The sequence below is a fragment of the Paenibacillus endoradicis genome, from assembly GCF_024721975.1.
Window position 1 is genome coordinate 288357 of the sequence record NZ_JANQBB010000006.1, and the last position, 57671, is coordinate 346027.

Annotated in this window: 47 protein-coding genes (2 of these 47 cut by a window edge); 10 read left to right on the forward strand and 37 right to left on the reverse strand. The window is 38.0% G+C overall.

The features are described from left to right. The 4 genes from NV377_RS19815 to NV377_RS19830 all read right to left on the reverse strand — a co-directional run. Window positions 1–338, reverse strand: partial view of a response regulator transcription factor gene (locus tag NV377_RS19815; protein ID WP_258202530.1) — the 5' portion only. The gene continues 427 nt to the left of window position 1, outside the view; only the first 338 of its 765 coding nucleotides appear in the window; its start codon is at window positions 336–338; its stop codon lies beyond the left edge, outside the window. Between the two features lie 37 nt (window positions 339–375). After that, window positions 376–1206 carry a carbohydrate ABC transporter permease gene (locus NV377_RS19820; RefSeq protein WP_258202531.1) on the reverse strand — a complete coding sequence of 277 codons (831 nt, stop codon included), beginning with the start codon at window positions 1204–1206 and terminating at the stop codon, window positions 376–378. A 1-nt stretch (window position 1207) separates the two neighbouring features. Further along, window positions 1208–2098, reverse strand: a complete 891-nt coding sequence (locus NV377_RS19825) for a carbohydrate ABC transporter permease (RefSeq protein WP_258202532.1) — start codon at window positions 2096–2098, stop codon at window positions 1208–1210. 78 nt (window positions 2099–2176) lie between these two features. Then, a complete protein-coding gene (locus NV377_RS19830) occupies window positions 2177–3445 on the reverse strand; it encodes an ABC transporter substrate-binding protein (RefSeq protein WP_258202533.1) in 1269 nt (422 codons plus the stop codon). Between the two features lie 327 nt (window positions 3446–3772). On the opposite strand from NV377_RS19830, the gene NV377_RS19835 reads away from it, so the two are divergent. Together NV377_RS19835 and NV377_RS19840 are read left to right on the forward strand one after the other, a co-directional pair. Continuing rightward, window positions 3773–4732, forward strand: coding sequence for a glycoside hydrolase family 113 (locus NV377_RS19835; protein ID WP_258202534.1), 960 nt, complete (start codon window positions 3773–3775; stop codon window positions 4730–4732). Further along, a complete protein-coding gene (locus tag NV377_RS19840; RefSeq protein WP_258202535.1) occupies window positions 4725–5921 on the forward strand; it encodes an AGE family epimerase/isomerase in 1197 nt (398 codons plus the stop codon). Before NV377_RS19835 ends, NV377_RS19840 begins: the two co-directional genes overlap by 8 nt. 56 nt (window positions 5922–5977) lie before the next feature. Here NV377_RS19840 and NV377_RS19845 read toward each other — a convergent pair whose 3' ends face one another. Next, a complete protein-coding gene (locus tag NV377_RS19845; RefSeq protein WP_258202536.1) occupies window positions 5978–6406 on the reverse strand; it encodes a hypothetical protein in 429 nt (142 codons plus the stop codon). 211 nt (window positions 6407–6617) lie between these two features. Here NV377_RS19845 and NV377_RS19850 point away from each other — a divergent pair, with 211 nt between their 5' ends. Further along, the gene (locus NV377_RS19850; protein ID WP_258202537.1) at window positions 6618–7790 is read left to right on the forward strand and encodes a glycoside hydrolase family 130 protein; all 1173 of its coding nucleotides are present in this window, start codon (window positions 6618–6620) and stop codon (window positions 7788–7790) included. Window positions 7791–7933: 143 nt separating this feature from the next. Here NV377_RS19850 and NV377_RS19855 read toward each other — a convergent pair whose 3' ends face one another. From NV377_RS19855 to NV377_RS19930, 16 genes are all read right to left on the reverse strand, one after another. Beyond that, entirely contained in the window at window positions 7934–10675 is a 2742-nt protein-coding gene (locus NV377_RS19855) for a discoidin domain-containing protein (RefSeq protein WP_258202538.1), read from the reverse strand. A gap of 118 nt (window positions 10676–10793) precedes the next feature. After that, on the reverse strand, window positions 10794–12227 hold the full coding sequence (locus NV377_RS19860; RefSeq protein ID WP_258202539.1) for an ABC transporter substrate-binding protein: 1434 nt from the start codon (window positions 12225–12227) through the stop codon (window positions 10794–10796). Between the two features lie 143 nt (window positions 12228–12370). Beyond that, entirely contained in the window at window positions 12371–13240 is an 870-nt protein-coding gene (locus tag NV377_RS19865) for a carbohydrate ABC transporter permease (protein WP_258202540.1), read from the reverse strand. Beyond that, window positions 13237–14160, reverse strand: a complete 924-nt coding sequence (locus NV377_RS19870; protein ID WP_258202541.1) for a carbohydrate ABC transporter permease — start codon at window positions 14158–14160, stop codon at window positions 13237–13239. The genes NV377_RS19865 and NV377_RS19870 overlap by 4 nt, the downstream gene beginning before the upstream one ends. A 95-nt stretch (window positions 14161–14255) precedes the next feature. Further along, window positions 14256–15584 carry a response regulator gene (locus NV377_RS19875; RefSeq protein WP_258202542.1) on the reverse strand — a complete coding sequence of 443 codons (1329 nt, stop codon included), beginning with the start codon at window positions 15582–15584 and terminating at the stop codon, window positions 14256–14258. A gap of 35 nt (window positions 15585–15619) precedes the next feature. Then, complete coding sequence (locus NV377_RS19880) at window positions 15620–17452, reverse strand: cache domain-containing sensor histidine kinase (protein WP_258202543.1); 1833 nt, start codon at window positions 17450–17452, stop codon at window positions 15620–15622. Between the two features lie 167 nt (window positions 17453–17619). Continuing rightward, a complete protein-coding gene (locus NV377_RS19885; RefSeq protein WP_258202544.1) occupies window positions 17620–18243 on the reverse strand; it encodes a DUF8426 domain-containing protein in 624 nt (207 codons plus the stop codon). 340 nt (window positions 18244–18583) lie between these two features. Then, complete coding sequence (locus NV377_RS19890) at window positions 18584–20254, reverse strand: ABC1 kinase family protein (protein ID WP_258202545.1); 1671 nt, start codon at window positions 20252–20254, stop codon at window positions 18584–18586. Window positions 20255–20300: 46 nt separating this feature from the next. Next, on the reverse strand, window positions 20301–20594 hold the full coding sequence (locus NV377_RS19895; RefSeq protein ID WP_258202546.1) for a phasin family protein: 294 nt from the start codon (window positions 20592–20594) through the stop codon (window positions 20301–20303). Between the two features lie 236 nt (window positions 20595–20830). Continuing rightward, window positions 20831–21919: a LacI family DNA-binding transcriptional regulator gene (locus NV377_RS19900; protein WP_258202547.1), complete on the reverse strand. Its 1089-nt coding sequence runs from the start codon at window positions 21917–21919 to the stop codon at window positions 20831–20833. 14 nt (window positions 21920–21933) lie between these two features. After that, window positions 21934–23223, reverse strand: a complete 1290-nt coding sequence (locus NV377_RS19905) for an ABC transporter substrate-binding protein (RefSeq protein WP_258202548.1) — start codon at window positions 23221–23223, stop codon at window positions 21934–21936. Next, on the reverse strand, window positions 23207–25066 hold the full coding sequence (locus NV377_RS19910) for a sensor histidine kinase (RefSeq protein ID WP_258202549.1): 1860 nt from the start codon (window positions 25064–25066) through the stop codon (window positions 23207–23209). Before NV377_RS19910 ends, NV377_RS19905 begins: the two co-directional genes overlap by 17 nt. A 26-nt stretch (window positions 25067–25092) precedes the next feature. After that, window positions 25093–25854, reverse strand: coding sequence for an SDR family NAD(P)-dependent oxidoreductase (locus NV377_RS19915; protein ID WP_258202550.1), 762 nt, complete (start codon window positions 25852–25854; stop codon window positions 25093–25095). 259 nt (window positions 25855–26113) lie between these two features. Then, a complete protein-coding gene (locus tag NV377_RS19920) occupies window positions 26114–27046 on the reverse strand; it encodes an AEC family transporter (RefSeq protein WP_258202551.1) in 933 nt (310 codons plus the stop codon). A 13-nt stretch (window positions 27047–27059) separates the two neighbouring features. Continuing rightward, window positions 27060–27689, reverse strand: a complete 630-nt coding sequence (locus NV377_RS19925; RefSeq protein ID WP_258202552.1) for a nitroreductase family protein — start codon at window positions 27687–27689, stop codon at window positions 27060–27062. 176 nt (window positions 27690–27865) lie between these two features. Further along, the gene (locus NV377_RS19930) at window positions 27866–28747 is read right to left on the reverse strand and encodes an EamA family transporter (protein ID WP_258202553.1); all 882 of its coding nucleotides are present in this window, start codon (window positions 28745–28747) and stop codon (window positions 27866–27868) included. A gap of 169 nt (window positions 28748–28916) precedes the next feature. Here NV377_RS19930 and NV377_RS19935 point away from each other — a divergent pair, with 169 nt between their 5' ends. The 3 genes from NV377_RS19935 (at window position 28917) to NV377_RS19945 (ending at window position 32473) form a co-directional block, all read left to right on the forward strand. Beyond that, complete coding sequence (locus NV377_RS19935) at window positions 28917–30977, forward strand: beta-galactosidase (protein WP_258202554.1); 2061 nt, start codon at window positions 28917–28919, stop codon at window positions 30975–30977. 20 nt (window positions 30978–30997) lie between these two features. After that, window positions 30998–31159, forward strand: a complete 162-nt coding sequence (locus NV377_RS19940) for a hypothetical protein (protein ID WP_258202555.1) — start codon at window positions 30998–31000, stop codon at window positions 31157–31159. 663 nt (window positions 31160–31822) lie between these two features. Continuing rightward, complete coding sequence (locus NV377_RS19945) at window positions 31823–32473, forward strand: metal-dependent hydrolase (RefSeq protein WP_258202556.1); 651 nt, start codon at window positions 31823–31825, stop codon at window positions 32471–32473. A gap of 127 nt (window positions 32474–32600) precedes the next feature. Here the strand turns inward: NV377_RS19945 and NV377_RS19950 are convergent, their stop codons facing one another. Both NV377_RS19950 and thrC read right to left on the reverse strand, forming a co-directional pair. Next, the gene (locus tag NV377_RS19950) at window positions 32601–33533 is read right to left on the reverse strand and encodes a manganese-dependent inorganic pyrophosphatase (protein WP_258202557.1); all 933 of its coding nucleotides are present in this window, start codon (window positions 33531–33533) and stop codon (window positions 32601–32603) included. 449 nt (window positions 33534–33982) lie between these two features. After that, window positions 33983–35377: a threonine synthase gene (thrC, locus tag NV377_RS19955; RefSeq protein ID WP_258202558.1), complete on the reverse strand. Its 1395-nt coding sequence runs from the start codon at window positions 35375–35377 to the stop codon at window positions 33983–33985. Between the two features lie 357 nt (window positions 35378–35734). Here thrC and NV377_RS19960 point away from each other — a divergent pair, with 357 nt between their 5' ends. Next, complete coding sequence (locus tag NV377_RS19960; protein ID WP_258202559.1) at window positions 35735–37138, forward strand: MBOAT family O-acyltransferase; 1404 nt, start codon at window positions 35735–35737, stop codon at window positions 37136–37138. A 145-nt stretch (window positions 37139–37283) separates the two neighbouring features. Beyond that, window positions 37284–38444, forward strand: a complete 1161-nt coding sequence (locus NV377_RS19965) for a DHHW family protein (protein ID WP_258202560.1) — start codon at window positions 37284–37286, stop codon at window positions 38442–38444. A 7-nt stretch (window positions 38445–38451) separates the two neighbouring features. Here NV377_RS19965 and NV377_RS19970 read toward each other — a convergent pair whose 3' ends face one another. The 3 genes from NV377_RS19970 to NV377_RS19980 form a co-directional block, all read right to left on the reverse strand. Continuing rightward, entirely contained in the window at window positions 38452–39330 is an 879-nt protein-coding gene (locus NV377_RS19970) for a DUF72 domain-containing protein (protein WP_258202561.1), read from the reverse strand. Further along, window positions 39330–39788 (reverse strand): MEKHLA domain-containing protein, encoded by a 459-nt coding sequence (locus NV377_RS19975; RefSeq protein WP_258202562.1) that lies wholly within the window; start codon window positions 39786–39788, stop codon window positions 39330–39332. The genes NV377_RS19970 and NV377_RS19975 overlap by 1 nt, the downstream gene beginning before the upstream one ends. Window positions 39789–39883: 95 nt before the next feature. Continuing rightward, complete coding sequence (locus NV377_RS19980) at window positions 39884–40666, reverse strand: TerC family protein (RefSeq protein ID WP_258202563.1); 783 nt, start codon at window positions 40664–40666, stop codon at window positions 39884–39886. A gap of 402 nt (window positions 40667–41068) precedes the next feature. Here NV377_RS19980 and NV377_RS19985 point away from each other — a divergent pair, with 402 nt between their 5' ends. Beyond that, a complete protein-coding gene (locus NV377_RS19985) occupies window positions 41069–41389 on the forward strand; it encodes a thioredoxin family protein (RefSeq protein WP_258202564.1) in 321 nt (106 codons plus the stop codon). A 2-nt stretch (window positions 41390–41391) separates the two neighbouring features. Here the strand turns inward: NV377_RS19985 and NV377_RS19990 are convergent, their stop codons facing one another. From NV377_RS19990 to NV377_RS20015, 6 genes are all read right to left on the reverse strand, one after another. Beyond that, window positions 41392–42684, reverse strand: a complete 1293-nt coding sequence (locus NV377_RS19990; protein ID WP_258202565.1) for a TraB/GumN family protein — start codon at window positions 42682–42684, stop codon at window positions 41392–41394. Window positions 42685–42858: 174 nt separating this feature from the next. After that, complete coding sequence (locus tag NV377_RS19995; RefSeq protein ID WP_258202566.1) at window positions 42859–43359, reverse strand: VanZ family protein; 501 nt, start codon at window positions 43357–43359, stop codon at window positions 42859–42861. Window positions 43360–43361: 2 nt separating this feature from the next. After that, window positions 43362–44219, reverse strand: coding sequence for a M15 family metallopeptidase (locus tag NV377_RS20000; RefSeq protein ID WP_258202567.1), 858 nt, complete (start codon window positions 44217–44219; stop codon window positions 43362–43364). 82 nt (window positions 44220–44301) lie between these two features. Next, window positions 44302–45402, reverse strand: a complete 1101-nt coding sequence (locus tag NV377_RS20005; protein WP_258202568.1) for a sensor histidine kinase — start codon at window positions 45400–45402, stop codon at window positions 44302–44304. Further along, window positions 45395–46087 (reverse strand): response regulator transcription factor, encoded by a 693-nt coding sequence (locus tag NV377_RS20010; protein ID WP_258202569.1) that lies wholly within the window; start codon window positions 46085–46087, stop codon window positions 45395–45397. The genes NV377_RS20005 and NV377_RS20010 overlap by 8 nt, the downstream gene beginning before the upstream one ends. Window positions 46088–46167: 80 nt before the next feature. Continuing rightward, a complete protein-coding gene (locus NV377_RS20015) occupies window positions 46168–47160 on the reverse strand; it encodes an LLM class flavin-dependent oxidoreductase (protein WP_258202570.1) in 993 nt (330 codons plus the stop codon). 421 nt (window positions 47161–47581) lie between these two features. On the opposite strand from NV377_RS20015, the gene NV377_RS20020 reads away from it, so the two are divergent. Continuing rightward, window positions 47582–50500: a DEAD/DEAH box helicase gene (locus tag NV377_RS20020; protein WP_258202571.1), complete on the forward strand. Its 2919-nt coding sequence runs from the start codon at window positions 47582–47584 to the stop codon at window positions 50498–50500. 64 nt (window positions 50501–50564) lie between these two features. Here the strand turns inward: NV377_RS20020 and NV377_RS20025 are convergent, their stop codons facing one another. The 5 genes from NV377_RS20025 to NV377_RS20045 form a co-directional block, all read right to left on the reverse strand. After that, the gene (locus tag NV377_RS20025; RefSeq protein ID WP_258202572.1) at window positions 50565–51587 is read right to left on the reverse strand and encodes an HD domain-containing phosphohydrolase; all 1023 of its coding nucleotides are present in this window, start codon (window positions 51585–51587) and stop codon (window positions 50565–50567) included. Between the two features lie 63 nt (window positions 51588–51650). Next, window positions 51651–52358 carry an HAD family hydrolase gene (locus NV377_RS20030; RefSeq protein WP_258202573.1) on the reverse strand — a complete coding sequence of 236 codons (708 nt, stop codon included), beginning with the start codon at window positions 52356–52358 and terminating at the stop codon, window positions 51651–51653. A gap of 253 nt (window positions 52359–52611) precedes the next feature. Beyond that, window positions 52612–55173: a beta-mannosidase gene (locus NV377_RS20035; RefSeq protein ID WP_258202574.1), complete on the reverse strand. Its 2562-nt coding sequence runs from the start codon at window positions 55171–55173 to the stop codon at window positions 52612–52614. A gap of 24 nt (window positions 55174–55197) precedes the next feature. Next, window positions 55198–56727 (reverse strand): glycosyl hydrolase, encoded by a 1530-nt coding sequence (locus NV377_RS20040; RefSeq protein ID WP_258202575.1) that lies wholly within the window; start codon window positions 56725–56727, stop codon window positions 55198–55200. Continuing rightward, a protein-coding gene (locus NV377_RS20045; protein WP_258202576.1) for an SGNH/GDSL hydrolase family protein crosses the window boundary here: on the reverse strand, window positions 56724–57671 show its 3' portion. The gene runs 162 nt beyond the window's last position; the window shows 948 of its 1110 coding nt (coding positions 163–1110); the start codon falls outside the window, past its right edge; the stop codon is at window positions 56724–56726. The genes NV377_RS20040 and NV377_RS20045 overlap by 4 nt, the downstream gene beginning before the upstream one ends.

Below are 57671 nucleotides of genomic sequence, written 5' to 3' on the forward strand. Positions count from 1 at the left end.
ACTAACTGTTGTTTGTCGATTGGTTTCAATAAATAATCACACGCCCCATATCGTAACGCTTTTCGTGCGTATTCGAATTCGCTGAAACCACTAAATACCATCTTTGCAAAACTGCGCTCTTGTATTGCCTCGATAAGTTTCAATCCATCCATCATCGGCATTTTAATATCTGTAATCAATAAATCTAATTCATGATCGGCAATCTTATCGATATGGGTTAGTGCATCAAAGCCATTACTATATGAACCTATGACCTGAATATTCATATCTAGCCGACTAATCATCTTCTCAAATCCAGCGCGTATCATTGGTTCATCATCTACAATAATGACATTCATACTATACATCTCCTAAGAAATCGACTATGATAGCGTCTTACTTTACTGCACCACTCGTAACACCGGCAAAAATGTAACGTTGTAAAAACATATACATAACAGCTGTTGGAATCATAATAATTAGAATCGCTGCAGAGATTAATTGCCAATCACCACTATTATTTCCGAAGAATCTCATCAATGATGTTGACACGACAACATGCTCCGCTCTTGGTAAATATAAGTAAGGAACAAAGAAATCATTATAAATAGCAATCGTCTTCAATATAATTATCGTTACCGTTGCTGGAGCTAGTAACGGAAAAATAATCGTACGATATATTCTAATTAGCGATGCTCCTTCAATCATAGCACTTTCATCGAGTTCATAAGGAATATTTCGGATAAACTGCAAGTAAATATAGATTTGGATAATATCTGCTCCGACATATAACAACACTGGGCCCATTAAATTATTTGTTAGTCCTAATGACATAATAGTTTTGTAATTGACTACTTGCGTAGTTATTTGTGGGATAATTGTAGCAAATAAAAACAAGCCTAATACTGCCCCTTGAAATTTAAACTGAAACCGTGAGATGGCATAACAAAACGCAGACCCTAACAATATATTAAGCGCTAACGTAACCAAAATGATAGTTAGCGTGTTTCCGAAAGCTAGCGGAATATTCGCTTGCTTAAATGCCTTCACGAAATTCTCAAAGAAAAAGAAAGAATCTGGTAAAGAAATAGCAGACGTCTGATTGAATTTCTCCTTCGTCTTAAAAGCATTAACAACAATAACATAAGGTGGAAATAGAATAACTAGCCCTGCTAGCAATAAAATAATATATTTCAATGCTTGTTGCATGTTTTTCACTAAGCTCATGCTAATCATCCTTTCTTGTAAGAAAGTATCGTTGAATGGAAAGTACGAGTACAACAAATACAAGTAATACGACGCTCATTGCTGAAGCTAGACCATAATTGTTAAATCGGAATGCGGTCTCAATAATTTTCATTACAAAAGTTTCACTTGCATGACCTGGTCCACCTTTGGTCAATACGAATGGCAAGTCAAACACCTCTAGAGCTCCTGTTACTGTTAAGAACAAATTAAGTTCAATGATCTTATATATATTAGGCAGTGTTATTCTCGTAAACTTCTGCCAACCGCTTGCACCATCAATTGAAGCTGCTTCATACAAATCGCTAGGAATTGATTGTAATGCTCCTAAGTAAATAACCATATTAAAGCCCATAAAACGCCATAATCCTACCGATGCTAGCGTATAGTTTACATACTCTTTGGCACCAAGCCAACTTGTCTGGGATAATTTATCAAAACCTAATTCTCCAAGTATATAATTCAACGAACCATTAGTCGTATCGAACACATAACCGAATAAGTAAGCTACAGCTACACCGTTCAAAATATAAGGAAGAAATAACAACAATCTAAATCCATTACGACCTCTAAGCTTAGTATTCAGTAATACGGCAAAGAAAAGTGCGAGTATATTTTGTACAATACCTACCGCAAAGTAGGCGAAATTATGTTTGAATACGCTGAAAATACTAGGATCGGAGAAAACTTCTATATAGTTACCAAAGCCAATCCATTCCTTATGAGCACTAACTCCATTCCACTTCATAAAACTTAGACGGAACAATTCAAGTGCTGGATAATATGCAAAAGCGAATAGAAGTACTAATGGAATAGTAATGAAAGAGATGAGTACGATTCTCTTTTGAGTGTGAAACGAGAGGTTGTTAAACATCAATCGTCACTGCCTTTCATTCAGGTGTAATAGCATTAGAGGATCATCGTGACCGACAATCCTCCTCATGCTTAACTCTTATTGTGATACGCCCAAATCTTTTCTTGCTTTCGCCCAAGATTTATTCACTTTATCAAATACCGCTTGAGGATCATCTGACAATACAAATTCTTGTACGGTAGCTGCCTGATCAAGACGTGCTTGATTTTGAATCTCTGTTGCTATATCTAAAGGTTGCGCTGGTTCAAAATATTTCACATTAAAACTATTGAATTCAGCTAATTGAGCCAACTTAGGTTCTTTAGATTTCAATGTTGGAATAAATCCCGCAAAATCATCATAGCCAGAATCTTCAATCAACCATTGAATAAAAGCTTTTGCAGCAGGAACGTTGCCTTTTTTATTAACTGCATAGAAGAAATCAGGGTTAAGTGGAGCTTTAGCTTGACCGCTGTTATCAACTGGGAAAGGGAAGAAACCAATGTTATCTGGTTCTGCTCCATTTTCGATAACTTGATTTATTACCCAGTTACCAAGTAAGTACATTCCGAAATTACCATTTGCAACATCCTTTTTGGATTGCTCCCAGTTCGTGGAATTAACATCTGGTTCTAGGTAGCCTTTAGTATAAAGCTCACGAATAATACCCCAAGATTTTCCGTATGCATTGTCCATCGTATAAGGTGTATCCGTTTCTGAACGTTTGTTCTGGTGGTCTGATGCTTCACCTGCAAGTGAAGGAATATCGTATACCCATACATCTAGAGGCCATTTATCTTTAAAGTTTGAAGCAAGAGGTACAATGCCTGCTTGCTTTAACTGCTCACACGCAGCGAGGAACTCATCATAAGTTTTCGGAATTTCAGTTATACCAGCTTTTTTGAAAGCTTCTTTGTTATATACGATACCTACCGTTGAGGCACCGGAAGATATACCGTACATTTGACCTTCATGACTTCTTAGCTCTGAGAAATAGATATCACCGGAAAATTCAATATCATTAAGCGGAGCAAAGTATTCAGGAAACTCTGAATTAGCTAGTGTAGGTAAAAATACAACATCTGGGAATTCGCCTGAATTCATACGTACTTTAAGTGTTGCATCATAATCTTGAATGGCTTCAAACTTAACATCAACTTCTGGATACTTTTCTTTGAAGCGTTTTGCGTAATCATCGTATACATTGCCAATCATATCTGTACGGTTTGTTAGAAAGATAATTTCACCACTAATTTTTTCCTCACCTGTAGTACCAGTTCCTGGTTCACTCTTCGTGTTACTACCACAAGCTGATAGTACAGTTAGCATAATAAATACTGCTAACAATAACGAAATACTCTTTTTCATTATTTTTCCCCCAATCAAATTTGTAAACGCTAACATATTTAAGCTTATGATATTTAGTTCAATGATAAAATGGTTTGAAATGCTTTTTATAGTCTTGAAATGTCATTTCCATTTTTATTTAGACAGCCACTACCTACAACACTGCATTATTTTCTATTAGAAGAAATACGACTTTTTATAGATTATCTCTTATCATCGCCGAAAAATAATAGTTTATAGCACTCTATTCAAAAAGGTCTTGCCAATACATACACTTTTCGTGTTTACTTGTTATATAACTTATTATTAATTTTAACTAACAAATATAACAAATTGGAGAGTGTTTCAATGAGCCAAACATTTCCTTATATTGCAGGAATGACTTGGGGTTGGACTGGTATTCGCGGAACTTGGACTAATGATAGAGCAGATGAATCATTACAACTAATGAATGATTCATTAGCGATCAATTGGACTGCCATCACATTCGCTGCCTTACAAGAACATCCTCAAGCAACAGTTATTCGTTATAAAGAAGAGCCTACCGTCACAGATGATGAGATTCGTTATGCAATAATAAATGCCAAACAGCTTGGGTTGAAAGTATGTTTGAAGCCGGTCGTTAATTGTAGTAACGGAACTTGGCGTGCTCATATTAATTTCTTTGATCTTGATGTTCCTTGTGAGCCAAAATGGAGTGATTGGTTCACATCCTACCGTGAATTCATGGTGCATTACGCAATGTTAGCTCAAGAAATGAATTGTGAGATGCTTTGTATCGGCTGTGAGATGGTTCAAACTGACCGTCGTGAACAACAATGGCGTGAAATTATTCATGCGGTACGAGAAGTGTATGATGGATTGATTACTTATAATTGCGATAAGTACCAAGAGAATCAAGTGAAGTGGTGGGATGCTGTAGATATTATCTCATCTAGCGGATACTACCCTGTCGATCAATGGGAGCGTCAACTCGATCGTATTGAAGCGGTTGTTGAACAATTTAACAAACCATTTTTCTTCATGGAAGCTGGTTGTCCTAGTCGTGAAGGTTCACAATTTCTGCCTAATGATTGGGGTCTTCAAGGAAAAGTAAGTGAATTGGCACAGCAACAATTTTATGAAGCAATGTTCACTTCCTCTGCAAAACGTGAATGGGTACGAGGATTCATGCTGTGGGATTGGCCTGCACAACTCTACCATATTAATGAAGCATCTAGTAACAATGATTATTGTTTATATGGCAAATCAGCTGCGACTACTGTTAGAAACTATTATGTTGAGCAAACGAGGGATAATTATGAGTAATCAAAATGCCAACCTGCAATGGAAAGAGCAATTCGAATTGGAGTTAAAAGAAGGTATTCTCGACTTTTGGCTTAAACATAGCATAGATGACATCAATGGAGGCTTTGTCGGAGAAGTACGGCGTGATCTAACTGTTATTGAATATGCACCTAAAAGTCTTGTTCTTAATACTCGAATTCTATGGACTTTTTCAGTAGCATATCGTTTGTACCAAAAGAGTGAGTATTTAACTATGGCCCAGAGAGCTTATCACTATTTGAACGACCATTTTATAGATTGCGCTAATGGCGGCTTATATTGGATGCTTAATGCTAGGGGTGAACCATTAGAAACGAAGAAACAAATTTACGGTCAAGCTTTTGCGATTTATGCTTTCAGTGAGTATTATCGTGCAGTACAAGATGAAACAGCGTTAGCTCAAGCTATTGAACTGTTTCAATTGCTAGAGCAGCACGGTTACGATATCAACTATAAAGGCTATATCGAAGCACTATCCATAGATTGGGAAGACACGGATGATCTCAGTCTAAGCGATAAAGATTTGAACGAAAAGAAATCAATGAACACTCATCTACACATTATGGAAGCCTATACGAATTTATATCGGGTATGGCCATCAGAACCATTGTCTGCGAAGCTTCGTGAATTGATAGAAATTACGATTGAGAATATCGTCGATTCTGAATCAGGGCATTTCTTCCTATTTTTCGATGAACAATGGAATTCTCAGTCGGCGCACGTATCTTACGGTCATGATATCGAAGGTAGCTGGCTATTAGTTGAGGCTGCTGAAGTACTAGGAGATGTAATTCTATTAGAGCGTGTAAAGCACACAGCGTTACAAATGGCTGAAGCTGTCCTTCTTCGTGGGATTGATGTCGACGGAGCTTTATTCAATGAAGCTGAACATGGTCAGATTATTGATGACCATAAAGATTGGTGGCCACAAGCGGAGGCAGTCGTTGGCTTCTATAATGCCTACCAACTTACTAATGATGATAGATTCCTTAACGCTGCCAAATCAGCTTGGGACTTTATTGATAAGTATCTCATCGATCGACAGTATGGAGAGTGGTACTGGAGTGTGACGCGGGATGGCACACCAAGCGATAACTTACAGAAGATTAGTGCGTGGAAGTGTCCGTATCACAACAGCCGTATGTGTTTTGAAATGCTCCTTCGCCTGTAATTCGATTGTGATCACGATGTGATGCTTCGTTGCTTACTCGACGGCGAAGATGCCATTCATCGTTCGCTGTGGTGCTCATGTACCAATAACGTACATTCCGCTCCTCGCTTCTCTAGCTTCATGTCATCTTCTTGGTGCTGACAACCGAATGGACTGCTTGAGGATCTTCTTGGGACACTTCTTGGGACACTTCTTGAGAGACTTCTTGATTGATTTGTTCGCTGACAACCTCTTCTTGGTTGTTCCGCTGTGTATCGCTTCGGTGTGGGACTTCTTGATTGTTCGCTGACAACCTCTTCTTGGTTGTTCCGCTGTGTATCGCTTCGGTGTGGGACTTCTTGATTGTTCGCTGACAACCTCTTCTTGGTTGTTCCGCTGTGTATCGCTTCGGTGTGGGGCTTCTTGATTGCTCGCTTACAACCTCTTCTTGGTTGTTCCGCTTGGATTCGCTTCGGTGCAGGAACTTCTTGATTGTTCGCTGACAACCTCTTCTTGGTTGTTCCGCTTGGATTCGCTTCGGTGTGGGACTTCTTGATTGTTCGCTGACAACCTCTTCTTGGTTGTTCCGCTTGGATTCGCTTCGGTGTGGGACTTCTTGATTGCTCGCTGACAACCACTACTTGGTTGTACCGCTGTGTATCGCTTCGGTGCGGAGACTTATTGTTTAAGATAATACTTATTATTTGGAGGGATATTATGTCTTTATTTAATGAAAGAAAGCAACAAATTTTGGCGCAATACGAGGAGCTTATCACTCGTCCTAACTATCCCGAGCAACTTGGTAATGGGATCTATAATCGCTATCAATACCCTATATTAACGGCTGCACATGCTCCGGTGCATTGGCAGTACGATCTTAATCCAGATACTAATCCTTATTTTATGGAGCGACTAGGGATTCATTGTGTATTCAATCCAGGAGCTATTTACTTGAATGGTAAATACTATTTAGTAGCTCGTGTGGAGGGGACTGATCGTAAGTCGTTTTTCGCTATTGCTGAAAGTGATAATGGGGTAGATGGATTCCGGTTCTGGGATCAGCCAATTGTAATGCCTGAGACGAATAATCCAGATATTAATGTGTATGATATGAGGCTTGTTCAGCATGAAGATGGCTGGATCTATGGTTTATTCTGCACAGAACGGAAAGACCCTAATGCTGCCCCAGGAGATTTATCTAGTGCGATTGCACAATGTGGCATCGCTCGTACGAAAGATATGAAGCAATGGGAGCGACTAGCTGATCTACAGACAAAGTCTAACCAACAACGTAATGTTGTCCTTCATCCAGAGTTTGTGAATGGCAAATATGCTTTCTATACTCGTCCACAAGATGGTTTCATCGATACGGGTTCAGGTGGAGGAATCGGATGGGGACTTTCAGAAAGTATCGACGAAGCCATCATTGATGAGGAGATTATTATCGATGAACGTCATTATCATACAATTAAAGAAGTAAAAAATGGTCAAGGTCCCGCTCCACTGAAGACAGCTAAAGGATGGCTACATATCGCTCACGGTGTGCGTAATACTGCAGCAGGCCTTCGCTATGTTATCTATCTGTTTGTGACTAGTCTTGACGATCCTACAAAAGTTATCTATGCACCGGGTGGTCATCTTATCGCTCCAACTGGCGAGGAACGAATTGGTGATGTATCAAACGTTACGTTCTGTAACGGAGCAGTTGCTAATGAAGATGGTAGAGTATTTATCTACTATGCTTCATCTGATACTCGTTGCCATGTTGCTACTTCAACGATCGAACAATTGCTGGATTACGCAATCCATACACCATCTGATCCGCTTCGATCCTTTGCTTGTGTACAACAACGTATTCTATTAATCAAGAATAATTCATCATTTCTATAATTCATCAGACATAATAGGTAATAAACAATAATAAGGATTGAGCACCGAATAATACGGAGCTCAATCCTTATTGTCTGTTACTATCAAATATTCCTGTAGAACTATTTCCTTAATTTATCCTTCCTACTATCAGTCGAAAAAAATTAATATACTTCTATTTCGGATACCTGTGCAGCTGGCCAAGCGCTATTGGATGTAATGACTACACGAATATACTGCGTCATGATTTCCGTATCTAATTCAATTTCAACAATGTTTCCGCTCTTAGGATCATACGTGTATGACTTAGCCGGAACTAACGTTGTAAAGTTCGAACCATCTGAACTACCTTGAACTTCAATTTCCTGAATACGTTGTTCCCATGCATCCTGAGGAGGAAGTCTCAACTTGATCTTGGTAACCGATTTCGCTTCTCCAAGATCAACAGATAGCCATTGCGGGAATTTCTTAGCTTTACTCTCCCAATAAGTAAACGGATCGCCATCTACGGTTAACTTTGGATCAAATGCCACATCTGTCATAGAACTAGCGGAAATCTTCTTGCCAATTACGAGATTAAAATCTGCTTTCACCTTTGGAAATGGTTCAGATGCCTCACTAATTGTCTTGGAGTTAGTCAATTCTATATATCCAACCTTTTGCTCTTTAATTAGGGCAATATAATCGAATAGCACATATTCATCTACTTCTTCCACAGGAAGATCGACAATTTTAGTTCCATCTGGCTTATAAGCAGTTACCACTGTATGATCCCACTTATCGCCTTTCTTAATCTTCAACGTAGTATCTGAGCCAATTGGTTGATAAATTCGAATAGTATCAGTTTCACGAACTTCGACTAAGTTATGATCGCCTGCATCAAGATCAAATCCATTATATCTCGAATAATTACCTGCTCTAACTCTACCATCATCAGCAGTAACGTCGAACCCTCCATTCGATAACGTCGTATCACCATCCATTGAATAGGTTTCTTTACTATCCCAATTACTTGTCACTTTATGTGTGCCGAAGTCTGTAATCGTCACCGTTTGAGTACGTTGTTCAAAATTCACTACTAGTTGATCAACGTATCTCGCCAGAACATACTTTTGGAATACTCCAATAGCATCAACCCATGGACTAGTAACGCCATTATAGAAATCTGTACTCAGATTATAGCCCATTGCCAAATTCCAGCGTAGCATATCCTGATTATCCGTCATCGTCTCTCCTGCTAGATTATGATGATAAAACATAACTTTATCTCGCATCAGCATACCTGAAAGTGGGTAGTATTCTGTATAAGATGCCGTATTTTTCCGATATCCAAGTATATCCCACAAGTAGGTAGAACCCATAAATCCAACTGAATCATCCGCTAACACATCTGTACCATCTTCTATATATACGTTGTGAGTTAGAGAATTAAAGTAATTACGTACGCCTTGGAAATATGCTGTAGAAGGATCTGTTCCTTTTGGAATTTCCTCGTTAAATACATATGGAGAATTCCGTATTCCCCACTGGTCTTCGAATATCCCATCAAATCCTCCAAACTCGATTAACTTCTGATGCTCCTCTGCTACACGCTGTTGGAAGAATGGATGTCCTGTATTAACAACAAAGCCACTGTGTGCTCCATAATCTTCTTGCATAATAGTACCATTTTCCTTTTGAACAATAATGTTTGCAAGTGTTGTGCCTGTAGGTAACTGATTCAATGTCGGCGAAGTAATCCCCCACCAACTCATATTCGTGTAAGGAACAACGATATTCCCTTTAGCTTTGCTATCCTTAACGAACTTTTGGAATGCTGCATCTCCGCCCCATTGAGGATCAGGAGGAATAAAATCTGGATAATTTTCGTCATGTCCTCCTTTTTGGAAGCCTACGAGGTGAATCATGCCATTGTAATTCATCTTATCGATAAGGGTAGAAGATAAGTTACTCCAACTCGCACCCTTGATGGCGGAGATATCTGTCTTGTATAGGGGAAGCGCGAAATACTTATCCGTCTCGTCACCTAGCTTATCCTTTAAAGAACGATATTGATCAATCTCATTCAATTCACGATAGCTAACGATAGAAGTGTTATAATCACCACCTATCTCTAGTACAACTGTAGGACTATTCCACTTTTGATTAGATTCAATCCATGTTTTATAATTGTGAACAAATGCGGTTTTTCCCGAATCATTAATTTGATGTTTGTATCCGATCTCTGTGAGTAAAGTTGTCTGCTCACCTAAGTCATACATCGCAAGATTCCCCATATTAGTACGCATCGCTAGATAAGAAGCAAACATAACACCTGGGTATTGATCAGAAAAAGAATTGCTTTCTTGGAAAAACGTCGCCTTTAGCTTTGCGCCTGGTAACATTGGAAGAATGGCATCCTGTACACCGTATTGATCAATTTTCAGCTCGTATGGGAAACGGAATGACTTAATCGGCTCTGCTGTTCCGTTTTCAATCGAAGCCGTCATATACATACGATCATCATCCCCAAATCGAACATTTACATCTACCGCGAGTGTTCCGCTATATTGCAGCTTAAGCTCACTTTCTCCTTTTTTCCAATTATAAGTAAAGGTTTCTGCATTCAAGCTTTGTATGGAGCTATCATCATTAAGAATTGCCCACCATAATGTTTGATTGCCCAATGATAGATTTTCCTCTGATCCTTGTTGCTTCACATACATGATACCGCCGTTATCTGTACTAAATGCTATTTCATAATGGTTGTTATTAACGACTATTAGTCCTTCTTCTTTATTTATAAGCATTTGTACCTTTCCGTTGTTACCTAACCAGCCTGAGAAGATGATTATGTAGCTTAGTGCTACGATAATAACTAGACCTATCGACAACCACAACCATTTGTTTTTCATTATTATCTTCACAATAAAACACCACCCGACTCATATGCTAACTGACCGAAATTACTCCCCATAATAAAGATCAGGGTTGCCCCTGTAGATGAATCATCTACATTCGGACAACCCCGTGATGTCTTTATTCTTATTTGATACTGTCGTAGAATTGCTCTTGGATAAACTTAGCTGCCACATCAAGCTTAGCTTGCTTATCTACACCTTTTTTAGAGAATACTTCTTGGATAATATTCGTCATTTCACCATAGAAATCTTGCGTATTATATGGTGATTCTGCTTTTCCATCCATCAAGCCCAACGACTCTACACTATATTGGTATACATTATCGTATTTATTGAATAGTGCAGTTACCTTTTCTCCATATGGAGCGTCATTTTTGTAGTATTGAAGTACAGCAGGTACATAGTATTTATTATCCGCAGCACGTTCTTTAATATTTTCTTCTAGTGAAGCTAGACCTGTATCAGAGAAATAATCAAAAGTAGCATAGTAGAAAGCAATTGCTTGCTCATCAGCTGTTGCATTTGGATTGATTACTAGGAAGTCTCCACCAAGAACCCCATAATGTTTGTCGCCTTTTTGATAAGCAGGGATTGGGTATACAAGAATATCATCAGGAGACATTCCACCTTGGTTCAATGCTTGATCAACTGGACCATCTGGACCTGCAATTACCATTGCCGTTCTACCTTCTGCGAATGCACCAACTGCATCGCCCCAATTAAGTGCCCAATCTTCTGGAATAGCATTAGCTTCCCATTTCAATCTTTCATAGTAGTCTAGCGCTTTTACTCCTGCTTCTGAGTTGAATATTGCAGTTACTTTCCCATCAGTTACAGATTGAATATCTCCACCAGCAGTGAATAGGAAGTTAGTCCAGTTCCAACCAGATGCGTTTTCTTTACCCATAGGTGCGATACCAGAGATACCAGCAGCAGGATTAGCTACTCCCTTAGCTGCATTCAGCATATCATCCCAAGTCCAGTCTAATGAAGGAATCGTCACACCGTTGTCTTCAAGCATTTTTTTGTTAACGGTTACACCAGTTGGATAACCACGTTGAGCAATACCATATACTTTGCCATTCAATGTGAATAGATCTTGTAATTGTGGATTCATTTGATCTTTGAATTCGTAACTATTGAATAGCTCCGTAATATCAGCTGCCCAACCTTTCTCAGCTAGCATCTTACCTTCTGATGCGTACGTATTGAATAGTGTTGGAGCCTCATTTGCACCCATTTTCATTCCGATTTCATTCGGGTTATACTGCCAATCGCTCTTAATAATTTCTACGTTTGGATATACTTCATTGAAGCGTCTAATTTTGTCGTCCTCAAGCGCACGATCTTCTACACGGTCAGGTGTAGGATAGTAAACGCTTATAGCTACTTTTCTCTGTGTAATATCATCTTCAGGAGGAGCCGTGTTGTTGTCAGCTGGTTTGACAGTAGGACTAGTAGCTGGCGGGTTAGTGCTTCCTCCATTGTTATTACCACATGCCACAAGCATGAGGCTGAATACAAGAACTACTGCAATGACTACTGAATATTTACGCATTTGAAAATCCCCTTTTCATTTCAAATTTGTCTTACACGCTCATCATAATGTAGGTACATTCGGTAAGGCGATGTGTATTCCTATGTTGATCATGTGTAAAATTATGTTTCAGGAAATTATTCCCATAGTATAAATTCACATGGTTAGCCTTTTACCCCACCTAAATATAAGCCTCTTAAAATATATTTTTGGAACAAAAGGAATATAAAGATTGGTGGAATCATGACTAAAGTTAATATTGCAAATTTGATATTCAAATCCAATCTACGAGCATTCAAGACGAAATCACGGATCGCAGATGAAAGTGGTTTATTATCTTGATTTAGAATAAAACTTGGCCAGAACCAATCATTCCAGGCAGTTGAGAAGACAAATATTGCTAGTGTTGCAAAGATTGGAATAGATAACGGGAATGCGATTTGGAAAAAGCCTCGCAGTTCAGACGCTCCATCAATACGCGCCGATTCAAATATTTCTGTGTGAATACCGTCCATAAATGTCTTAAGTAAGAGCAAGAAAAATGCATTCGCTCCAGCTGGCAGCCAAATCGCTGCGAATGATCCCATTAAACCAAGATCCTTCAAGTTAATAAAGTTCGGAATCATATATGTTGTTGCTGGTATAAACAAAGTTGCCAAGAAATAATAATAAATAGCACTTTTAAAGGGAACCTTAAGCTTCGATAACGAATACGCCGCAAATCCTAGTATACTTATGGTTACTGCCATATTACCGAAGAAAATAAACATCGTATTTTTGAAATACTTTGGTAAATCGATATAATTCCATGCTTTAATATAGTTCTCGAAATGCCACTCCGTAGGAAAAAAGGTTGGCGGGAATGAGTTCACTTCTGTATTTAACTTTAAGCCATTCAACATGGAGATAACAATTGGATACGCCATGCAGCACATCATAATTACAACGAACAAGTTCATCAAATAATATAGAAACCTAGTAGATGGTTTTTTCAGATCGTAATCGGATAATATACTTCGTTCATGTGCCTTCATGATTTCACTCCCCCTTTATTGTTGATCCGATATTGAATGATCGCTAATATGCTTAGTGCAAGGAACATAAGTACACCAAGAGCGGAAGCTACACCATAATCCTGTCTAACAAATGCATACCTAACAATAAGTAAAGCATAGGTCAACGTAGCATTGTTGGGACCACCATCAAGCATCGCATATTGTGTCTGGAAGCCCTGTGAAGTTGCTATAAGCTGCAACATGAGCAATAGTAAAATTTGGTTTCGAATGGCTGGTAATGTAATATAACGAACGCGTTGCCAAATACCTGCCCCATCAATCTCAGCTGCTTCGTACCAATCGCGTGGTACTGCTAGAATAGCCGCCAAATAAATAAGCATAGCGGAACCGAAGCTCTGCCATGTCTCCATAATGACAATGGATGCCATTGACCATTTTGGATCTACCCTAAAGTTGATCTGACCAATACCAACCGCTTTCAATACATCATTAATAGGACCTACTGGATCGTACAACCATGTCCAAACACCATAAAGGACAACAAACGGAACGACATAGGGTAAATAAGCTGCAACTCGGGCAAAACCCTGGAATTTTCGCATCTCAGAAATTAAGAGCGCGAATAAAATTGGAACCCAGAATCCAATAACAAGTGCGAGCCCCATATAAAAGAGGGTGTTTTTCACGGATGTCATTACATAAGGATCGGCGAAGATGGTCTTGAAGTTGTCAAAACCGACAAAGGTATTACCTTTAACAAAATCGACGATGTAGAAGCTACTAAAAACCCCTTTAATGATAGGAAGCCAAAGAAAAAGCGTAAAAGTAACAATGGCAGGTAATAGAAAAATAACTCCCCAGATATACCTTTTGTATGCTGTTGATCTTTGCTTTTTCGGCTTCGACTTGCTAATTGGAACAGCCGTTGTTTGTTCCATACTGTAATCCCTCATTCCATAAGTTTATCTACTATTATTGTAGATAAAGAGAGGTTACCTGAACATGTGTATATCTATGCGGATGATATGCGATCTTACTTCTTCATCTCACTTGGACTAATACCATAGTATTTTTTGAAAATTTTACTAAAATGCTCTGGTGACTCATACCCCACTTGTTCAGAAATTTCATAGCGCCGCAAATCCGTTTTCAGTATAAGTCGCTTGCTTTCTTCCATTCTTAGCTTAATTACGTACTCCCAAAGGTTATAGCCTGTCTTTTTCTTAAATAAATAGCTTAAATAATTGGGGCTAACATGATTTTTCTGCGCAACCTCATTCAATGTCAAGCCCTTCTGTGCATAATTCTGAAGAATATAGTTGCTTGTTCGTTCAACAATCATATTATTCTGAGCGGCAATTTCATCGTTAGTCGGTTCTTCCTCTGTATAAATCCCCCACTTGAAATCTCCGTAATAGAAAACATAATGGTCTTTGAACTCTCGGCTCCATTGTATCGCCTTACTTGCCTGCCTATGAACTTCCCCAAGGAAATCACAGCCCTTCAAAATCTGACTGATACCGATCACACACTGGAACCCAAGATATTTATTAATATTAAAATGAAGGCTGCGAGCAATCATCTCTAACTGATTGACTTTATCAATACTGGTATCACCATATCGCTCTTCAGTCCATTGCATAACAATACATATTTCATGTTCAGGCGAGTAAAAAGACTGATAATCCCATTCCATATCTAGCAATTCATTCGCTATGTTCAGAACAGCATATTTCAGCAATAAACCATCCTTCTCCGAAATAATTCGACCACCTGACTCAAGATTGAGCTTAATTTTTATGACAGCATAATAGGGCCCTTTAAGTTCAATAGCATGTAGCTGACTAAGCTCAGATATGATCTTACTACGATCTTCCGTATCCTTTAGAAGAAGTCGATTGAGCAGCATCGTACTTCCAGGTAGCTGCTCTTGCATATGAAATTTTTCCTTCAATTCCGATATCATATCCTCCGTATCACGAACGGACTTATCGATGTGTAACAATACATGGCGAACCGAACTCAGAAATTGCTCATTATTTAATGGCTTTATCAAATAATCCTTAGCCCCTAATCTAATAGCTAGCTGAGCATATTGGAATGTTTCATATGCAGATATAACGATGACTTGCACCCAAGGCTTAATAATTCTTGCTTGTTGCATAAGTTCGATGCCACTCATAGATCCCATCTGAATATCCGTTACGAGCAAATCTATGTTTTCTGTGCGCAAGTAATCAAGCGCCTCATAGCCACTGTGCGCAATATAAATGTTTTTGATACTAATACCCGTTGAAGCAAGTAATCCTGATAAACCTTCACAAATAAGCGGTTCATCATCGACAATTAAAATATTATACATATTCCTCAACCTTTCTTACTTTTGTCAACCAGCTATTAAACTATCGGTTCTTCGTAGGTTGCAGGTAATACAAGAAGAGCAGTCGTACCATCTTTTTCTCTTCTATGATAGCTAAGTCCGAATTTATTGCCGAAATGAAGCTGAAATCTTTGATGAATATTTCGGATGCCATAGCCTAGCTTATGATCAACATTCTCATCATTTAATATGTGATCCATAGCTGCAATATTCACTTGCTTGTATCCGTTGTCCTCTACCTTAATCGTTACACGCTCACCTTCTAGGGCAGCAGAAATCTGAATTTCTCCGTCTTCGCCCATCTGTTTCACGCCATGAATAATAGCATTTTCTATAAGCGGCTGTAATGATATTTTCGGAATACGTATTAGTTTAACTGTATCTGGTATGTCCCAGATCACATTGAATTTATAGGAGTATCTTTTCAACTGTAAATTGACGTATGCGCTCGCATGTTCCAACTCTTCCTCAAATCGAATGAGCTCACGCCCTTGACTGAGACCGATCTTCATTAGCTTAGATAGCTCTTTAATCATCTCTGAGGATTCCGAGTTGCCTTCAAGCGTACTCTTCCAATAAATACTTTCTAACGTGTTGTATAATAAATGCGGATTGATCTGCTGATGTAGTAGCCGTAGCTGAGATTCTTTGGCCTTCAAGTCCATATGATACTTATAATGAATAAGCGAGTTAATTCTTCGTGCCATATCGTACAATGCAGACATTAATACCCCTACTTCATCGTGCCTGCGTTTAACTGGTGTCTCTGGAACAAGTTTCCCTGGCTCATAAGATCGAACGAAACGCGCTAATCTCTGTAGAGGTGTCATGAGTGAGCTCCAGAAGTAAACTAGAACGATACAACCCAATACAATATAAGCAACGGTAATCAATTGAATGATTCGCTTAAGCTCGTTCTGTTGCTTAAGTAGTGATTGTACGGGAATTTGATAGATGAGCTTATGCCCTACGCTCTCATTCTGACTCATGATATAGATAAAGTCCGATGTCATCACATCAGTAGTACGATACCGATTATCTAGCATGGAATAATTATACGGTGCTGGCCTGTTGCCTTCCTGTAGTTCGGATGGCAATTCAAGCGTATCTCCGTTTCTAACGGGTATTGTGGAGCTTAATATTCTATTAGAGGAATCTACATATGAGATCACTCCTTCTGGAAGTGAGACCGAACGCAGTGATTCTGCAATCTTCATGTCCATTTTGTTGGCTACAAGTACACCTAAAAAACCGTTCCCGTCTTTCACTTTGCCGACAGCCCGTATATAAGCTAACGTATCTATTTGATTTAGTCCCAAAGTATACTTGATAATATCTATATAGCCATTACCTCTCTTGTTAATGGCATCATCGAACCAGACAGGCTTGTCATTGTCAGAGAAAAAGTACACACCCGCTTGCTGTATTTGACGTTTAGGTGCGAAGTAATAGTAATTGTTCGGATCATATATGTATAATGAATAATAAACCGCCTCTCCCCCGTTTAATGAAATAGAGTAGCTTGTAAGCAGTTTAGCAACATCATCATATTTCTTCACCCGTTCCATGACTGTATCCTGCTCGCTTGGTATAAGTTTTTGCGTGATCGGATTTTGAATAATGGTAGCTGTTATTTTACTAACCGTATCAATATCTCTACTAATTAACGTATGATTCTGTTTAATTAGTTCTACATATGCATTCGTAACATGATTTTTAAGAAGTTTCTCCGCCTGATAATTTCCGTACCAATGAAGTAGAAAGACTGGACTAACCATCAAAATAAACAATAACACCAATTGTTGCTTCATATTAAGCTTAGTAAGTGGATTAAGCGGATATCCGCGCATGACGGCTCCTCCTATTGATCGAGATTAATCGAATTATCTTGTTGGAAATAGATGCATAATATTACTATAGCAAAAAAATAGCGCTTATAGTGTAGTCGTTTCTACGATGTTTTGACCTCTATTCGGTCTTTTTCGTAGAACTACACATAAGCGCTCAAAAATTTTATTTACTTAGCGTATTGCAAAATCGCAATAGCTGCACGTTCTCTTCTCTCTACATCATCCGAATGCATTGCTGTTTTCAATATGATTAAAGCTTCCTCAATTGTTTGCATATCTACCAGTGATGCTTGAACATCATTATTTCGCTCATTAACTTCTAACCAGCTATTTAATAACTCATGAGATACTAGTCGATCGAACTTTGAGATATTGGCTTGCTGACTTATGAATTTCTGAAGTTCTTCAGAAATCTGTTCTATTGGAACGCACTTTAACCAAGTCACACCTCTTCGATGAGAGCTGTTCATTTCTCCATCATCTAATCTATTCACGTAGTAATAGTCTCCTACATCGCCAACATAAACAAAGCCATCACTTGCTATTACGATATAATCTCCATCCTGCATGCTATAGACGAAATAAGTAATCTCCTCTAGTTGACTCATCCATTCTATCTGCTCAGTGCCAACAGTGTTTAATGACAGAAGAGCCTTGCTTCTAAAATCTACTTCACTAACATTTTCTAAGTCCCCAATCTCTTTCCACCCGAAGCTTACGTAGTTTTCTTCCAAAGATAATTTCATAAGCCTTGTTTCATTAGAACCGTCTTTCATCTGGAATAATTGCATGGTATATCACTCCAACACATTGATCTAAGCATACAGCAGACTTTAATTACGATGAATACGAAGCGAACTTGGGAAGTCTAGCATAAGCTTCCGATGTATGTTTCTTACAGAAACATTGTAGGTACGCATGTACCAATAACGTACATTTACGTTTGCTCCTTCCACAAGTAGCGCTCCACCTTCTCGGCTTGCGAAAGCCTGATATTGAACAAGTACTAAAACTATAAATGAAATAAAGTATCTTATATTAAGTCTACCTTTTACCGTAAATGGTTGTAAACAATAACTACAAATTATTATACTGAATACTAAGTGATAACAACCATCAGCCAGATGAATATTAAAAACGGCCCGATCGAAATATAGAATAGATAAGCAATACGAACATGAAAATCGTAACAACAAATCCAATCTCGATGACAGGCATTCGCCATAATATAGATTGCGAGTGCATAATCGATGTTCCTATTATTAATCCACACATCACAATACTTAATGCCAGCATTACAATACTGAAAGCTAAACGATTACTGATTCGATCAAGCTTTTCCAATAGCATAGTCACTTGAGGGGATTCCAAATCTATTCTTAATCTCCCGTTACTTAGCATTCGAGTAAGCTGCTTCAGATGGAGTGGAATTTCCTTAACCATGTCAATATATTCTGGTATTTCCTCAGATATATTTTGCAATATCCGCTTCGGATTTAATCTTTCCAACAACAATTTTTTCCCAAATGGTTCTGCAATATCAAAGATGCTTATATTCGGATCAAGTGCAGTAACAACACCTTCCATTGTGAGTAAACATTTGCCAAGCAATGTTAATTCTGTAGGTATTTTAATTCTATGCTTATAGGCAACATTGAATAAATCACTTACTGCAGTCCCAATACTGGTCTGATTCAACGGAACATTATAATATTTCTCTCTCAATTCATCGACATCACTATAGAGTTTATTGACATCTACTTCATCGGGTACGACACCCATTTGATTTATTGCTCTAATAACGCCTCTTGTACTTTGATTTCTAAGTGCAATGACAAAGGTGGCAAAATGATGTTTCATACTAGCGGAAAGTCGTCCGATCATACCGAAATCTATCATCGCTAATCGTCCATCTGGGAGTGCCATTACATTGCCAGGATGAGGATCACCATGAAAAATCCCTTCAACTAATATTTGATGAAAAATCGCATTAGTCATTCGTTCAGCTAATAATTTCAAGTCTAATCCTTGCCGCTTAAGTTCCTCATCATCTGATAAATTAACTCCATCTATATAGGCAGTTGTTAATATACGTTTTGTACTATATCCCCGAAATACATTAGGGACATATAAATAATCTATGCAAGCGCTAAGCTCTACAAATTTTTCAGTATTACGTGCTTCCAATGAATAATCTAATTCTAGCAACAAAGCTACACTTAACTCTTCAATAATTTCTCTTAATCGGTAATGCTTCGCCCACTCTACTGCGCCTTCAGTTAGTCTTGCCCAATCAATTAATATTTCAAGATCTGTTTCAATTAATCGTTGAATGTCCGGCCGTTGGATTTTCACTACTACATCATTGCCATCTTTTAAAGTAGCTCTATGCACCTGACCTATGGAAGCAGCTGCAAGCGGAGTTATCGAAAAATGCTTAAACAAGCTTTCTATCGGAGCCCCAAGTTCTTTCTCAATAATAGAAGCAACCTCATTGTATGGAAATGGCTGCACATGATCTTGCAACGTTTCTAGCTCTTTTAATATTTCAGCGGGAATAAGATCAGGACGCGTACTCGCAATTTGACCTAATTTAACAAAGGTAGGTCCTAACTCTTCAAGCAAGAGGCAGATCCGTTCGCCGAGACTTTTCATATGCCATTCATTCGTAGTTTTATTACCTGCGAATATATTGCGACGTCTGGAACCAATTTCATCTGATACTAATCCGAAGCCATAACGTGCTATTGTCGAGGCTATAACCCGATATCGCATAACATGCCTAATCCTTTTCCCCCGCAAACGCTCACCTCCATTTCTACTATTTATATTAGACTAATTACCATTACTATCTAGAGTTTTCTAAATCCGCAATTCGCTTTTCCAAACGTTCAATATCATCAAGCATAGCAACACGTTGTTCTTTTAATAATGATTGAACCCGCTCTTGGACCATAGTTTCAATACTTAACTTTGTTTCTTCTCCTTTTTGGAGTAGCGTTTGCGCTAAATTTCTAGATTCTTCCTTACTAACTTGCCCTTTTTGTACAAGCTCATCAATCGTACTGTCAATCTTATCTTTACTAGCAACCGCTAATCCAAGCACTAATGATATTGCTTTATCTACTGATTCCTTGACCATAGTAGCAACCCCTTTATTGTTCATTGATGTGTAATTCACTTTCATCTTTATGCTATCTAGAATGATACATAAATATTGGAACAACTTAGTTCTTCTTCATTGTGTGTTATTTCGAAAAAACTATGCAAAAAAATACAATTTAACGAAATCAAAAAAATCTTGTTCCAGTCATTCTATTGTGAATGACTAGAACAAGATTTTAGAATCACTTTTATACGTTATTAACTACTGAATGACTATTCTCTAGCAGCTGCTGTTGAGTCTCGATATATTAATTCACTTTTCAGTAATATCTTAACGATCGGCTCATCAGGTGTCGCTAGTCGATTAAGTAATCGTTCCACTGCTTTCTTCCCTAGTGTCTCCTTTGGTACATGCACCGTAGTTAGAGCTGGAGACTGACGATAGGAATCTTCAATATTATCGAAGCCTGAGACAGAAATTTGCTCTGGAACTTTAATACCTATTCCTTGCAACATCTGCACTGCACCAAGCGCGATGGCATCATTGCCACATACAATCGCAGTAGGCATTGCTTTCTGCTTTGTAATCCAGTGCTTTAACTGCTGTGCAAATTGTTCAGATTCAAATCCTTCAATATCTAGGAAACTATGTTCAACACAAGAATTAAAGGTTAATTTGTCTCCATCGTTCTTTTGCAATCTATGTCCTTGCTCTTCCATCGCAGCACGATAGCCAAGAAATCGATCATAAAAACTTCGTGAGAATTGGGCATTACCAACGAATGAGATTGCACTATGTCCAGTTCCAATTAATTGCTTCGTTAGTCGATAAGTCGCTTCATAATTATCGACAAAAATACTATCCGCAGGAATCAAATAATCCTCATGATCGACAAGTACCATCGTCATACCAAGTCGATGTATCTCTAGTAGCATCGTAGATGATATTTCACCAACACCTATAATTCCTAGTATTCCATCAAGATTAATAAATTGCGTAAAATGATCTATACTTTGTTCAGATAATATAACCATTCCTATTCCACGTTGTTCTAACTCCGCGGATACACCATCTAAGATTCGTCCCCAATAAAGTGACTCCTTCGTTTGAAAACGAATATTGGGCATTAATACAAGAACCGATTGCTTACCTGTTACTTGTGTACGGGTATTAGATTCTACTCTATTCGGTTTCATATATGCATTTTTTTGTGAAAAATAACCTAATTGAGAAGCAGCTTCAATGACCCTTTCTTTCGTATGATCACTTACTCCACCTTTTCCAGATAACGCTTTGGACACTACGAATTTGGAAACTCCTAAGTAATTGGCAATTTGTTGCATAGTAATTTTTTTGGACATCTATATTTTCCACCTTACTTATGTGTGATTATGGTACGTGCTTCTGTCCATCGTTTATTATACTGATCAAATACTTCTTGAAGACTAGGCGCAGCTATCCATTCTTGAATATACGACCCAGACCATAATGTAATTTGTGCGGTTGAAGCAAGTTCGAGTAATCGATCATTCGGAATCATGCGCTCTACAGGAATACTACCATACGATTCAAACTCTTGAAATTGTGGTAATGTTGGAACTTTTGTCATATCAACAGGGAGAAATCCAGAGTCATCAACAAACCCCGATTCATGGATGAAATACTCAACCCAATCAATAGCAATATCAGTATGCTCACTATACTTACTGACACCAACGAACCAGTCTGGATTCAAAGGCGAATATAAAGGTTTCTCATTAGAATATGGAAATGGGAAAAATCCGATGGTTTCTGGATCAGCACCAAGTGCAATTAATTGATTAATAACCCAATTCCCCATAAAGTACATACCGGCTCTGCCTTCAGCGAGCTCTAGCTTAGAAGCTTCCCATTGATTAGATATTAATGATTTTTCAACATAGTCATTTTCAATTAATGTCTTAACGATCGTAATGGCTTCTCCCCATTCATTATCCACTTGCCATGGCTCATCTAACTCGACCATATCATTCAAGTAAGCTGCATCGCCCTTCATAATACTAACTAGCTCTTCTCCCCAATTCATAAGTGGCCACTGAGCCCCATAGTTCAAATATATTGGAGTTATATTGGCCTGCTTCAACTTATGACAAGCATCATAAAATTCATCTAAAGTTGTAGGTATGCTAGTAATCCCAGCAGCCTTAAATGCCTCCTTATTGTATACAATTCCCGTTGAAGATGCGCCTGCAGCTATTCCATAACGTTGACCGTTGTAGGTTTTATAATCAGAAAATCGAATATTACGAAACATCTCATCTGGTAAAGGAATAAAGTAGTTCGGCAATACCTCATTTTTTAAATGATTCGGAATCAGCAATACATCTCCAAAATTTTGCGTAGATAATCGGACCGAAATATCAGATACATAGTTCGTTAATCCTGCAAATTGTATCGTTACATGTGGATGTTCTAGCTTGAACTCTTCTGCGTACTTTTGAAATCCACCATTTTCGATCAAATCTACTCGATTAGTTAGTATCGTTAATATGATATCTTCATTTATTTCCTGTAACTGATCTTGCTCGATGTCTACTGATGAATTCGGTTCAACAACATGATTACTACATGAAACAAGTTGTATGACACATAACAACAAGACAAAAATACTACATATCGCTCTCATCACCAATCACCTTCACCCTCCCTATCGGAAGTTGTAGAATGACTTCTGTGCCTACACCAAGTTGACTTTCTACACGAATTCCATATTGTTGGCCGTATTGCAGCTTGATTCTTTCGTTTACATTTTTCAAGCCAATACCTCCAATGCCATATTTCGCTTCATCAACACTCCCGTCTCGTAATCCGCTATTCAACCTCAATAGCTTACTTGTCTCTATTCCAATCCCGTCATCGACAATATGTATCATGAGCAAAGGATATTTCACAGCCGAGCTAATCTTCAGATGCATTACACCTTTATTATCATCTAACCCATGATATATAGCATTTTCAATAATAGGTTGTAACAATAACCGGATCATTCTATATTTCATCACGCTACGATCGACATTAATTACTAGTTGGAAACGATCAGGGTAACGATAATTTAATAGCTCAATATAATGTTGAACATGGTTCATTTCCTCTTCAATATTCGTCTCATCATTCAAATTACTAATACTATAGCGTAACAATTTACCTAGTATAGCTATCATATCTGCTGTTGTACTGTCATCATTCATTTCTGCACTCATTCGTATTGATTCAAGTGTATTGTACATAAAATGAGGATTAATCTGATTTTGTAATGCTTGTAATTCAGCTTTCTTCTTCTTCGTCTCCATTTCATAAATCTCTTGAATAAGTTGATCCAGTCGTACAATCATGCGATTAAACTGGCTACCAAGCATGCCTACCTCATCATGATATTTCACAGGAAATTTCTCTTTGAAATTACCTTCTTGTACACTTTTCATTAGTCTAGTCATCGTACGTAATGGTCTAGTAATTGCTAATGATAGGATGATAGCTACAATAATAGAAATAAGAACAGCGACGGCTGTCGTAATCCAGATGATTCGCTTTACTACAATGGTATCATTCGTAAGCTCTGTAACTGGGATAGAAGTAATGATTTTCCAACCTGTACTATTTGAAATTGCATATATATGTAGAAATTGAATACCATCCTTCTCTAGATAGAAACTCCCCTTCTTATTCAATGCATGGTTTACAATATTATGTTCACTCATATTAATAGCAATCCACTTTTTTTCACTATCGTAAATAACATTACCTTCCTTATCTACAATTAATGAAGCTCCTTTTGTCACTTGATCTAGTTCACTAGTCTGATCTTCAATAATACTAATATCTGCATCGATTGCAATTAGACCAATGACAGACAAAGAATCATCTACAATCTTTCGAACTACGGAGAATGCATACCTTTCCGATTGTAAATTACTCGTATACTTTTGCGTTCTAAGCAGTACTGCTTCGCCTCGTGATAACTCCGCTTCATTCAACCAATAATGATAGCTTTTATCTAGATCATTACGTATACCACCTGAGACGATGGAGTAGTAACTATTACCATACACATCAAACAGGTAGACGGAATTAGCCCCACGCTTGATCGTATTGATAAATGAAAGCTGACCTTCTATTCCACGCTGAATAGATAATAGTTGATCAAAATTGTTAGGTAATGAAGTAGAAAGTTCTGAGGATTGTCGCTCCGCATAATATCGATTCGAGCGAATAAGATTACTTTTAATATCATCAATATACGCTGGAATTGAAGATATACTTTTCATATCTTCTATATAATCATCAACACGCACCATCATACTCTCTTGCATTTTAATAGAATATGCTATTGTTTTCTCTTCTATTGAAGTTGCATATTTTGAAGACGAATTGTAACCAACCACAGAAAGAGGAATAGTAACAAGTAATATGAAAGAGAGTAGTAGTTTACGATCCATCTTCATATCACCAATACGAAGCTTCGATCTCATCGTTATACCCTCCATTAGTTTCGCAATTAGATCGTAGGCATTACATTTCCACCATTAACCGGAATGAACGCTCCTGTAATAAAACTAGCAAGATCAGAGGCAAGAAATGCTACTGCATTGGCAACTTCTTGATCTGTGCCGCGTCTACGTAGTGGTACTGAACTGCTATATCCTTCATTCAATTCTGTACCCGCTTCACGATCTCGCGCACTAATCGTCCAGCCCGGAGCAATCTGGTTAACTGTTATCTGATGTTCGCCAACCTCTTTCGCTAATACGCGGTACACGCCATCCATTCCACGTTTTCCTGCAACATATGCAGATTGCGTAGGCGCATTTTGCATAGAACATTCTGTATTAATCCCAATAAAGCGACCAGATCCACGTTCGATCATCGCTGGAATGAATGATTTGGCAAGAAACACACTTTGCATCACGCAAGAATCGAATTGACTTTGGAAGTCTGCAGCAGCTTGCTCTAGTACAGACGTCCACTCATATTGAATCACTGCGTTAGCTACGACGATATGTATATCTCCCATCTCTTCAGTCGCTGCCTTATACATTGCTTGAATATCTTCTTCTTGTGTAATATTTGCTTTGATGATCATCGCTTTCCGACCAAGTTGCTTTATATCATCTTGCAATTGTATCGCTTTTTGTTCATTGGAATGATAATGAATAATAATATTTGCGCCGCATGCTGCTAGTGTATTGACAATAACTCTTCCCAAATCACCTGTTGCTCCAGTAACTAACGCGGTTTGACCTGTTAAATCTAAGTTCATATTGATCTCCTCTATTCTATTGTTCTTGTCTATTTATCGCTCTATAGTGCTGTAATGTATTATTAGTTTTGTTAGTAATAATGCTACCATATTTACTAACTTTTATCATTGAATATTTAATTAGCGCTATGTTGTTGGTTAATAAACTTATATCATACAAAAATAGCCAGCGGCAGTCGATATTTAGATCGACTGCCGCTGGCTATTCTTTTATCTCAAACCTTAATTATTACCAACCTATAGAAAATATAAAGCTCCACTAGACATTAATATTAAGCATGAAAATAACTGCAGTAACGGTAAATATACTAATTAATGTAGAGATAAATACTGCTTGTGAAGCAAATTCCTTCTCATTATCGAATTCAACTGCGAGTAGTACACTACTTAATGAAGTCGGTACTGCTGATGAAACAATTAATGCTGCTGATGTTAATGGATCAAGATTCATCACACTAACAACTAACCATGCTAATACTGGACCACCGATTAAGCGAAGTATTCCTGCAATGGATACATCTATCGCAAGTGATTTGGAAATTTTCCATTCCATCTGACCAAGTTGAACACCAAGTGTTAATAGTGCCGTACCAATAAAAGCATCCGTAATATAATCGAGTGGTGTCTGGATCGGAGCTGGGATAGGAATCTCAAACCCTCTCATAATAAATGCGAGTGGAATGACGTAGATGACGGGCATAGAAAAAATGGTTTTCCATACCTCTTTCATACTAGTCTTGTGCGCATTTACGCTATATACACCGTATGTATTAGGGATTAAAGACTGCATCATCATAATAATAACTTGAATCCCTAGCGTCTCTTTGTTTCCAGCGAACGCTAGTTGATTCAATGGCACGCCATAATTGGCACTATTATAAAATAACACACTATTTTTCATCGCACTTCTCATCGTAGGACTGTAACCACGAAGACGTACAACAATCTCAACCACGATATATTGTATTATCATGAAGATCGCGAAAAACAACAATACTTTCCCAATTATGCTAGCTGAAATTGAAGTTTCATATACTAAAGAAAAAATAATAGCCGGTGAGAACAAATAAAAGTTAAGTTTGGATAGCGTTTTGATGTCCAAGTGAAAGATTTTCTCAAGTGTAATGCCGATGACAATCATTATTGTCATCGGCATTACATTCTCTAATAAAATATGCAGAAAAATACTCATTACTGTAGTATTCCTATTCTACATTATACGAAATTACCAATTCGTCTAATGATTTTCTCGGAGTTGGACCATTCACTTTATGGAACGATTCATCTAATTGATCAATAGTACCAGGTTTTCCGATTGCAATAACAACGTGAGGGACGAAATGTTCAGGCATAGCTAACAATTGCTTCGCTTGTTCCCGGTCATAGCCACCCATTGCTCTTGTAGAAAGTCCTAACATTTTCGCTTGAAATGCGATAGATGCCCATGCTGCACCAGAATCAAATGCCTGATTATTATTCGTTTTGCCTTCAGGTAACGAAGTATCCCCTGCAAGTAAAATATAAGCAGAAGCTTTTTGCGACCACACTGCATTACGAGGCATAATAAATTGCTCGAATAATGCTTTTTGTTCTGTAGTTGTAGCTACAAAGAAACGCCATGGTTGAAAATTATTAGCAGAAGGTGCGTAGCTCGCTGCTTCAAGAATCGTATTCATTTCTTCATTGGAAATTTCATAATTGTCAAATGCACGAGTAGACCAACGATTAATGAATAGTGGACTTACCTCATGCTTTGGTTTACGAATAGCCAACGTTTCCTCATTGTAAGATGCGACGTTCTGTACTTCTATCTCTTTTGTATGGTTCGAATTCATTTCTATCTCCTCCTAAAACTTTTTGTATTCTACTTGATGAACTGCCTGCTAACGAAAAGTTACTTCGAAAGCATAAGCTAAAACTTTTTGTATTCTACTTGATGAACTGCCTGCTAACGAAAAGTTACTTCGAAAGCAAATTAATTTACTACTAAAATACTTTCAATCTCATTATATCATCTGAATAAATGAATCAGCAATATGCCACAAACAGCAAGTGTCATCCCAATAACCTCAAACTTAGTTAATGGTTCTCGTACAACAAACCTTGTATAGAGAAGAATAATGACAACGTTCAACGCGATAACAGCTGAAACGAGTCCAGTTTTACCTAATTGGAATGCTTGCAGTATAAGCATCATACCGACTACATTTGTTATTCCTACCGCTAAACCAATCCCAAAAGTTGATCTATTGCTGAATATTTTTATCGTTTGATCATGTTGATTAATACTAGCTGAATTCTTTTTCCCACGCTGTTCAATGAGCCACCAAAGTCCGAAACACAATGTACCTGTAGTAAACATCAAGAACAATGTAGGAAATCTTTCTGATTGGAGTAGCGTTGACCATTTACCAGAAAGGTCATTTCCAGCAAAAAACAACATCGCTAATAGACCCCATTGTGCCCCTTGCATATTAGTTAATGAAATATCGGTAGAATACCGAATCGTTAATATGCCTATAAGTAACACAAGAAACGCTAATAATTGCATCATATGTAATTTCTCATCCCAAAGTAGATATGCAGCAATGACAACAACTACAGAAGGTAAGGAAGTTAGAATCGCAACGATAGACGCCTTGCCTACTGCAAAACCTTTAAACATACACGCACTAGCAGCAAATGAGAACAGCCCCATCTGTATACCTACCAAACAAGATGTAGACCATTCGGCACCTGATACTAACATAATTATTCCGTTAATGATCATACCCGAAGCAAAAACACCACATAGCATTAAATTTCTATCAAGCTTCATTGTACTTGTCTTATGATACAATACACCCCGTAAACCAAAAGCTAGCGCTGCAAGTAATGCATACATTAACCACATACTCTAGTTGCTCCTCTACTACTAACATTCTACTAATTCTATATCTAGTACCATGAAACGGCAAATGAAAACTTGTAAAGAACTGTTAAGCTAGCTACAATCATATTAAATAAATTGTTATTACTATTCTTTTTTATCATAATCATTCATTGATAAGGGGTTAATTAATATGAGTAAATTTCAGTTAAACGAACAATTGTCATTAGGTGTATGCTATTATCCCGAACAATGGCCACAGCATTTATGGGCAGATGATATGAGACGTATGAAAGAAATGGATATCTCTGTTATCCGTATAGCAGAATTTGCATGGTCGGTTTTTGAGCCTTTAGAAGGACAGTTTAGCTTTGAACTATTTGATAACGTACTTCAACTTGCTAAGGAAAACGATTTGAAAGTCATTATCGGAACGCCAACAGCAACACCACCTGCATGGCTTACTGAGAAATATCCTCAAGTACTCAATGCAACGATTGAAGGACATTTATTACAACATGGTTTACGTCGCCATACCAATTATACAAGTACTACATACCATCAATTTTGCTCTATCATTACAACGAAACTAGTAGAACACTATCACACACATCCTAATGTTATAGGATGGCAAATTGATAATGAGTTCAACTGTGAAATCGGGGAGTTCTATAGCGAATCTGATCATATTGCATTCCGTCAATGGGTAGAGTCTCGTTACGTAACTCTTGAAACTCTGAATGAAGCTTGGGGTACAACTTTCTGGAGCCAAACCTATTCCAGCTGGGATCAAGTTTATCTTCCTCGTCTAGTTCCAGGTGGTCGACAACCGAACCCTCATCTTGCTCTTGATGAAAAACGTTTTATATCTGATAGCGTTCTTGCATTTGCACGTATCCAAGCTGATATTATTGCCGAGCTTGCGCCACATCACTTTATAACGACAAATGGATTATTTGGACATTTAAATAGTCATCAATTAACAAACGAACTACTGGACTTTTTCAGTTACGATTCCTATCCTCAGTTTTCTACTATATTTCAAGATCCCAACGAGGAAAACCCTTTGGCCGATCGTAGTTGGAGTCAAACGCTTAGTGCCGTTCGTTCTATCTCATCGAAGTTTTGCATTATGGAGCAACAAGCAGGTCCAGGGGGCTGGGTGAATAAAATGGATATGCCGTCCCCTCGTCCTGGTCAGTTACGTCTTTGGAGCTATCAATCAATCGCACACGGTGCGAACATGGTCGTATATTTCCGTTGGCGTACAGCAACTTTTGGGCAAGAGATCTACTGGCATGGTCTGAATGATTATAGTAATAAACCAAATCGTCGACTTGCAGAAGCTGCTAAAGTCGGACATGAATTACAATTCATTAGTGATGTACTGGCGCCTACTACCTATGAAGCGAACGTTGCGATTATGCGTGACTACAATAATGAATGGGACGGCGAATATGACGTATGGCACGGACCATATGGTTGGACTAGTGGTAAGGAATGGTATAAAGCTCTAACGCGTAAACATATCCCTACAGATATTGTATATATGGAAGAGAGTACTACTTTAGAAAAACTTCAAAAATATCAACTTATTATCTATCCTCATCCTGCCATTATGAGTGCTGCTACTGCTTCATTGTTAGAGCAATATGTGGAACTTGGGGGGGAAATTATCTTTGGTTGCCGAACTGGATACAAAGATACTCGCGGACATTGCTATATGTTACCGTTCCCTGGTGTAGCTTCCAAATTAACAGGTATCGAACTTGAAGAATATACTGTTGTAAAAGGTACACGATCAGCACCATCTATTAAATTTATAGGCAATGACAACACAATGGCTACACAACATTTCAATGAAATTATTGAGCCAATCTCAGATAATGTTGAAATACTTGCGACTTATGAGGATGACTACTACGCTGGTAAGCCTGCATTAACTCGCCATGCGTTTGGTAAAGGTCAAGCTTGGTATTATGGTTCTGTATTCAGTGAACAAGTAGCTAATGAAATATTGTCATTATTACCCGATGTACATTCGCCGGCATCTTGGCTACACTTACCGACTGAGGTTGAGCTTGCGGTTCGTGGTAATGATAGCAGACGTATATACATACTATTGAATTATAGTGAGCAACCAATGTCTATTCAGATTGACGAATCAAAACTTAATCTGTTAACAAATGAAGCGATGGTGGGGAAGGTCGAGTTACAAGGGTATGATGTGTTACTATTAGTAGAGGAAAAGTAAGTCCTGAGAGGAGTATTACCATGTTTACACTTCAAGAAAAGCAATTTCTACTGCAATTATTGAAGAGCAAGACACGCTGGGGTTGGTTCAATCGCAAGAAAAAGCAAACAATGCAGCAAGAGTTGATTGAGAAGATTGAGCAGATGGTGCGGAATGAGCAAGTCAACAAGTCTCACTTGTAGGCTCACTTGTGATCACGATGCCATGCTACGTAGTCTATTCGACTGCGAAGATGGCATTCATCGCTTGTTCCAGTGCTCATGTACCAACTACGTACATTCCGCGCTTCGCTTCACTAGCTTCATACCATCTTCTTGGTGCTGACAAGCGAGCAGGCCCATTTGAAACCACTTGCATGTATTTCTTCGTTGCATTTCACAAACAAAGCTTCTTGGTGATGACTAGCGAGCACACTCACTTGGTTCATCTTTGTGTCGCTACGTTGCATTTCACAAACAAAGCTTCTTGGTGATGACAAGCGAGCACACTCACTTGGTTCATCTTGGTGTCGCTACGTTGCATTTCACACAACAGGCTTCTTGGTGATGACAAGCGAGCACGCTCACTTGGTTCATCTTTGTGGCACTTCGTTGCACCTAGCTCAGCAGCGGAGAGGATTAATCGTTCGTGGAAAAGCGATAGCGGTCGTTTTTGTCCTCGGATTTATACCTCTATTACTTTTCAATAAATCCGAGGACAACGGCGATTGGAACAACGATTAGTCATCGCAGCGTCACACGAGCACTACTTCATATCATTGCTACAAAGCAGTACTACAATCGCTTAGTCATCCGGCGTCACCAAAACAGCATCACTACAACTAGATTTCGACATCAGGAGGTTTCATGAACGGAAAAACACATTTAGCGATTGGAGCTACGATTGGGGCGGCATGTACACTGTACTTTTCACCCGCGCAACAATTAGAATCCATCGTTGCATATATTGGGGTAGCAAGTTTCTCAGCTCTAGCTGCTGATCTTGATGGCCCCAGTATTCTAACAAGAAAATTAACAAAGATCAGTCGTAATCTTCATCAGTTTGCATTGATTGGCGGTATTGCTGGTTTAGCCTTCTCTCTTTACTTATGGTTAACAACTTCTACATTCTCTCCATTATGGATCGGTGCATCAGTTGCAGCTATCCTTATCGGTCTTATTGTTAATCGCAGTGCTATGCGCAATGCATTAGTGAGCATGGTCGGTGCTGGGATTGGGGTATATGGAATTTCACAAAGTTGGTATTGGCTTATTGGTCTTGGTATATTTATTATAATCGCTCCTTGGCTCAAACATCGTGGACTAACTCATACGATTTGGATCTTACCAATATGGGGACTAATTGGCTATGGATTAGAGCAACAACTAGCAATTGAGGGCCTTGGCTTAACAGCAATTCTTGGTTATCTATCGCATATTATCACAGATATGTTAACGCCTGCTGGTGTACGTTGGCTATATCCATTAACGAAGAAAAAATTCAAGCTGAAATTTTAATTTATCTTAATGTTACTAGATTCATATAGTTACATCTACGTAAAAGGAGCAGTCCTCGATTATCGAGAACTGCTCCTTTTCGTTACTGCTACATACAATTAAATATGTGGCCTATTATAGAGGTATCTTATAGAGCACTCAATGTCTCAGTTAATACCGGAACGATTTGAGATTTACGAGATACTACACCTTTTAATAATGCAGTGTTATTATCAAGTGTTACGTTATATGCTTTTTCTACAGCAGAAGCTTGTTTACCTAGAGCTAGTGCAACTGAATCATTGTTAAGAATATCAGTTGTAACTAATAAGAATAGATCAAGTCCTTTTGCATCAATAATCGCTTGCAGAGCGGGCTCAAGTTCAGCTTGACGAGATAGAACATCATTCGTATCTACAGCATTCACTTGCGCAATTTCAACTTTATAGTTACCCATAGAGAACTCTTTTGCATCAAGGGAAATTAATTGTGCAATTGTTTTGTCACTTAGGTCTGCACCAGCTTTAAGCATCTCAAGACCGTATACTTGTGGATCAACACCAGCGATAGCTGCAAGCTCATTAGCTGCTGCAACATCTTGCTCTGTGCAAGTTGGAGATTTGAATAGAAGAGAATCAGAAATGATTGCTGATAACATAAGACCAGCAACTTCTTTCGTTACTGCTACGCCATTTTCTTTATGAAGCTTATTAAGAATTGTAGCAGTACAACCAACTGGCTCAGCACGGAAATATAGAGGAGCACTAGTCTCAAAGTTCGCAATACGGTGATGATCGATAACTTCAACAACTCTTACTTGATCGATATCATCAGCACTTTGTTGACGCTCATTGTGGTCAACAAGAATAACTTCACTTACTTCATTAGCAACAGTTGCGACATAACGAGGAGCTTCTACTCCAAAATAGTCCAATGCATATTGAGTCTCACCATTAACATCGCCTAGACGAACAGCTTCTACATCTGCACCAAGTTTAGTTTTCAAGTCAGCATATACTAACGCTGACGTAATTGTATCCGTATCAGGATTTTTGTGACCGAAAATTAAAGTTTTTGACATGTTTTTTTAACTCCTTAAATTTTTTATTTTCTTCTTGATACCCTTCATCTTAACAAAAGATAAAGAAATATCGGAAGCATATTTGTTATACAAATAATATGAGTACATTCTGACTGACAAGCATCTAACAAATATTATACTCTGTTTCCCGCATTATTCCTAGTCTTTTACTATGAATATTCTCCCTGTTTTTGTATAATTACAGATTCTAAGTCCTTCTCCTCATCCAATTAGAAACGGAGAGGACTAATCATTGTGGAAAAGCGATAGCGGTCGTTTTTGTCTTCGGATTTATACTCAAATTAATATTACAATAAATCCGAGGACAACGGCGATTGGAACAACGATTGGTCATCGCAGTGGACAAACCCTCCCACCAGAAAACAGTAAAAAAGCTACAGTCTTGCATCGATACAACATGCAAGACAATAGCTCATACCTATTAATAATTACGAACGATAGAATTGTTCAATTGTAGCAGCGATCGCCGCTTTGTCACCCGCAATGCGAGTTTGGCGTTGCGATTGATTGAATAACGCTTGAATTTGTTCTGGGTATTGTTGTTCAATTCCACATAATTCAATAGCTTCGTTGAATTTCCCAGGATGAGCAGTAGCAAGAGAAATTGTAATTTCACCTTCACCAGCACATTGCTTCGCAGCTGCAACACCACATGCACTATGCGGATCCAACAAGTAGTTTGTCTCTTCTTTATAATTAGAAATAGTAGCAAGACATTCTGCACCTAGAACGCCATGAGCAGCAAATTCAGCTTGAACTTTAGCAAGAGCTTCTGCAGAGATTGAAATTTCACCTTCAACTTTGAATTGTTCCATTATTGAAGTAATTAGCTCAGCGTCTTCACCAAGGACATAATACAAGTAACGCTCGAAGTTACTTGCCACTTGAATATCCATAGAAGGACTATGCGTCATACGGAAATCACCAGGCATATACACACCTTCGTTAATAAAGCGCTCTAAAATATTGTTTTCATTTGTAGCTAAGATCAATTTATTAATAGGTAGTCCCATACGCTTAGCTAGATAGCCTGCGAAAATATCTCCGAAGTTACCAGTTGGCACGCTGAAGTTCACTTTAACTGAACCTGTTTCTTTCGCAACTTGGAAGTAAGCGTAGAAATAATACACAGTTTGCGCAAGGATACGAACAAAGTTAATAGAATTAATCGCTGCAAGTTGATTTTCAGCTTTGAAATCAAGATCTGCAAATAGCTCTTTAATGATTCGTTGGCAATCATCAAAATTACCATCAACTGAGAGATTCAATACATTATCTTCTTGGACCGTTGTCATTTGCAATTCTTGTACTTTACTTACTTTACCATGTGGATGTAGAATACAAATTTTAATGCCTTCTTTACCACGTACGCCTTCAATTGCTGATGCACCTGTATCGCCTGATGTCGCACCAAGAATATGAATTTTCGCACCTTTCTTTTTCGCAACATAGGAATAGAATTGACCCATAAATTGTAGCGCGATATCTTTAAAAGCAAATGTTGGTCCGTGGAACAACTCCAATAAATATAGCTCATCAGATAGCTTTTTCACTGGTGTTACTTCTGGATGACGGAATGTGCTGTAACTTGCAGTTACTAATTCCTTCAATTCATCTGCTGGAATTTCATCATTCGTGAAATATGAGAATATTTCAAGCACTAGCTCTGTATAGCTTAGCTTGCTCCAAGCCTGTAATGTACCTTCAGAGAAAGTTGGGATTTCCTTAGGGATTAGTAAGCCACCATCATTAGCAAGACCCATCATGAATGCATCGACAAAACCAATACTACCAACTTTACCTCTTGTACTAATGTACTCCATTATTCTTCCTCCTAAAACTTTTCATTAGCTTCTCAATATAACTTCATAGAAATGAAAAGTTACTCCGGAAGCGTAAGCTAGAAATATCCTTGTAGTTCTCAATTTGACTTACATACAAAAAATAAGTAGCATCGAGAGCATAAGTACTCTATTGCACTTTCGTACATGAACTATTAATTGCATTTTACCATCGTTTGCCCGAAAAATGAATGTTCAATTTGTACAATAGCTTATTATTCAAATGCTGGCAATCGCATCAGGTAGAAATTACAAGATCACATTATTGCAACATTATGCTTGTTCCTATCGTTTAATTCATATAACTCTACACTATTCTAACATAACAGGTGACTACTTATGGTTTTTAGCAGCTTATTATTTATTGTTTTCTTTCTTCCAACCGTTCTATTCCTATATTACATTAGTCCACCGAAGTTTCGAAATTGGATTCTTCTTATCAGCTCGTTCATATTCTACGCATGGGGCGAACCGATCTATATAGTCCTTCTGCTAGTATCTACGACAACTGATTTTTGGTTAGGCAAATGGATTGGGAACACGCAGCGGGGTGAGCGATCGCGCAAAACCATGCTCATTATTTCCATTTCCATTAACTTAGCTGTCCTATTTTTCTTCAAATATGCTGGTTTCCTGATCGAGAATTTGAATAATATTTTTGGTACTACTATTGCAGATTTAGACTTACCATTACCAATCGGTATTTCGTTCTATACATTTCAATCGATCTCATACATCGTGGATGTGTATCGACGCAAAGTTGAACCACAACAGCATTGGGTTCCCTTTGCCACCTATATTGCGCTTTTCCCACAACTAGTCGCTGGACCAATTGTCCAATATAGTACAATCGCAGCGCAACTGAACAATCGTAAATTTAAGGAATCGGAATTTGCAGAAGGCATTCAACGCTTTATTCGCGGTCTTGCCAAAAAAGTACTGCTTGCCAATAATATTGGTTTGCTTTGGGATCACATTCAATCTCAGCCAATGGACACCATGTCAATCTGGCTAGCTTGGCTCGGTATTATTGCATTTGCCTTCCAGATCTACTTCGATTTCAGTGGTTACTCGGATATGGCAATTGGGCTTGGACTTATGTTTGGCTTCCGATTCAATGAAAACTTTAATCTACCTTACCTAGCTAGAAGTATTACAGACTTTTGGAGAAGATGGCATATTTCACTTAGTAGCTGGTTCAGAGATTATGTATATATTCCACTCGGTGGTAATCGACAAGGACTTTGGAAACAACTAAGAAATATAATGATTGTCTGGGCACTTACTGGAATATGGCATGGTGCGAGCTGGAATTTTGCATTATGGGGTATCTATTTCGGAATCATACTTATATGCGAGAAGCTATTCCTACTGAAATGGTTAACTCGTTCTCCGCGATGGTTACAGCATAGTTACGCCATTATTCTAATATTGTGCGGATGGGTATTATTCGTATTCGAAGATATGACCATCATGGGGCAATATATAATGTCAATGCTTGGCATGCATGAAGGTTCAACATGGATTAGTGATGAGTTATTATTCCAACTTAGAAATTACTTTGTGTTACTAGCGATTCTCGTTATTGTATCCATTTCACCAAAATTTAAGTTGTGGAATCGATTCACACACTCCAATCGTGGCATGATTATTGTCTGGGCAATTCATATGTTATTGTTATTCGTATCTATAGCGTATCTAGTGGATGCGAGTTTCAACCCATTTCTATACTTCCGTTTCTAGATAGGTAATTCAAAAAGCGGACTTATGATAACGATGATCACGCTAACGTAGTTCAAAAAGCACGAATATTTGCCTATTCTTTCGAAGTACTTTTCTTTGCATAGATGATTTACTTCAAGTAAGAAAAGTTTAAGGAGTTACAACGATGACTAACAAATGGAATACCAAATTGTATATTATTGGGTTTACGGTGATGCTTGGTGGATTACTTATTCTGTTCATTGTCTCACCTAAAGGTACTTTTTCTCAGTTTGAGAATCGAACACTACAAAGCAAGGTTTCTTTCAGCTGGGAAGCATTAGTGGATAAATCATTTGCAGAAGATACGGAAACGTATCTTTCCGATCAATTCCCATTTCGCCAACAATGGTTTATGGTCAAATCTATTGCTGAACAAGCGCGCCTGATGACCGTCAACAATGGAATTATTCATGGAGAAAATGGATACTTATTCGAACCATTGAAAGAGCCTATCTGGGAAGATGTAGAAAAGTATGTGGATAGCATTAACAAATTCCAAGGGGGTTTTGCTAATACACATATGTCACTATTATTAGCGCCTACTTCAGTGGAAATGTATCCACAATTTTTACCAAAATGGAGCACTTCTTTCTCTCAGAAACTTACTAATGATACCATTCAAACTTTTTTATCCACAGATATTAATTTCATTGATGGCATCGATGCCCTTCAACCGCATATAGCTGGTGAGAATAACCTATATTTCCGCAATGATCACCACTGGACGAGCTATGGAGCGTATTTTGCTTATGCGGAGTATATGAATAGCATTGGCATAGAACCTATTGCTTTGGATGAATTGCAGCCTAACATAATGTCATCAGACTTCCTTGGCAGCTATGACACAAAAGGACAATTTTGGGGAGCACAACCTGATGAAATTGTAGCTTTTACTAATCCATGGTTTAGCTCACAGATGTTTATTGCTGATGATGAATCGACTAGCGATTCGTTGTACTATGATACCTTCTTAGATGTGAAAGATCAGTATAGTTATTATCTAGGTGGCGTTCATGCACTTATGACAATTACGAATGAACCGATCAATGGACAAACAGCAAAGAAACCTGAAATCGACAAATTACTTGTCATTAAAGATTCTTATGCGCATAATTTTATTCCTTTACTAGTAAACCACGCTCGTGAAATCCATGTTGTTGATCTGCGTTATTATAACGGTTCAATGAAAGCTTATATGGAGCAAGAACAATTTGATGAAGTGTTATTACTTTACAATACGCCAACATTTGTTTCTGAACGTAGTTTGCTTAATTTGAAATATTAATTATGAATTAGAATAGTTCCAACTGCTCGACGCTCTGAGGTAATGCTTCCATAGGATGCTTTCCATCAGGGCGTTGTTGCCCTAAAAGTATCATAAGTTGCTTCGCATTATGGGCTGCATGACCACCTGAGTTATTATTAAATATGACAAATACATCTTCACTACCTTGAGATAACTGTTCAAGCCTCGGTAACCACTCCGCTAACTGTTGCTCGCTATAATCGTACAAATACCTTACTTCTCGCCACTTATCATCTCCTGTATCGTTCCAACCGCTCTCATTGCGACCATGCAATCTAACCATCGTTAATGTTTCATTCGTCGATTCTATAATCATCGGTATACTTCCATCCCCAGCTTGTGGTTCATCACATACACTATGGATCCATTGTTCATCTTTCATAAATTGAATCGTCTTCGCTCTCATCTCATCTCTAAACCAGCTCTGATGCCGGAATTCAAGCGCACAGGGAATATTGTTCATTAGTTTCTTCGTTGCGCGAAGTACCATCACATGCTTGGTCATACAATCAAACCAAGGCGGATATTGAAATAAAACACATATTAGCCGATCATGCTCAATTAAAGGCTGAATCATCGCAAGAAATGCAGCAAACATTTCCTCTCGTTTTGAAGCAACATCAGAACTCCCACGTTGATGACCGGTCATACCTTGATATGCCTTCACTATAAATTTGAAATGAGGTGGAGTTTGAGCCATCCATTGACGCATTCTCTCTGGGGACTGTATCGCATAGAATGTACTATCAATTTCAACAATTTCAAAATGCTTCGTGTATACTGATAGTCTATCTGTACTTTTCGTACCTTTAGAATATAGTGAATCATGATCACCCCATCCACCAAGCCCAATGTAAATGCTCATTACATCACCTCAACTCCATTATTGATATACTCATAATCAGAAAATGTTGCCGCTTGACCACAGTATTTCCCTCTTTCATCAATCAAATTCCATACGGTTGCTTTCTTAATATAAAACCGTTTCCCAGAGCTAGAAATGCGAACCCCTGTATAATTTGCTACGTATCCATTATTCGTAACTTCCGACATAAAGTTTGCTCTTTCTACTCTTTCCATTGGCTCTGCGGTCAACCTTGAAGGTGTAGAAGTAAATTGTTCTTCTGTCATTTCCCATAACAACATTGCACGTTCATTTCCATAATTCAAGATCGGATCAGCCTCAGTACCGTGCGATAAAATTATGCAATTAGCTTTATTCAATTGGTCCAATAATGGTATCTCTTGAACCTCATCAACTAGCTTATTTCCCGTCCAACGATTATAACTATGTATCAATAAACGCGCATGACTTTCCGTCATAAAAAACATCCCCCATTCTTGCTTAGCTTCACTTTAGCAAGTGTGGGGGATGTTGACAATATAGGTAGATATAAATATTTACTTTTTATCAATGACTAAGCAGATTGCTTAGTACCTTCATCTGATGCTTTCTTGTTGTTAGATAATAACCAACCAAAGACAGCAATACCAATAAGTACGAAATAGAACGTTAACTTCCAGCCCGTTGATTCAGCAAAATCATGAGAAATTACGCCAACAGCTTCATGAGCTAATGTATGAACAGCAAGTTTAACACCTACCCACCCTACAATTACGAACGCCGCAATTTCTAGACCTGGACGACTTTCAAGTAATTTAACAAACATATTTGCTGCGAAACGCATAATAACTACTCCGATTAGTCCTCCAAGGAATATGACGATGAAGTGACCACCATCCATACCACCTATTTTTGGTAAATTGGTAGCTGGTAATGATACAGCAAGCGCGATGGCTGCTAAAATCGAATCAATCGCAAATGCGATATCAGCTAATTCTACTTTCAATACAGTAACCCAGAATCCGCTTCCTTTTTTCTCTTTCTTATCCTTCGTTGAATCTTTTCCGTGGAACCATAATTTTCTTATTATATGGTTGAGCGCGATAAAGAGTAGATATAATGCCCCGATCGCTTGTACTTGCCATATATCCACTAAGAAAGAAATAATAAATAACGATGCAAATCTAAATACTAATGCGCCAAATAACCCGTAAAACAATGCTTTTTTTCGTTCTTCTTCTGGTAAATGTTTTACCATAATTGCAAGCACGAGTGCATTATCAGCTGCTAATAAACCTTCTAATGCGATTAAAATTAGTAAAACTGAACCATACTCGAAAAAAATTGACCAATCCATCGTATTCCTCCTAAATTTTTTTATTGATCGAATTTCATTTTGTTCTCTTTAACATTCCCTTTCACTCATTGAAAAGTACTTACATAATTATTACCAGTACTTTTCAATGAGTGAAAAGATGAATCGAAAACAAAACCTTCGATCAGCGTCACTTCCATCTCATCACACAAAAAAGACCTTTGCCTAAATAGGCAAAGGTCTTGCAAACAACGATAATTTCATTCGTTGCCAATAAAACCGGAGATTTCTCTCGTAATGACGACTTTATTGTAGTAGCTACTCCCCTTTGGAGGTATGTGCATATGAAATTTTATGACTCATGACACTCTATACGGCGAATGTACCTAAGGGTTTCATTTTTCCCAAAAAAATATTATGCTTATTTATATGGAGGGAATACTAATGAATCAAACGATTACAGAACTAACTGAAGATCAGCTTCACCAAATGGCTTCCATAGAGATAGGCCGAGTAGCCATACTATTCACATCACCTTTTTGTGGAACATGTAAAGTTGCTTTAACGATGCTTCAAATTGTACAGGTAGTAGGTGTTCCATATTCACTTTATCAAGCAAATATTAATTATACGCCATATTTCCGTGAATTATGGCAACTTAGAAGTATACCTGCACTTGTACTTATTCATAACGGTAAAGTGATCGACATAGTTTATGCTATTCAATCCGTAGACTCACTCTATACAAAATTGCAAATAAATTAAATCTATAATCTATCAACCTTGTAGCCTTTTGCTTCTAGCATTTTAATAATACTATCAGGTCCAGCCAAATGAAGTGCACCTGCAATTACGAAATAAGTTTTTGGCTCAGTTCCATTTAGATAGCCTACAACTTTATCAGTCATACCTTTATTACGATTAGTTAGCATACCGTTATAGTAATCAAGTTCTTCTTTTTTCATAGATTCAGCCATACTATCCATTGTGACTAGATCTCCTGCTTTCCAAATATCTAGAAGATAGTCAGAACCACTATTTACATCGTAGCCTTTATTAGCATATCCAATCATTTCAATCGTATTTCTCAATGCTGATTCTTGATATTCGTCAGAGAAGCTACTTAACATATCATATTGTAAAAAAGCATTTTCCAGTTCTAAGTTCGGTATTTTCTTATCTTTAGCTGCCTCTAAGAAATGACTGTCGATGCCATAGTCAGCACTGATTTTCTCATCTTCAGGAAGTAAATCTTGTAGAATCAAATTGAGGAACCAAACTTGGGTCTGATCAACCGCTTCCATATTGAATCCTTCTTTTTTAGCTAAAGCAACCAATTTCGCATATGTTTCTGGAGTTACATGATCCTTAAGTGTCGTACCAGCTTCATAATATAATAACTTTTGAATAGCTTCTTCTTCTTCTTTAGTTAGTTGTTTTGTAATATCAACTTCAGTTACAACAACATCTGATGCTTCGAAGGCCTCGGTTATTTCAGTGCGTAACGGATATAATTCTTCATCTCCTACATGAATCGAACCTAGTAGGTAAACAACATTTCCGTTACTTTCAACTTTCCATAAAAATCCTTGAGAAGCTAATCTAGGCTCAGTAGTCTCTTCAGGGAATGTATACATATCTGTTAAGTAGATAGAATTACTTTCCTTTTTCCAGTCAATATTCAATAATGTAACTGGTTGTAATTCTCTAAGTGGAGCATAAGTCGTATTATTACGCTTAATAATATCTAATTTATCGACGACTACTTCGCCATATTCAGAAACTTTATTAGTTTTCAAATCAATAATAGATTCGAATCCATCATATGAAACTGTAATCGTCTTATTTTTACTCGAATAGCCAACAGTATAGCCTAATTCTTCGAAATAACTACGCAATGGTATGTATGTTTTACCTTTTTCAATGAATGGTGCCTCGGTTAAATCTAGCTTTTCTCCATTGTAATATACTGTTGCATTAGTGGAACTTGCTGCTTGAGCAGGTAAAGCGAGTGTGAAAAGTAGTACAAATGCAAATAAAATAGATAAACTCTTTTTCACTAGTTTCTCATCTCCAATTCATATAGTCATAGACACTATCATATCATAATTTGGTAATATTTTACTAGCCTATAGTGATCTTCAATAACATAGCTACACGTAAAAAATCTCAAGTCCTATGAAATGACTTGAGATTTTTTGTAATACTTCACTCATTGTATTATGTAGTTTATATTAGTTCACTTCCTGAACTTTTCCGAAGTGAAACAATTTTCTTACTAATAAGCTACCTATAACTACTATTCCAGCGCCAATCAGACCACCAGAAGTATTCAGAATAAGATCATCTACATCGAAGGAACCCATCGCTAGAAATAATTGCATACATTCTAGTAATAAGCTAATTCCAAAAGAAATGATAATCGATAGTGACCATCTCTTCTTCACTATCAAACTAATAATAATACCTGTCGGGATAAAAATAGCAATATTGCCGTACAAATTCATAAATTGCGATAAACTGAGTTGACGACCTACACTTACTGATATTGTATCGAAAGGTACAAGATTAGCCCATTCCCATCTATTTAATATGATTTCTGGTTGTTCATACGTTCTTTTGGCTTGATCTATTAAGGTCATCATAGATACTGGACCGAATTTAAATAGAATGATTTTCAATAGTAAAAACAAATTAACTATAAAAAGTGGAATTAACAAACTTTTGCTTAACATAATTATTCCCCTCCTAAAACTGATGTTACGATAATCCCATTCATATTATCTCCAGAAATAGTATAGGAATGATTTGAAGGAACTTTAATTTTCAATTCTTTTTCAAAGGCATAATAATCTACAATATATTTTTCCCCGTTAATGGATGTCATTAATGTAGTATTCTCACTTATGTAATCAAGGTACTCCTCTAACACCCAATTATGATCACTCATAATGACGCTGTGTGGTAGTCCAACATAACGAAAATGCCAAGGCTCATATTGTATCCCAGTAATATCTACTTTGTCTTCAGGGTAACGTAATATAAATCCAAAGTCCGACGCATGTTTTCTTAGCCATTGCCCTTCTGGTGCATCCTCCATTTTGCCTAATGATGATCCGATATCCAATGATAGTCCCACATTATGTTCACTATATCCCGCAGGCAAAGCGTATGCCGGACCCATTTCATTATATAGTGAGGCTTGCTTTTCCTTATTTCTATATCCACTACTTAGTATAAAATGTGTTATTCCATCTTCTTTCGCGTGTTCAACCATATGTTGAAAACTAGTAATGACTGATTTTGATAGTTTTACATCGTCACTACCAAGTTGATATTCGCCCTGTACATGAACTTCATCTTCAACTAAGACGATATCATCTACTAATCCTTCATCGTTCATCTCATAGTTTCGGTTAACTAATATCAGATTACCCGCGTATTTCATCTTTTCATCTATTTGTAAGACATCATATCCTTCTTGGCGTAACTTATTATTATTTAGTTCTATAGGCTCAATTCCGCTTTCCTTAAAATTAACAAATAGATAGATCAGAACTGCTGCTACACATGAAATTATGATCGCTTTCTTCATATTTAACTTCCTCTCATTACAATGTACCTTAATCATAATGAAAAGATATTAATAAAAAAGATCGGAAAATCTTAAGAATTCCTTAAGTTCCCGATCCTATAGGTAGTATTACTGTAAATTGTGTAGCTGTAATGTCACTTTGCACGAGAATTGTACCGCCATGCTGTTCAATAATATTTTTTGCAATATATAAACCTAGCCCAGTACTCCCTGCTTTTTCAGTACGAGCACGATCTCCACTATAGAACATATCGAAGAGAAACGGAAGCTCCTCCTGTGGAATAAAATCACCATAATTTCTAACGATAATTTCTATGTGATCATCTAATATGTTCCCAACGATGTCAATGTATTTCCCATCATTCCCATATCGGGCTGCATTAGCAAGAAGATTTTCAAAAACACGTGCGAGTAGCTCTCCATCACCATGTATTTGAACGGTAGTAGGAAGATCTACTCTAGCTTCCAATTGCTGTGATTCGAAAATGGGATATAATTCTTCGGTCAATTGAACGAGCAATTGGATTAGATCAATCGGTTTCTTCTTCAAAGAAAGATTACCATAGTTCATTCTAGTAATCTCAAACAACTGTTCGATTAATGTTTCTAAACGCTTAGATTTTGTGTAAGCAATCGTTGTGTAATGTGTAGAAGTTACTTTGGACAGTTCTTCATGCTGTAAAATATACTCCAAATAGCCAATAACTGAAGTAAGAGGCGTACGTAAATCATGTGCTAAATTCAGTACAAGTTGATCTTTACTACTCTCAGCAAAGTCACCTCTTGTTACAGCTTCTTGCAGCTTCATTCCCGCACGATTAATATCTTCAGCTATACTCTGAAATTCATCTCTTGTTTCAATGACTACCTGCTCTGAAAATTCCCCATTGGCTAGATGATGAATCCCTTTAGAAATCGATTTGAAGTAGCCCGAGTACGGTATTGTTAGTAAATAGAACATAAGTATAGCAAGCGGAATAAATAGGATAAGGAAAAAATTAACATCACCAACTTTTAGTATCCACTTTCTCCACAATGCTATTTGGTCCTCATAATATACATAGTTATGATAATAGTATTGTAACCCACGATATACGCCATAGGTGACAAGGGCTGAAGTAGCTATACTGAGCATAAATAAAACGAGCATTTTAGTTCGAAAACTTTTTATCGCTCTACCCATTAAACGTATACCCCACTCCCCAAATTGTTTTAATCCACTGATCCTTATCTTTACCAAGCTTTTTACGAAGTGTACGAATATGCACCATGACAGTGTTAGCAGAATCTTGATATGATTCTCCCCATACTTGAACAAATATATTTTCCGTACTAAATACCTTTTTCGGAGTTTGTGCTAGCAGATACAATATTTCGAACTCTTTCGGAGTTAGCTCTATCACTTGATCATACAAAGTAACGATATGAGAAGATGGATCGATCTGTAATCCACCTTGTATAATGAGCTGAGATTCCTTTACCGATAAGCTCTGATTAAGTAGTGTATATCTTCTAAGTTGTGCTTTCACTCTAGCTACTAATTCCATTGGATTAAACGGCTTAGTCATATAATCATCGGCACCCATAATGAGCCCTGTAATTTTGTCCATATCGGAAGTTTTAGCACTCAGAAAGATGATCGGCATACTATACTTCTCTCTAATTTTCCGAGTGGCTTCGAGTCCATCTAAGAGCGGCATCATTATATCTAGAATAATAAGATCAATTTGCTGTGACATCACAATATCTAGTGCCGCTTGTCCATCATATGCAAAGATCGTTTTATATCCTTCATGTTGAAGATGGATCGCTACTAATTGAGCAATTTCTTGATCATCTTCGGCAATAAGTATCGTTGGCACGCTCATTCACCTCTTTCAAAGCTCTTTACTAACTATAGATAACTATCAAGGAATTTCATCTTTGTTATGAAAGTCCATTTTTTGAACTACCCCATTAATGATGCTACGATTTCAAAAGAACGTAGTCTTGCCTCATGATCATGAATATACGCTGTCACCATTACTTCGTCTACTTCTGTAGCCGCAATTAATTGTTCTAGCTTCTTCTCAACTGTAGCCTTGCTTCCGATAATGGACGAACCTACTTGTTGTTCTACTATGAACTTCTCTTGCTGCGTCCAGATTTGTGCCATATCACGAACTGGAGGTGCCAATGGCGCAGACCTACTACGAACAAAACCAAGGAACATCTGATACATTGAAGTCGCTAAATACTGTGCCTCTTCATCTGTCTCTGCTGCAATAACATTTACGGCAACCATACTATATGGCTTTGGATAAAGAGTGGATGGTTGAAATTGAGACTTATAAAGATTCAAAGCAGGTACGATATACGTTGGTGAGAAATGTCCAGCAAAAGCAAAGGGTAGACCTTTCTCTGCCGCCAACGCTGCACTAAAATCACTTGAGCCTAACAACCAAATCGGAACATTACTTCCTTCTCCAGGAATTGCTCGTATCGCTGGACGGGAATTACCGTATGAAGGGTCTATATATTTTCTCAATTCATCTAGCTGATCAGGAAAATTTTGTCCATGTGTACCACGTTCACCACGGAGTGCTTTAGCAGTTAAGGGATCAGTTCCAGGTGCTCTTCCTAACCCAAGATCAATACGTCCTGGAAAGAGTGCTTCAAGTGTACCAAATTGCTCAGCAATAGCTAATGCAGCATGATTAGGTAGCATTACACCACCTGATCCTACCCGAATAGATTGTGTTTGTGAAGCAACATGTCCGATAACAACGGCTGTCGCGGAACTAGCAATGCTTGGCGAGTTATGATGTTCAGCAAGCCAATAACGAGTATATCCCCATTGCTCCGCATGTTGTGCCAAATCAACAGTTCTCTTTAATGCATCTCCTACAGTACCGCCTTGTATTATTGGCGAAACATCTAATATTGATAATTTATTAATCATAAAAGTAACTCCTTTATTAGTCGGCTCATTAAAGTACCGTTTTATTTTGTAATCATTTTCCCCCTATATAATAGCGGAGAGAACCATTCACTACTGGAAAAGCGAAGAGAACTAATCACCACTATAATAGCGGAGAGAACTAATCACTAGTGAAAAAGCGATAGCGGTCGTTTTTGTCCTCGGATTTATACCTCTAATATAATCCAATAAATCCGTGGCCAACGGCGATTGGAACAGTGATTTGTTCTCGGAGCGACCCTAATTTGTTCTCGCAGCGATCACCCAGTAGTTCTCGCATCGGTCTCCGATCAGTTCTCGGAGCGGCTTACTCTAATAGTAGCAAGTTATTTCAGGTTAAGCAAAGCTTCTTAATAATGGTATACTACCTATATAAATAATCGATTCGTGAGGGAAATTGTTCATGCGTAATGATAACCAATCAAAAGCGGAGCAGATGCTCCAATTGTTTCAATCCGATCATACAAGGTCCTCTCAGCGACTCACGCTGTTTCCAGTTCATCTCCGCTGTGTCATTATGGAACAGAATGATCAATACTTAATGAACATCGACATACTAGCTGGAATTAAGAAACGAATTCATGTCGCACAACCGAAAGCATTTCTTGAAGCTATTGTTAACCGGGAGTATTTCCCGATTTCCAAAACTAGCTATTATGATCCTGATCAACATTATGTTTCTCAATCAATGAAACAAATAACGCTTGTACTACTGCAAATATTAGAGTTAGATCGAACTTGGACTCGCACCAAAAGTATTCCATTACCTGCAGCTTGGTATCATCGAATTGCACCAATTCTGCTTTCTTATGAGCATGTCAGTCTAGAATACTACTTACTATCAGGTCCACTAGATGAACAACTGCAAAGATATGAGAAAATCGAGATGGCAGAAGGTAAGCTTCCTCTTCCATTAACTATTACAGAGGACAATGAACAATACTGGTTACGTTGTAGTACTATCCATCACTTAGTTGTAATGCCTTCATATGAACTAGCTATAATGTATGGTCAATGGTACAAGACAAGCTATGAGCATGCTAAGCAGCTTCAAGGTATTCAGCAACTACTTATGGAAGATGACAATTATGAGATGATCATTGACCCACATATGCTATCTTCGTTATTAGATGTTGCTCTTCCGAAGCTTCATCGTATTGCTCATGTTGTCATAGCTGAGGATATAGCAGCGAAAGTATTACAACAGCCACTCTCGGCACAATTATTTCTAGATCGAGTTCGTGATCGTCTACTCGTTGGACTAGAATTTCACTATGGTGGACTCGCTATTAATCCACTATTACCTGAAGCTTCCCAAGTACAATCTGATTATATAATGCTTAGAGAACGAGAAAAGGAACAATATATTCTAGATATCATTGATCAAATACCTAGCTTGCAAACAGAAGGTGGCTGGATTATTGAAGGTGATGAGGATGAGTACAGCTTTTTTCACGACGCTTTACCCAAACTTAAATCTTGCACAACCGTGCTAGCTACAAGTGCTGTTCGCATAAGATATGTTTCTGAAGATGTATATCCTGAGCTTACACTTAGCTGGGATGAAAAAAGCAATTGGTTACAGTATTCCTTCTCAATGACAGGCATAAGTAACGAAGAACTTCGTCAAGTTATTCAATCATTGCAGATGAAGCGTCGCTTCTATCGACTTTCGCAAGGTACTTTATTATCGCTTGAACATGAGAAATACGATCAACTAATTAAAGTTATGAACGAGCTTGGGTTAGAACATCCTACTCGCTTTGATGATCAGATTCCGATTAGAAGGAGTATTGGCTACATTCAGAGCTTACCCAGTGATAGTCCTATTAAATTATCTCGTTCGTTAAAGAAATTCATTGATCATATCCAACATCCAGAACTGTATGAAGTACCTTTACCACAAGAACTAACTGCCACTTTACGTGATTATCAAATCGATGGTTATCAATGGATGAGATTGCTTGCGGATTATAATCTTGGTGGGTTACTAGCTGATGAGATGGGGCTAGGTAAGACGATTCAAGTTATCACATTTATTACTTCTTTGTTAGCTGATATTCGTCAAGATCAGCACAAAGTGCTAATCGTCACACCCGCTTCATTGCTCTATAATTGGCAAGCAGAATTCCAACGTTTCGCTCCAACCGTTCGAACTTGTGTCGTTGAAGCGTCGGATGTTAAATCAGGCATTATCGCATCTCAAGACCAATTACAAGCAGATGTTTGGATCGTATCGTATCAAGCGTTGCGTCAACACATTACTGCATTTATGAGCATGCGATACCATACGCTTGTCTGCGATGAAGCTCAAGCATTCAAAAATGACTATACGCAAACGGCCAAAGCAGTTAAAGCTATTGATGCACATTATCGTTTTGCATTAACGGGCACACCTATTGAAAATCGATTAGACGAATTATGGTCAATTATGAACCTAGTTAATCCGAATACATTTACAGAGAAACATCATTTTATGGAGTGGCCACGTGATGTATTATTAGCACGAATCTCTCCATTCCTATTACGAAGAAAAAAAAGTGAAGTTATTGAAGAACTTCCAGATAAGATTGAAACGACGCTAGTTGCACCATTATTACCTGAGCAGAAAAAGATATATCTCGCTTTTCTAGCTAAGTTACAAGAAGATACACTGAAACATCTTGATCCTAAGCAACGTGGTAAAACAAGAATTAAGTTACTGGCCGGGATTACGAGATTACGTCAAATCTGTTGTCACCCGTCACTGTTTATGGAAAATTATGATGGTGGCTCTGCTAAATTAAATCAATTACTAGAGCTTGTTGAAGATAGCTATAGAGAAGGAAAAAGATTGCTCATCTTCTCTCAATTCACATCTATGCTACGTATCATTTCTCAACAACTTGCTTTACGTGGCTATCAGTTTTTCTATATTGATGGTCAGACGCCACCACTTGAACGTGTGCAAAATTGTGATCGATTCAACAATGGCGAACGCGATATGTTCCTCTTATCGCTGAAAGCTGGCGGAACCGGGCTTAACTTAACTGGAGCAGATACGGTTGTCTTGTATGATCTATGGTGGAATCCAGCTGTCGAACAACAAGCAGCGGATCGTGTACATCGGATTGGACAACGTAATGTCGTCAATATTATTAAATTAGTCGCAGAAGGTACATTAGAAGATAAGATGCTGCAATTGCAACAGAAGAAGCAACAGCTTATTGATGATATATTGGAAGCAGATGAAAATAAGGAATCGAAATGGGATCCTGAGCAAGTCCTTGAGTTACTTGCACCTTCGCATGATTTTATATTAGAAGAGACTATGGAAGATTGATTAATTCAATTTTCACAAAAGAAGCGCTCAAGGTCATCGACCTTGAGCGCTTCTTAATATTATACTACTCATCCGCATCTAGCGAGCCATCTTCATAAAGTGATACAAACGAATCCACAATCTCAGGATCGAAATGTTTCCCACTTTGCTCAATAATTAATTCAATGGCAGCTTTTTGAGTCCATTTTTCTTTATATGGTCGTTTCGTTGTTAATGCATCATATACATCAACCACACTTACAATTCTCGCCTCAAACGGAATATCTACACCTTTCAACTGGAACGGATAACCTTCCCCATTCCACTTCTCGTGATGATGCAAAATAACGTTTTTCGCTACTGAGAATTCATTTTCAAATAATTCATCATCTAGTTCACCATAAATCTTCGTCAAAATATCAACGCCGATTTGTGTATGCATTTCGATAATTGTTCGTTCATATGGTGCCAGTGAACCAGGCTTATAAAGAATACCTTCAGGTATAGCAGATTTTCCAATATCATGCATAATACTTGCGTTAACCATTTGCGAAGTATAGTGATAACTCATCTGCAAATTATTTCTTTCGTTATGTCGTTCTACAAGTAATTCCGTGAGATCTTGAACCCGTATAAGATGGTTCTCAATCCCTGGGTCGCGTATCTCACAAGATATCGCAAGTACTTTCAACAGAGAACCTTGTAATTGACGAACTCTATTCTCATCTAGATAATATCCACGTTCTAGATCCTCTAACGCACGAAATACACCGACAAAATATACTTCATCGTCGATAAGATAGGGAGTGATTGTAATCGAAGAATGCCATAGTTCCCCACAAATTTTCCTATTTGTGAAAACCCCTGACCATGGTTGGTGTATGTTCAAAGATGCTTTCATCTGTATGTATGTATCTGCAGGAGTTAGCTTAGTTTTCAATATTCCAGCTTTTTTCCCGATAATATCTTTTTCCTTGTATCCTGTTATCTGTTCATAGGCGTCATTGACAAGACAAATTCTATGGGTAACATCCGTAACGATTACTGCATCCGCTAGAGTTAATAGCTGATTGAAATGGCTCATTAAACTCTCTTTAGTATTGTTCATCAATATCACTCTCGCTGTTTTTAATTATATATATTAGAAGATTCACTAGTTTATTATTTGGACTCAAAGAATAAAGTGTTTTAACTTATCAAAGTTGTCCACTTCACCTTGTAAAGTAATATTACTTTCACGTGCTACTTTTCGATGATTAAACCATATGATACTCCATCCTGCACTTGTTGCACCAATAACATCGTTGCGCCAAGAATCCCCTATGTAAGTACATTGCTCTGGCAATGTTCCTGTCTTGTCATTAATATGTTGGAATATTCTTATATCCGGCTTATCCCATTCATAGCTTCCAGATACAAAGATTCGTTCTAAAGGAATAAGTTGGTCAATTTTCAATGCTTTGATCTTACGCCATTGATGTGCTTGGGCGCCATTGGTTAATACACCAACAATGAATCCTCGTTGTTGTAACTCTACGATTAGCTCTCGTGCATTAGGGAAGAGCTCAATATCAAATTGACATTCGAAATACGTCTGCTGAATTCGTTCTGCTTGAATCAGATCGATCTCAACACCATAATCATTTAACGCAAATTGAAATCTATCCCTTTTCATTGCTTCAGTAGCTGAGCCTTGCTCCATCTGTCCCGCTCCACCGAGCTCTACTGAAATTTTATCGCTGTAATATCTCATTCGATGATAAGCTTCTTCATATGGAAAGGACTCCATGTAGCTCACATAAGGCTTTACTGCTTTTTGGAAAGGTATTAGATGATCATAAAGTGTGTCGTCTACATCAAAAAATATCGCTTTTGTCATAAAAATCTCCTAGTATCTATTTCTCACTTTATTGTAGCAGATAATGAAAAGTTTAACGACAGCATTAATAGGCTAGTTAGTAAGGCGAGAAACTCCTTATAAATAGTTTGTACTCCTTCATAATGTAGTACAGGATGGCGACCACGAAAAAGCTGTTGCGAGTTTTTACTCACAACAGCTTCTTTACAACTTAAATCACAATAATTGCTTACAAAAACATGACGCATTTATATTATAACCTATATCAATATCATTACACTTTAGTAGACACCGTAGCATCTTGAACAATAAAATCAACCATTGAATTCACTTCTACTTTACCAGCATAATGACTACCACGATTAAGCGTTGTAAATGTAACTGAGTACGGCTTGCCTGGTATAAGATCAAAATAATTATCTGACCATATACCGTCAACTTCCGACGTCAACACAACTTGTTTGGCTAATGCCTTTGATTGCAATGTAACTATCGTTGCGCCACTTTCCACTGTCTCGACAACTTCAATAAATGGTTGCTGTAGTAGCAGTTTTTGATTTTTCACAAAATAGTATATCATTTGTGCTGCCTCTCCGCTAATCGATGTCCATGTCGCAGAGACAAATAGTTCGCCTTCCTTGTAACCATTAAGCAATTGCGAGATTGTAAGACGCTTAACAACTTCTGACGTATTTACTGGAAGGGCCACCTGAGATTTTTCTTCATACAATATCTCACCTGACATATGGTGCAATTGCACTTGTAATGTTCCACCTTCTGAATGGAGCTTATCAGATACAAGATAAATCGCTAATTCTTCACCCTCAACTTGTGCCGATAGTAATACATTCGCAAAACTACGACGTGCATAATAGTTAAGTGCTTTCCAGCGACCATAATAATCAATTCCCGCCCAAGAAGCAACAGGCCAACAATCATTCATTTGCCAGTATAGTGAACCCATGCAGTATGGCATTTTTCTGCGATGTGCTTCAATAGCCATTTGCATAGCATCTGCTTGTAGGACTTGACTTAGATATAGAAATCCTTTGAAATCAGTAGGTTGTGACATATAAATATCCATATATTCTTTAATGAGACGATTTCCATCACCATTTTTCTGATGAGCCTTCATTACCTTTGTATCTATTGCAAGATCGCTCTCTTCTGCAAAGCTACGAATAGTACGATACTCAGGGAAGGATTGGAATCCGTATTCACTCATAAAGCGGCCAAGTTTAATTTGATAGTTTTCAAATGGTTCTACATTATGCCACACACCCCAGTAATGAACATCGCCTTCATTCGTCAATGGATGTGCATGCTGGGCTTGATCATGGCTAACGGATACAATAGGAGAAGATGGCCAATAATCAATCGTTGCATGCAATTCACCTACAACATCAGGTAATATTTCATGGAAGATTTTTTCGTAATCTGCCCATATCTTTTCACGAATTGCTGGCTCATACTCTTTCTTCCACCCCCAACCTCCATGTTCATCGTAATGAGCCCATGCTGAATCAATTTCATTATTTCCACACCATAGTACGATAGATGGATGATTACGCAGACGCTTCACATTATCTATTGCTTCTGCACGAACATTTTGCAAGAACGCTTCATCACCTGGATACATACTACAAGCAAACATAAAGTCTTGCCAAACCATAATGCCATACTCATCACAAAGATCGTAGAATACATCTGCTTCGTAGACTCCACCACCCCATATGCGCAACATGTTCATATTGGCTTCTACAGCAGACAAAACCTCTGCACGATAACGATCCTCCGAAACTTCCGAGATAAAGCTATCGTTAGGAATATGATTAGCGCCCTTAGCAAATACAGCAACTCCGTTAAGCTCAAAGTGGAATGTTGCGCCTGATCCGTTTGCATCTCGATCACGAACTAATTTGACAGTTCGTAATCCAGTAGTAACATTGGCAATAGTTGAATACTGTTTCTGTTCGTTCTGCAAAATAACCAATGCTTTAAATTGATAGCGATTCGGTTCACCCAGTCCATTACTCCACCATAACTTCGGTTGATCTATTGCGATTGGCACAGTCAAAACATGTTCACCAACTTCGACATCTGTTACCAATTCCCAGCTTTTATTATCTGATTGTATTTGTAATTGTAGCGATCCACTTTGTTCTACAGATACCGTTATTTTCGCTGAAAGCTGAGCTGATTGCGCTGTAACCGATAATTGATCGATGAATAAATCTCTTACGATAACACCAGACCAGCTAATTAATTCAACTTCACGCCAAATCCCACTTGTAACGAAGCGCGGGCCCCAGTCCCAACCATAATGGTAAGGGGCTTTACGAGTAAAGATACTAAGTTTCTGTTCTCCTAATCCACCTAATTCAGATTGATCATTCGTTGCGGGTAAAGCATAGCCTAGAGCATGTAATTTCGGCAAATCTTCTTGGATAGGTGAACGGAATAAGATGCGAATATGATTCTCTTCTTTATGCAATAAACCAGTTACATCAATTTTCCATGTTCGGAACATATTATCCGCTGAAAGAACTAACTGTTCATTAACGAATACATCTGCATACGTATCCAAACCTTTGAAGTGAAGCTCCTGACGTTCTTCTTGCAAAAATTCAGCTGATGGCGTGAAATGCGTCTCATATTCCCAGTCGAGTTTATCAATCCATTGTAGATCATGCTCATTAGTAGCATAGAAAGGATTAGGAATACGATCATTGTGCAATAGATCAGTATGCACACAACCCGGAACCGTAGTAGGTAACCAATCATTATCCTTCACAGATTTGAAACGCCACGAATTTAATAACATCGTTTGGTTCATGATACAGCCTCCAGTAATTATCTATTATTGTTGTTTAAATGGTAGATCTTCTAGAGTTATTACTCTAGGATCATTGTAAACTTTATTCAGGAATTCCTTGCTGTTATGCTTACCATCCATTAGGAAATCACCGTTCCAAGTAATAAACAAACCCCAATTTGCCCCATACTGCACCATTGCATCAGGATCAGGAATTGATCCATTTTCCATCATAGCAATGTATTTTGTACCTCCTGTTAGCTCGACAAGTTTGTCATAATAAGATGAAATAGCGCTGTGATCCCCCGCTGCAGGATAGCTGTCATAGCTAACGATATCAACGACATCATCACCAGGATACCAACTTGGATCGACTGAGTTCCATACCCAGATAAGATTATTCAATTCATGTACATTAACAAAACGATCATACATGATGCGATACAACTCAATAGCTGCTTCTGCCTCACTTGCTCCCCACCAGAACCAACCGCCCTCAGCTTCATGTAATGGTCTAAATAGAATTGGTATATCATTAATTTTAAGAATTTTGATCTTCTCGGCAATTACATCCATATCGGAAAGTAACAACTGATAGTGCTCACTATTTTTATCTGATAGTGCATCTGCTAAGTTGAACGTAACAGAGTCAGTATAGAAACCTCGCCACCACTCTTTACCAGGTTCATCAATTAGACCAGTCGGTGCATTCCAATGCCATAAGAAAGAAACAATTCCCCCTTGCTTATGCCATGCAATAGCAGATTCAACTTCTGATGATCGAGAACCATTAGCAGCTCTAGTAGGAGAGTATTCAATAAAATCAAAGCCAACAATAGCAGGACGTTTACCTGTCATATTCTCTATATCAATAATATGATTGTAGTTTTGTTGTCCAGATAATAGATACTTTCCTGCCTGTTCATTCATATAATCCATTAATTGTATTGCTTCTGGTGTAGCATTGGGATTACTTAATTGCTCTGTAAGTGGAGCTTTCGCTAAGCTTGCTACATCGATACTTTGCAGTGATATGTAGTCGATATCATAATATCCCCATCCTCGATGTATCGATATCGTACTGTCGCCGGATTTCAGAAACACACGAGTAGCTTTTACTTCTGTGAATGTTAAACTTTCCTCAAATATCACTTTACCGAACGGATCTTCATTCACATAAAGTTCCGCCTCTTTGTAACCATTTGCTGCGCGATATCCAACCGTTAATTGATACAATTGATCTTGATCAACATGAACAGGTATGACAAGATGATCATTATCATCGATAAATTGTGTTACATAGCCTTCACCTGAATATCCTGTAGCAAAAGTAGCCAGTTCGGTACCATTTGTAACCCCCGTTTCCGCCTCGAATTTTAAGATCTGTGTGGTATTTACTTTTGGTACCTGATCTACTACATCAACAACTGGTGTTACTACACCACTATCGCTTGGTACTACTTCCTTTACATCAACATGCTGAAGCTGCTTTGTTACGATGACAAGTATTAACGTCAAGCATAATATCGCAATTAGAACGATCCCTAGTTTCTTCTCATTATTCGGTTGACTCATGTAATGATCCCTACTTTCCCCAATCGAAAATAAGTTTCTTGATTTTTTTCAGGATCTCGATGTTGCACAACTAACTCAAAATGATGTTCGCCTGGCTGAAGATCATCACCACAATCAAACAGCCTATACCAGCCACTTACACCTACCCAATCTGGGCAATCACGATTAGATTCAATCCATGCACCACCATCTATTCGATAATGAAATTCTGCAGATTGATAACCGAAATCGAATGCAAGGACTAACCCTCTCCCTTCAAATACGAAAGTTAGAGAAGCACCTATCTCCGTCGTTTCTAGAACTGTATCCATCCATTCATAATCATGCCAGCGTTGTTCTAACCAACGACCATTCGTAACTATTTGTGTGAACGGAAGTTCATAAACTTCTTCCCAGCATTGAGCATCTAAGGGCTGAATTAATAAATCATGTTGGAATGCATGGTTGTTTACATTGGATATTCTGTCATTACGTTGAAGTTGCTTTTGCAAAAATGAAATGACGCACTCTGCATATATACTGCTACCAATTTTTAATGGATGAATACCATCAGGTAGCCATTCTTCCATTGATAATCTACCTGACTTAACTTGATCTAGTCCGTACTTCCCTACCCAAATTGATGGTAAATGATAATGATTAGCTAACTGTTCAAACTCTATTATTGATGGAGGATATAAACCATTTACCATTGGATCTAGCATCGTATCACAGAATGTATATACTAGAATTAGATCTCTGGCATCCTCTCGCAGTAGCTTTCTAATTAATCCCTCTCTACTCCGATGACGTTTCACCGTGGGAAGCTCATCATCGTTGACCGCATACTCGATAAAGACTACATCACATCCACGCTCAATTAAGTCACGTTGAGCTCTAAACACGCCAAAATCACTACCTGTAGCTCCTATTGCCGCATTCTCTACCCGAAATCTCACATTAGG

What these genes read in the sequence shown, in the direction of transcription:
- NV377_RS19820 (WP_258202531.1), bottom strand. Translation starts at nt 1,206, where the DNA reads ATGAGCTTAGTGAAAAACATGCAACAAGCATTGAAATATATTATTTTA.
- NV377_RS19825 (WP_258202532.1), bottom strand. Translation starts at nt 2,098, where the DNA reads ATGTTTAACAACCTCTCGTTTCACACTCAAAAGAGAATCGTACTCATC.
- NV377_RS19830 (WP_258202533.1), bottom strand. Translation starts at nt 3,445, where the DNA reads ATGAAAAAGAGTATTTCGTTATTGTTAGCAGTATTTATTATGCTAACT.
- NV377_RS19835 (WP_258202534.1), top strand. Translation starts at nt 3,773, where the DNA reads ATGAGCCAAACATTTCCTTATATTGCAGGAATGACTTGGGGTTGGACT.
- NV377_RS19840 (WP_258202535.1), top strand. Translation starts at nt 4,725, where the DNA reads ATGAGTAATCAAAATGCCAACCTGCAATGGAAAGAGCAATTCGAATTG.
- NV377_RS19850 (WP_258202537.1), top strand. Translation starts at nt 6,618, where the DNA reads ATGTCTTTATTTAATGAAAGAAAGCAACAAATTTTGGCGCAATACGAG.
- NV377_RS19860 (WP_258202539.1), bottom strand. Translation starts at nt 12,227, where the DNA reads ATGCGTAAATATTCAGTAGTCATTGCAGTAGTTCTTGTATTCAGCCTC.
- NV377_RS19865 (WP_258202540.1), bottom strand. Translation starts at nt 13,240, where the DNA reads ATGAAGGCACATGAACGAAGTATATTATCCGATTACGATCTGAAAAAA.
- NV377_RS19870 (WP_258202541.1), bottom strand. Translation starts at nt 14,160, where the DNA reads ATGGAACAAACAACGGCTGTTCCAATTAGCAAGTCGAAGCCGAAAAAG.
- NV377_RS19875 (WP_258202542.1), bottom strand. Translation starts at nt 15,584, where the DNA reads ATGTATAATATTTTAATTGTCGATGATGAACCGCTTATTTGTGAAGGT.
- NV377_RS19880 (WP_258202543.1), bottom strand. Translation starts at nt 17,452, where the DNA reads ATGCGCGGATATCCGCTTAATCCACTTACTAAGCTTAATATGAAGCAA.
- NV377_RS19885 (WP_258202544.1), bottom strand. Translation starts at nt 18,243, where the DNA reads ATGCAATTATTCCAGATGAAAGACGGTTCTAATGAAACAAGGCTTATG.
- NV377_RS19895 (WP_258202546.1), bottom strand. Translation starts at nt 20,594, where the DNA reads ATGGTCAAGGAATCAGTAGATAAAGCAATATCATTAGTGCTTGGATTA.
- NV377_RS19900 (WP_258202547.1), bottom strand. Translation starts at nt 21,919, where the DNA reads ATGTCCAAAAAAATTACTATGCAACAAATTGCCAATTACTTAGGAGTT.
- NV377_RS19905 (WP_258202548.1), bottom strand. Translation starts at nt 23,223, where the DNA reads ATGAGAGCGATATGTAGTATTTTTGTCTTGTTGTTATGTGTCATACAA.
- NV377_RS19910 (WP_258202549.1), bottom strand. Translation starts at nt 25,066, where the DNA reads ATGAGATCGAAGCTTCGTATTGGTGATATGAAGATGGATCGTAAACTA.
- NV377_RS19915 (WP_258202550.1), bottom strand. Translation starts at nt 25,854, where the DNA reads ATGAACTTAGATTTAACAGGTCAAACCGCGTTAGTTACTGGAGCAACA.
- NV377_RS19920 (WP_258202551.1), bottom strand. Translation starts at nt 27,046, where the DNA reads ATGAGTATTTTTCTGCATATTTTATTAGAGAATGTAATGCCGATGACA.
- NV377_RS19925 (WP_258202552.1), bottom strand. Translation starts at nt 27,689, where the DNA reads ATGAATTCGAACCATACAAAAGAGATAGAAGTACAGAACGTCGCATCT.
- NV377_RS19930 (WP_258202553.1), bottom strand. Translation starts at nt 28,747, where the DNA reads ATGTGGTTAATGTATGCATTACTTGCAGCGCTAGCTTTTGGTTTACGG.
- NV377_RS19935 (WP_258202554.1), top strand. Translation starts at nt 28,917, where the DNA reads ATGAGTAAATTTCAGTTAAACGAACAATTGTCATTAGGTGTATGCTAT.
- NV377_RS19940 (WP_258202555.1), top strand. Translation starts at nt 30,998, where the DNA reads ATGTTTACACTTCAAGAAAAGCAATTTCTACTGCAATTATTGAAGAGC.
- NV377_RS19945 (WP_258202556.1), top strand. Translation starts at nt 31,823, where the DNA reads ATGAACGGAAAAACACATTTAGCGATTGGAGCTACGATTGGGGCGGCA.
- NV377_RS19950 (WP_258202557.1), bottom strand. Translation starts at nt 33,533, where the DNA reads ATGTCAAAAACTTTAATTTTCGGTCACAAAAATCCTGATACGGATACA.
- thrC (WP_258202558.1), bottom strand. Translation starts at nt 35,377, where the DNA reads ATGGAGTACATTAGTACAAGAGGTAAAGTTGGTAGTATTGGTTTTGTC.
- NV377_RS19960 (WP_258202559.1), top strand. Translation starts at nt 35,735, where the DNA reads ATGGTTTTTAGCAGCTTATTATTTATTGTTTTCTTTCTTCCAACCGTT.
- NV377_RS19965 (WP_258202560.1), top strand. Translation starts at nt 37,284, where the DNA reads ATGACTAACAAATGGAATACCAAATTGTATATTATTGGGTTTACGGTG.
- NV377_RS19970 (WP_258202561.1), bottom strand. Translation starts at nt 39,330, where the DNA reads ATGAGCATTTACATTGGGCTTGGTGGATGGGGTGATCATGATTCACTA.
- NV377_RS19975 (WP_258202562.1), bottom strand. Translation starts at nt 39,788, where the DNA reads ATGACGGAAAGTCATGCGCGTTTATTGATACATAGTTATAATCGTTGG.
- NV377_RS19980 (WP_258202563.1), bottom strand. Translation starts at nt 40,666, where the DNA reads ATGGATTGGTCAATTTTTTTCGAGTATGGTTCAGTTTTACTAATTTTA.
- NV377_RS19985 (WP_258202564.1), top strand. Translation starts at nt 41,069, where the DNA reads ATGAATCAAACGATTACAGAACTAACTGAAGATCAGCTTCACCAAATG.
- NV377_RS19995 (WP_258202566.1), bottom strand. Translation starts at nt 43,359, where the DNA reads ATGTTAAGCAAAAGTTTGTTAATTCCACTTTTTATAGTTAATTTGTTT.
- NV377_RS20000 (WP_258202567.1), bottom strand. Translation starts at nt 44,219, where the DNA reads ATGAAGAAAGCGATCATAATTTCATGTGTAGCAGCAGTTCTGATCTAT.
- NV377_RS20005 (WP_258202568.1), bottom strand. Translation starts at nt 45,402, where the DNA reads ATGGGTAGAGCGATAAAAAGTTTTCGAACTAAAATGCTCGTTTTATTT.
- NV377_RS20010 (WP_258202569.1), bottom strand. Translation starts at nt 46,087, where the DNA reads ATGAGCGTGCCAACGATACTTATTGCCGAAGATGATCAAGAAATTGCT.
- NV377_RS20015 (WP_258202570.1), bottom strand. Translation starts at nt 47,160, where the DNA reads ATGATTAATAAATTATCAATATTAGATGTTTCGCCAATAATACAAGGC.
- NV377_RS20020 (WP_258202571.1), top strand. Translation starts at nt 47,582, where the DNA reads ATGCGTAATGATAACCAATCAAAAGCGGAGCAGATGCTCCAATTGTTT.
- NV377_RS20025 (WP_258202572.1), bottom strand. Translation starts at nt 51,587, where the DNA reads ATGAACAATACTAAAGAGAGTTTAATGAGCCATTTCAATCAGCTATTA.
- NV377_RS20030 (WP_258202573.1), bottom strand. Translation starts at nt 52,358, where the DNA reads ATGACAAAAGCGATATTTTTTGATGTAGACGACACACTTTATGATCAT.
- NV377_RS20035 (WP_258202574.1), bottom strand. Translation starts at nt 55,173, where the DNA reads ATGAACCAAACGATGTTATTAAATTCGTGGCGTTTCAAATCTGTGAAG.
- NV377_RS20040 (WP_258202575.1), bottom strand. Translation starts at nt 56,727, where the DNA reads ATGAGTCAACCGAATAATGAGAAGAAACTAGGGATCGTTCTAATTGCG.